The sequence below is a fragment of the Paenibacillus sp. BGI2013 genome (genome assembly GCF_002843485.1).
Taxonomy (GTDB): domain Bacteria; phylum Bacillota; class Bacilli; order Paenibacillales; family Paenibacillaceae; genus Paenibacillus; species Paenibacillus amylolyticus.
On record NZ_PJFA01000025.1, the window covers coordinates 1 to 57,511 of the forward strand.

A 57,511-nucleotide genomic window follows, 5' to 3' on the forward strand; every position below is an offset into this window, starting at 1 on the left:
TCCCAGTGTGGCCGATCACCCTCTCAGGTCGGCTACGCATCGTCGCCTTGGTGAGCCGTTACCTCACCAACTAGCTAATGCGCCGCAGGCCCATCCCCAAGTGACAGATTGCTCCGTCTTTCCAGTTCCCTTCAGGCGAAGAAAACAATTATTCGGTATTAGCTACCGTTTCCGGTAGTTGTCCCAAACTTGAGGGCAGGTTGCCTACGTGTTACTCACCCGTCCGCCGCTAACCATCCGAGAAGCAAGCTTCTCTTCAAGTCCGCTCGACTTGCATGTATTAGGCATGCCGCCAGCGTTCGTCCTGAGCCAGGATCAAACTCTCCAATAAAGTATTGAAAAGAGCGATAAGCTCATTTTGAATCTGACGAGATTAAAAATCTCATTTGTGCTCCAGTCGATCCAAGCCAAGGCTCGTTTCAAACTTTCGCGTTCATTCTGCAAGCAGAATGTTTACTCACTCGTTGTTCAGTTTTCAAAGATCAAACTTATTCCGTTACCGAATGTTATTCTCTTCAGCAACTCTTATATAATACCATGTCCGAACCAACTTTGCAAGCTCTTTTTTTCAAGTTTCTTTCGAAGCTTATTTCAATCGCTTGCCGCACCGTGTATCTCGTGTTTTTTTGGCCGGAAATAGAATATACCATGTACAGTTATGAAACGCAAGTCTTTTTTAGATAAACATTAAATTCTTATAAAATGAGTACCCTATAGACCTTTTAACAAGTATCTCCTTATAACCAGCTAAATGATACATCTGCGCACTAACTTTGATGATCAGAGTAATTAACTTACAAACGCAATAAGTTTTTTTATATGATCCTTAATCCAACTTATAGAGAAACTCATGTTGTATACAGTACATACTCATCACGTTATAGAACTTATTAACCGATAATTTCATTGGATAAACAACCAACAAATCATAAATCATTATACTCATTCCTTCTATATAGAAGGAAAACATTTTTGAAATTCATTTTTCCCAAGAAAAGAATACAAAAAAAAGCGAAAGCTCCGGGTTTAAATCCCCTGGCTTCCGCTTCTTTCATATATAAGGTAACAAACTTATCTCCGTATTCTTCATTAAACCTAATGTACGCTTACTCCCCGCCAATAAATACGTATCGGCAAACTACAATGAGCGCCAAAATCCACATAAGCCAGTGAATTTTCACTTTACGCTCTGTAACCAAGTTACTGAACACCGCCAGAATCACATAAGATACGATACCTGCGGAGATCCCGTTTGCGATTCCACCTGTGAAAGGCATCAATACAATGGTAAGGAATGCAGGGAAAGCTTGCAGGAAATCATCCCACTCAATGCTGCGCACTTGACTCATCATAAGTACACCCACGATGATCAATGCCGGAGCCGTCGCAGCGGATGGAACAACCAGCGCAAGCGGTGCGATAAACAGGGCCAAAATGAACAACAAACCTGTTGTTACCGAAGTCAGTCCTGTACGTCCACCTGCCTCAACACCTGAAGCACTTTCAACGTATGCCGTAATGGTACTTGTACCTAGTGCAGCACCTGCGCTGACACCAACTGCATCGACGAGCATAGCTTTACCGATCGTTTTCTCGCCTTTTTTCTTATCCTTCATAATCCCCATACGTGTTGCAGTACCTACCATCGTACCAAACGTGTCGAACAATTCAACGAAGGTAAAGATGAAGATGATCTCGAACAATCCGAGACTGATGGCACCTTTCAAATCCAGCTGTCCAACCGCCAGATCACTGAAATTAGGCAACCAGCTTGCGCCTGAAAGACCACTCAGATTTGTAACGCCCATCGGAATACCAATCAGCGTTGTTGCTACGATCCCGATCAGCAGAGCGCCTTTGACGCGCATAACCATCAGAATAGCAATAAGGAGCAAACCAATCAGGGCCAGCAACGCATCGTGATGTGTTATAAAGTTACCCAATGACAGATTAAAACTACTACCTGGAATCGGCTGACTCAGATCTGCGTCTGGTGCAACATTGACTGTTACAGCAACGAGATTAGCAAGTTTGAAACCAATAATGGTAATAAAGAGACCGATACCCACCGTAATGGCCATTTTGATTGACTGCGGAACCGCAACCAGCAACATTTGACGAATCTTCGTCACGGTCAAAATAATGAACACGATACCGGAAAGGAATACCGCTCCGAGAGCTGCTTGCCAAGTAATCGCTCCATTCGAACTTAGAACGACAGTCATGAAGTACGCATTCAGCCCCATACCTGGTGCAAGTGCGATCGGAATATTCACGAACAATCCCATAATAATAGTCATTAATCCGGCGCCGACGGCTGTTGCAAAGAATACTGCATTATCCGACATCCCCGCACCGGCTTGACCCAAGAACAACGTATTTACAAAAAGAATGTAAGCCATTGTCATAAACGTAGTGAGACCTGCAACAATCTCCGTTCTAACGTTTGTTCCGTTTTCTTTTAATTTAAAGAAACGATCCATAATTACTAACTCCCCCTTAGAGATGTTGAAGCCATATTGAAAAACGACAAATGACCCTGATGAAGATTCTTCACCCAGGGTTCAGCTGACAAGGAGTGGCACGATGCCTTTACTAAGAACAAAAAAAATTCTAATGTGCGTGATGTCCCCGCAATCATGTAGAATTCATGTGCTTAGCCTTCTCCTCTTCGTAGCCAGATCATTAGGGTGATCTCGTAGAGACTCCCGGGCCAATCCCCAGGATTATACGAATAAGTATGCGCTATTTGTTTGTTTCCCATCACTATTTTAGGAGGGCAGTATGTTTTTGTCAATGAGAAAAACGAATATTAATATCCCCCTTTTATAATATCGTTCGTATTATTTAACAGATTGAACCAGTTCAGCGGTTTACAACCCAATTGAATACGCTTTTTTCGGTGTAATCTCAATGGGATATGTCCATTCTTTCAGACTGAAAGTTCCGCAGGATAACATAAAAAGCTAGCCTGATCAGTGGGCGAGAAGCGCTCTAATCAGGCTAGCTTATATTTCTGATGCGTTTTAGCAATCAGGTGAATGATGATCAAGGAATAACGATATCTCGTATTCCGAAGACTTATACTCATTAGGTATATGGAGCAACTTGCGACATACGCCGGAACTACTTTTTACCGGATCAGTCCTATGTTAATTATATCTCTGTCTGCGGAGCATCCTGTATCTCTTGTTGTTCCTGATTTGTGTTTGTTGTTGAGTCAGAGGATAACTCCTGGTTACTGGTCTGATCGGAAGAAGCATCCGCTGCCTCTAAGTTCACAAATGGAAAGTCCCCCGAACCGGAAGCCAGATCTTGCATTCCTGAACCGCATCCTGCCAGCATCACCATCAGAAACGCACTTCCAATGCCCATCTTCCATTTGCTCATATAGTCGGTTTTACGCATACATTCAATTCTCCTTTCAGTAGCCATATAGCTCTTAGTATGTACTTATTGTACAGGCTTGACCTGAAAGGATCATGAAGTCAACTTTAAAATGGGATTAATTTTGAAAGTTTATTACTTGTAAAAAAAGTAGCCCTACAAAAATTTGATCACAATATTCTTCTTAATAAAAAAACGCCCTTTTATTTGCGAAATACCGCAGATAAAAGAGCATTTTTTAAACCTATCGTTAAGAGTCTATATCCTATTCCCACTCGATTGTTGCAGGTGGTTTGGATGTTACGTCATACACAATACGGTTTACGTTATCAACTTCGTTAACGATCCGTACGGAGATTTTCTCCAGCACATCCCAAGGGATACGTGCCCAGTCAGCTGTCATACCGTCGATGGATGTTACAGCACGAATACCTACAGTGTAGGAATACGTACGTGCATCACCCATAACGCCGACACTCTTCATGTTAGGCAGGGCTGTGAAGTACTGCCAGATTTCGCGGTCGAGACCGGCTTTGGCAATCTCTTCACGCAGGATGTAGTCTGAATCACGAACGATGGTAAGTTTCTCTTCGGTAACCTCACCAAGAACACGGATCGCAAGACCCGGACCAGGGAACGGCTGACGGTGTACAATTTCGTCCGGCAAGCCACACTCGGTACCGACTTTACGTACTTCATCCTTGAACAACGTGCTCAGTGGCTCGATCAGTTTGAAGTTCATGTCCTCAGGCAGACCGCCCACGTTGTGGTGGGATTTGATCGTCTGTGCAGTCGCTGTACCACTTTCTACGATGTCCGTGTACAGTGTACCTTGTGCCAGGAATGCAAAGTCATCGAACTGCTTGGACTCTTCGTCAAATACGTAAATAAACTCGTTACCGATGATTTTACGTTTTTGTTCTGGATCATCCACGCCAGCCAGTTTGGACATGAAGCGCTCTTGTGCATCAATTTTGACAACTTTCATGTCGAATTTGCCGACAAACGTCTCCATTACACTTTCTGCTTCACCTTTACGCAACAGACCGTGGTCGATAAACATACATGTCAGTTGATCACCAATGGCTTTGTGAAGCAATGCAGCTACAACGGAAGAATCTACACCGCCGCTCAGTGCACACAGTACTTTACTGTCGCCCACTTTTTCACGAATGTCTCTGATGGTGTCATCGATGAATGTCTCCATCGTCCAGTTGCCTTCGCAACCACAGATTTCGAACAGGAAGTTACGAATCATGTCGTTACCGCGAACAGAGTGACGTACCTCCGGATGGAACTGAACAGCATACAAATTACGCTCATCGTCACTCATGGCAGCGATTGGCGCACTTTCCGTACCTGCATCCAGTTTGAAACCTGGAGGAAGTGTAACCACGTGGTCACCGTGACTCATCCATACCGTATGTTCGCCTTCAATGCCTTTTGCCAATGTAGATCCAGCGGCAAACTCAAGGTCTGCTTTACCGTACTCTCGCTTCTCGGAACGTTCTACTTTACCTTCGAGCTGTTGGGCCATAAGCTGCATTCCGTAGCAGATACCGAAGATTGGCAAGCCTAGGTCATAGACACCTGGGTCCACGTGTGGAGCATTCTCAGCGTATACGCTGGACGGCCCACCTGAAAATACGATTCCTTTTGGTGCCATTTCTGCGATCTTTTCCGCCGGTGTGTTATACGGCAAAAGCTCGCTGTATACGCCAAGATCCCGGATTCTTCTGGCGATTAACTGATTGTATTGACCCCCGAAGTCAAGGACAACTACAATTTCATTCTGTTTATTCATAACCGTGCCTCCCTCAATTCAATGAAACTAATTATACGCAACGACAAAACATACCGTCAAGGAAAGGCGAAACTCCTTTTTTCGACATCTCAAAACAGGATTACCAAATGCCTATAAATATGAAATTTCGAACAGAAAAGCTTGGCAGCAAGATGCTGGTTCAAGTGTATGATCGTGGAAAGACGCCTCGTTCGCAGCGCAGCGCGAAAGGCGTCTTATGTATGGCATGCAACGTAAACCAAATGCTGCGTTTAAAAACAGTGCGCCAGCCAATGGTGATCTTCATCTGCCCACAAGTGGCCAAGCTCTATTGGAAAGCGATAGCGATTGTATGGCAGCTGATTCGCATCTTTGGTGTAACGTTGTAACATCCTTGTGTTACAACGCTTGCAACCGCCGGGCCAGACGAAGTGCCCGGCGCAGGAAGTCCAGACTGTCCGCGCGCAGCGGACGGTCTGGCCCGTACAGCAGCCGTTCCCAGTCGGCTGCAAACCGCGCGATGTCCGCGCCGTCCGCGCCTGCGGCCAGAGCCGGTGACGCTGCATATTCACGCAGCGTCATACCCGGCGGCCGCGGGCCGTACCGGCGCGCGAGCGCGGCCCAGACCGGAGCGGCGGCACCCAGCAGCCGCTCGCGGTCTGGAAAGCTGCTGCGTGGCCACGCCAGCAGCAGCCCTAACCGCAGCGCGGGGCGTAGCCGCCGCATGCGGACCAGAGCAGCGGCGCCCATCAGGGCCGCTGCCACAAGGGCTGCCGCGAGCCATGGCTCCGCGGCAATGGCCCGTGCGCGGGCGAGCAGCCACGCGCCCGCGTAACCCAATCCGCCGCTCATATACGGCGGATTCTCCGCAACAGGCTGCGGCCCGGCGAGTGCTGCGACACTTTCGCCCGCGCCTTGCGCCATGGCGAAGCCTGGCGTGGCCTCAAACGGCATCCAGCCTGCACCCGGAAAATATACCTCTACCCAGGAATGTGCATCTCCCTGTGAAATCACATACTGACTGAGCACATCCGGGTCAGCAACTCCGGGGCCAAAACCTTTAACCCAGCGTGCTGGGATGCCCTCTGCACGCAGCAACACAATCATGGCTGTGGAGAAATGATTGCAATACCCCTGCCGGGTGACGAATAGAAAATCATCCACAAAATCTGTTCCTCGCGGTGGCATACGGGTATCCAACGTATACTCGGCATGAGCAGCCAGATAAGTCTTGACGGCCTGCACAGCGTCATACCGGGTCTCACTGCCTTGAATGATTTCCTTGGCAAGCGTCTGCACTCGACCAGGTAGTGATGTAGGCAATTGCAGATAATCCCTCCGGATGGCTGCCGGATCTTTCCCTTTATTCGTTTCCTCAAGTAGACGTAACTGTTCAGGTGTTGCGACAGGGACCATGACGTCTGCCGAATAATGTTTAACTATCTTATCGTTTCCGGAGCTCGCGAGCCACAATGTTGCCGAATCGCGATTAGACAGCAAAGAAAACATGTTTTCCTGATTATCCTTGTTCTTATCCTGGAACGATACGTTAACCGGTATGCCCCCGGTAAAGAGAGGATTTGGTCCTTTCCACTCTCGCTGCATCATGACAGTTTGGCGAATGCGACTCCAATAGGTTGAATTCTCCCAACCATCAGCACGCAGCATTCCGGATGGACTTGCCGTTTCGAAGCTTTGACCCGGGTCACTCCAAGTACTACCGTTATAATATGAACGGGTCTCCCCTCGCCAATACGTCACTTTTGGACTCTTCGCTATAAAAAAGAGGGAATTCCCCTGCACCAACGGTGCTCCCATAGGCGCGTCCGCTGTGCTATATCCCGTGACTGCCGTTGCAGCAGGGATACTACTGTGCTGTGTATAACCTGCCCAGCGAGCTAGGCGTTCACCCATCTGCTCCAAAGATATGCGTTCCGGTTGAGGAATGGAAGCAAACTGGCCAGGTAACGCCGAGAGAAACACCATACCTGCGGAAACAGCGATAGTTACTGCACTCCAACGGCCGTAGGGGCTGCCGCGATAACTCGGAGTCGTGACTCCTCCATTGAGACGTAATAGCTGGAGCAGAGCCTGAATAAGAAAAATCCATAGGACAGACCGTATTAAAGAAGCATACACATCCAGCCCCGCAAAGGATTCAAGCAAAAGCAAATAAAGCAGCGTTGCACTGCCAAACAGCATAACGCTTCGACGTAACAATACGAGGGATTGCACAGAAGCCATGAGCATGCTCCAGCCGCACATCATGAACAACCCTCTCGTTTCTGTACTAATCGAGTGAAATCGCCAGTTATTTATAAACGTGTCCATATCCGCTGAAAATATTCCCGGATAAGCGGCCGCCCAACGAACAGGATCACTTCCTCCGTACATCAGACATAAAGCAGCAAGTGCTATGAATAATCGGATCAGTACTCCGGTGATCCATCCTGTACGAATTAACCCCGCGAGCAATAACGCTCCCGTTAATCCCGCCATTACGGACAAGAACCGTTCACTGCCCTGCTGATCTGATGATGTAACAGGATATATCCACTCCAGAGACAGTATAAGTAAAATGACCGAAATAACAATTTTGTACAGGACAGGTACGCTAACATCTCCCTCATCCTTTATGTCCGTCACAGAATTCTGGTTCACAGTTTGATGTACAGAATAGGCCAATTCCATTCTCGTACGGGCCGTTGACTCTAAGTCGGCCATAGTGGAATCGGGTTGCTGGTTACCATTACGCTCCCACATCCGTTACCTCCACCTTTCCCAATGAAGATAACGCAACGTCTGTAACCGCATGGATCGGCACCCCGCTGTGACGAAGCCGCTCCAAGCTTAAGCTGTCATATCCCAATCCATTCATCAATCTATCCGTTGATCCTAATTGGTTTTGGTTCTGGTTTGCTTCAGTCAATTGCACCTCTACACGATAACCCGACCCGATTGCAGTTATGATCCATTCGGCCAGAACCTGATCCATCTTGCCTGTGAGAACCACAATTCGCGACCCGCTCGCCAGTCCATCCAGCATCTCCGTTCGAAGCGAAACAGAGCCTGATTGTGCTTTGGATATTTGTGCCCCCGCTAACTTGTCCAGTCCATGATTCTCATCATCTGCATGGAACGGCCCATGTTGCCATTGATCTTGTGCATCATAGTTCTTATCGCCGCCTTCCATCCACAGATGATAAGGAATGTCATCCCGTTCAGCGGTATGAATCCAGCGGGCAGCTGCACGAACCACTCGTTCAAAGGCAGGTGCATCCATGTTCTCCCGTTGTTTTACGTCATAACCCGACGCGCCTTCATACACAAGGATGCCGAGCGAAGCCAGATCCGTGGTATCAGGCAGAAAGGTCTGAAGTTTTCCCGTTTTGGCTGTACTTTTCCAATGAACTCGTCCCAGTGGGTCACCCTGCTGATATTCACGGAACTCAGGACTACGGTTTCCCTGGCTATTTCGTCGCTCCGACAGAGTCCCTTCGATCATCGCTGCGAATTCTACCGAATCACCCTTCCCCCAAGCTGTTGCTTGAGGAACAACAATCAAAGGGGTACCTCCCGAGGTCTCTGCGGAGAGAGTATTCCAGCCAAACATATCACCCCAGTACAATCTGCCCGTATCCCATCTGTAGACTCCTCTGCGTAACCCGGAACATTCATATTGATAGGAAAATTGTCGCCGTGTTCCCGGGAAAATCAATTTGCGATGAACACCTGCAGGTGTGTTCTCACACAGAACGATCCATAACAATGGAATACGGCAATTGAATTCCAGTTCGACTAGAACCCGTACCTGCTCGCCTGCCTCAATCCGGTTCGTGTGTATTTTCCGACGGATGTGAATATGCCGTGGTCCGAACCAATGGAGAAGCAGACCTCCTGTGAACATCAAGAAAGCTATAACGGATAGAAACAACGCCGCTTTGCCCCCATGCCACTGATACAAGGAAGCAAAAGCCACCACCAAGACAGCACTCACAATCCGTTGTCCCAGCGCAGTCATTGCCTCCGTCCCCTTCCCTGTGATGCCATCTGTACAGGTACCGGGACCGTTGACAATGCTTCTTCAATGACCTGTACTTGCCCCCAAACCTCCGCTCTGTTCTGGGCCTTCAATTGAATACGGTGGGAAAGGACAGGCACAGCTACCTCTTTCACATCATCCGGAATGACATAACTGCGCCCTTGAAGATAGGCAAATGACTGCGCCGCAGCCATCCAGGCCAGTGTTCCACGCGGACTGATGCCCAGTCTGACCGCCGGAAGGCTGCGAGAGGCTACAGCAACAGCCACCAGATACTGTTTAACGACCGGATCAACATGTACCTGTTTGACTTCACGCTGCATGGCTACGACCTCTTCAGCAAGGAGAACAGGGCGAAGTTCATCAAGCGCTTCTCTACCTTGCATGCGGGTTAACAATTCCAATTCCTGTGCCGGATCGGGATACCCCAGTCCAATTCTCATGATAAATCGATCCAGCTGCGCTTCAGGCAGACGGTACGTACCTTCGAACTGTAACGGGTTCTGTGTCGCCAGCAGAAAGAACGGGCGTGGCAAGGCATAGGTTGTGCCATCAACCGTAATACGTCGTTCCTCCATTGCCTCCAGCAGGGCAGACTGAGTGCGTGGTGAAGCGCGATTTATTTCATCAGCCAGGACAACGTTGGACATGACGGGTCCGGGCCGAAACTTGAATTCAGCTGTATGTGGATGATAGATTGAAGTGCCCGTAACATCTGCCGGCATGACATCGGACGTGAATTGAATCCGGCCCATGGAGCAGTCCAGTGCAGAAGCAACGGCACGAACCAGCATCGTTTTCCCGGTACCCGGCACATCTTCCAGAAGTACATGACCTCCACTGAGCATTGCGGTAAGGACATAACGAATCTCTGTTTTTTTGCCAATAATCACACTCTCAACACGCTTCATGACCCGGTTTAACAATTCAACAGCATGTTCATGTTCCATTCGGATATAAGACATTTCTCTGATCTCCTTCCGTTCATCAGCATTCCTGAACCATAGTAATCTATGATTCAGTGTTGCCCGGAAGTAGAGAGAATAGTCCTGCAAGAATTACTTTCTTCAGATCATTTTATACTTAAATATGTTGTTCATTGCCGAAATGGATCTGGAAGTGCCCGCCTTTACCGTCCACTCTGCTTCATTACTGGTTAAGGAATTCACCCTCAACCCCATCTGCTCCAGTAGCTCACGTAACGGAACCCAGATGGTTCCACCTTGACTCTGTACTGCTCCCGTTTCAATTGCCCCGGTTGTAGTCAGTGTTCCACTCACACTGTCTGCATGAATCGTTCTTTCCTTCCATACTGCTATGGCCGTCCTTGTTTCAGAGTCCCAGCGAGTGCTGCCCCCGAATTTTTTCATGAAAGTACGCAATGGCACCATGATTCGCTGCCCCTCCATGCGGAACTCGCCCGGTTGCAAGGTAGCTGTAGCCAAGCCCACCTCTACCTTCAGCTTCTTGCTTGCAAGCCATAACGTCGCGTTCGCTTCTACATGCTCTCCAATCCAGGCCTTTCCTGGCGCCTTGCGGGCCTTATACTTACCATCTGGATGTACACGGAATTGAACGGGTTGATCCGTACTCTTTATGGTGTCAAAACGATATCCATGATCACGATAATATTTGATAATACCCGGAAGTGCTTTTACCGTTTCAGCATGTGCACCACCGTCATGCATCAGGACAACGACCGAACGTGCTCCCGCAGGTACTTTGGTCGAATTGCTGAGGATCTCTTTGGCCGGAACACCTTTACGCTTGGAATCTCCACTATCGACGTTCCAGTCCATGACGGTGTATCCACCCAGTTGGAGCAAATCAAAATAACTCTGGTCAAAATGTCCATAGGTACCGCCTGGTGCTCGCACCAGATTCGGACGGAAACCGGTTATACGCTCCAGCACTTCCTCTGTCTGCTTGATCTGTTTCCAGAACACTTTGAAATCACTGTACAGCTGTTCATATTGATGATTAAACGTATGATTGCCCAAAGCATGTCCATCCTCCACAAGCCCCCGGATTAACTCGGGATAACGTTCTGCCTGCTCACCCAGCACAAAAAATGTAGCCAAAACCTTCTCCTTGCGCAAAATATCCAATACTTCACGGGTATGGTTACCCGGTCCATCGTCAAAACTCAGATAAACTACCTTGTCTTGAGTATTCTTATCTTCCGGGATTGGATCACCTGAGCCGGAAGCAGAAGATGCATAAGCCGTGCCTGCATATACAGCAAATGCACATAACAATATCGTAATACGCATGAGAATGACAGACCACTGTCCAGCTAAAAACATATGTATGGTTGTTGCAGAGTTTCCCCCTATTTCCTTGATTCTGAATTCCGGTCTCTGTACCATTTACGAATCGACCTCCACCGTCTCTAGTAATTTGCTGATAGATTTCAGCAGATTTGTTAGAATTATATGGAGGCTACATTGAAAAAAGACGTGATTTTGTTTAATATTTTTTCACAATTTGCTATGTAGCCTGATTGATTCTTCGCTTCAGATTAGGTAGCATAATGAACAGGCAGAACACATTAAAACACCTTGGAGAGTATTCATGCTCCCACCCCGTATTCAGGAGAGTGAAATCTATTGGAATTGCTTGAGAAGATCCAACATCTGTTTGGGTCCTACGGATACAGCGTTTTGTTTTTTGGCTTGTTGCTTGAATTCATCGCACTTCCCTTTCCTGGTGAAACAACGATGGCTTACGCAGGGTTTCTCTCCTACAAGGGGCATCTCGACTTTGGAATCCTCACCATACTGGCTTTTCTGGGGACAACGATTGGCATGACCATCACTTATTTTATTGGAGCCAAAGCAGGACTGCCCTTTATAACACGATACGGAAAATGGTTTCTGCTGAAGCAGGACAAGCTCGATAAAACGCAAAAGTGGTTTGCCAAGTATGGTAATGCCTTAATCTTCATCGGTTATTTCATTCCGGGTGTAAGGCATTTCACCGGATATTTCGCGGGCATAGCCGCTGTTCCCTTTCGTAAATTCGCTCTCTACGCCTATTCAGGCGCGTTATTCTGGGTTGTATTGTTTCTGGGCATTGGCAAAATATTTGGCCCCCAGTGGAACGCCGTATTCCATCTGGCTCATCAATATGCAGCATATATCGTGGGAGGAATCGGCCTATTGCTTATCGTAGCTGTGCTCTATCGTTACCGCAAAGCATGGACAGCAAGATCCACCGTATCCAAGCCAGCCCCTGTTCGACAAAGACAAAAGTAAATTCGGACAAAAGTCCATCTATAATAAACAGGCAAGGAGTTGCGAATAATCGCAGCTCCTTTTTTTTGTGATAATCCGAATTCATCCAGGTCATACTAACTTGAAAATATAGGGTGTATAGGGAGGTGAAGGCATGAGTGAATCGTCGCTGGAACGCCAAGATCAGAGGCAAATCTCTCCGGATCTAAGCGAAAATATGGAATACTGCAAGCAAGTGATGGGGAACAGCAACGACTTGATGATGCGCCCTCTCCAGTGTTTACATAAATGGCCTGCAGTCATGTTGTACATTGATGGATTAGTGGATGTGCAGATTCTGAATCATTCCATCATGGAATCATTATTGCAAAAGCGTGATCTCCCTGAATTCTCTGCAGACGATGAACATCTCAGCTACCTCCAGAATGATATCTTGATCGCCAGTGATGTATTGCTGGTCAATGATATGGATGAAGTAATGAATGCACTTCTTTCGGGATCAGCTATCTTACTGCTTGAAGGATCTGTACGAGGATTGAAGATTGGTGCCGCAGGCTGGGAAGATCGATCCGTTGGAGAACCTGTCTCCCAAACCGTCGTTCGGGGACCTATGGAAGGCTTCAACGAAAACCTGCGTACCAACACATCATTGATCCGCAAACGAATCCGTAATCCTCATCTTTGGATCGAAGAAAGAGAAATAGGTGAGATTACCAAAACCCGAGTTGCTGTGCTCTATCTGGAACATATCGTGGATCAGGAGATTGTAAAAGAACTGCGTCGAAGACTCGATGAGATCGATATCGACAGTATCCTTGAGAGTGGATATATCGAGGAACTGGTACAGGATAAGACGGGAACGATCTTTCCCACTGTCTATAACAGTGAAAGACCCGATACGGTTTGTGCTGCTTTGCTTGAGGGCAGAGTAGCCATCATCGTGGACGGTACGCCGTTTGTATTGCTTGTCCCTGCCTTGTTTGTTCATTTCTTTCAGTCTCCAGAGGACTACTATCAGCGTGCAGATATCAGTACACTGATTCGAATGATACGATATCTAGCCTTTTTTATCGCCCTGCTTGCCCCATCCTTTTATATTGCCATTACCACTTTTCATCAGGAAATGCTCCCTACCAACCTGCTCATCAGTCTGGCAGCCCAGCGTGAAGGTGTTCCTTTCCCCGCCTTCATCGAAGCCATACTAATGGAGCTAACGTATGAAATTTTGCGGGAAGCAGGTATACGTATTCCGAAAACGGTCGGTCAGGCCGTTTCCATTGTCGGAACACTGGTCATTGGCCAAGCCGCCGTAGATGCAGGAGTTGTCTCCGCAGCAATGGTTATTATCGTTTCCATAACAGCCATATCCAGTTATGTCATTCCAGAGAATGGACTTTCTATCTCTGTCCGAATTTTGCGATTTGTATTGATGATTCTCGCGGCAGCTTTTGGATTCTACGGTATTCTAATTGTTCTGCTCATTACGGTTACACACCTGTGCAGCTTGCGTTCTTTTGGTGTACCGTATATGTCCCCCTTTGCACCTTTCATTCAGAAAGATCTGAAGGATACGCTGTTTCGTGTACCCTGGTCCCGTATGAAAACACGACCACTCTCTACGGGTACACCGAACAAAACCAGACAAGCCACAAAAAAAACGAAGCGTTAATTCGGTAAGGAGAACAACGTATGAACAAGTGCTTCCGATTAATTGTATGCATTGCATTCCTACTCCCTCTCCTTACCGGATGCTGGGATCGCCAGGAACTGAATGAACTTGGCATTATGCTGGGTCTTGGTGTAGACAAGGATGGCGATTTGATTAAAGTGAGTGCTCAGGTCGTTGTGCCAAATGAAGTTTCCTCCAAGTCAGGGGGAGGCAATGGCACTCCTGTGACGCTGTACGAAGCGTCCGCGCCCACGCTGTTTGAAGCGATTCAAAAGCTAACCGAGACAAGCCCACGCCGCATATTCATGGCACATATCCGTGTACTGGTGTTTGGTGAAGAATATGCACGCAAAGAGGGCATCTACGATGTTATGGAAGCGTTAATGCGAGAAGCTACTGTCCGTCCCGATTATTACGTCTTGGTTGCACGAAATACAACGGCTTCCAAAGTACTGAACGTGCTTACCCCACTTGAGAATATCCCTGCGGAGAAGATGTTTAATTCTCTGGACGTATCTGCCAAAACCTGGTCTCCCACAACCACGGTAACTGGTGATCAGTTAATGGAATACATGCTAACTCCCGGAATACAACCTGTCATCACCGGAGTAGAGGTTGTTGGCAGTTCAGCGAGAAGCGGAAGCAAAGATAATATTGCGACAATCAAATCTCCGGCCAATCTGAATTCTACGGGATTAAGCATCTTCAAAAAGGACAAACTGATCGGCTGGTTAACGGAAGATGAATCAAAAGGATACAACTACATCCGCGACAATGTGGTGTCTACCATCAGTCACATGCCTTGCCGAAAGGGAGGAAATGTGACGTTCAAAGCTCTCCGTACCAAGACCCAACGAAAAGCAAAGGTCATTAACGACCAGCCTGTGATCCACATCAAACTCAAAAATGTTTCTTCCATTGGTGCAGTAGAGTGTGGAATCAGAATTGGTTCGATGAAAACGCTCAAAGAGTTGGAAAAGGACAGTGAGGAGCGACTGATAGAACTGATGGAAAAATCCGTGAACTCCGTGAGACGAAAATTCCATACCGACATTTTTGGATTCGGTCAGGAAGTGTATCATGCCGATCCCAAATTTTTCAAAAAGATTGAGAAGGATTGGGATCAATATTTTGAGAATCTGGATGTTAAGTATGAAGCCAATGTACAGATCAAACGTGTAGGTACACTGGATGATTCATTCAAGGAGGATTTGAAGGAGTGAGACCGGATGTTGATTACAATTACTGTCATTGTCATAGGGGGCCTCGTAGGCATGGTTGATCTTCCAGGTCTCATCCGCCGTAAGGAATGGAGGGAAACAGTTGTGTACAGCGGAATGCTCGTCATAGCCACAGGGTTCAGTGTGATTGCAGCCAACCTGTGGGATTTCCCCAGTCCGCTCTATATCATCATGTGGATCTATGAACCTGTTAATCAATTCTTGGCACATCTGACGGGAACCTAGAAAAAGGAGAGGACCATTATGCTGGAACAGGGGCGCCTTGGAACAAGACAATTGACCACGCTCATCTTTATGATGGTGGTCGGGGATATGATGCTGATCTACCCCTCGGTCATCACGTCCTATGCCAAACAAGACTCCTGGATTTGCGCTTTTATAGGCGTTCCTCTGGGGATGGCACTGATGGCCATGTTCCTGAAGCTATGTAGCATGCACCCAGAAAAAAATCTGGTGCAGATGGCACGAAGCATTCTAGGGTTCTGGCCAGGTACTTTCTTTTCCTGCCTCTACCTGTTCTTTTTCATTATTGGTGCTTCCACACATACGAGAGAAGTCGGCGATTTCATGACCACTCAAATCTTCCCGTACACTCCCCTTCGCATCATCATTCTGATGTTCGTCATCGTGATTGCCTGGGGAGTGTCTCATGGATTAGAGGCGATGGGGCGAAGTAGTGAACTACTGATGCCCGTCGTTATTGTGTTTATTGTCGTTCTTGCAGTCTGCCTGCTTCCTCAGATTGATATCAGAAATTTGAAGCCAGTAAGTGATACGGGTGTTGTCTCTATCTCGCAAGGCATTCTGGTAAGCATTATATATCCAATCGGTGAAGTCGTTCCTATCATGATGATACTGCCCTATGTTGCCAAGCAGGCTCATCGAACACGGGACGTAATTATTGCAGCTGGCCTAGGTAGTTTGGTATTGGCAACACTCGTTACCATATCGTTGCTGGTCTTGGGTGCCTTTCTTACGCAACATAATATATATGCTTCGTTTATTTTGTCCCAGAAAATCAGTATTGGGAACTTTTTTGAACGTATTGAAGCGATTATGGCTTCTTCCTGGCTGATCTCTACGTACTTCAAAGCGATGATATACTTATACGCCTTTATTGTTGGTTGTGCGGAACTGTTCAAGCTTAAGCAGTATCAGATACTAGTACTCCCTGCATCTTTACTCATTTTCGGATTAGCCAATCTGATCTCACCAAGCATTACTTTTATCGTGATCACCATTGTTCCATATTGGGTAGATTGGGATACCACACTGGGGATCATTCTGCCGGGTTGTCTCCTGCTGATACAATTGCTCAAGTCTTACAGAAAATCATCGGTGACTACAAACAATTCCTCACAGGAATGAGTGCTTTTTTTGGGGGAAGGAACCTGGTGTGGATGGAAAAACGGTTCATTCATGAATATCATCCATGCTTAATATAGAGAAGGAGAACGGTGTCTATGTTAATTAAGGAGAAAATCACCATTAGGCAATTTGCAGTCCTTACCTTTCTCGTCATGATTGGGGACATGATTCTACTCTATCCCTCCGTGGTAACTGTTTCCGGTAAACAGGATGCATGGATCTGTTCTCTTATCGGTCAACCGATCGGCATGCTCATCATGTGGGTGCTATACAAACTTCATCAGACGCATCCTGATCTTTCCCTTATTGAAATCTGCCAAAAAATACTTGGCCGGTGGGCAGGGTCTGTTTTGGCAGCTGCATATCTATTTTATTTCGCCATAGGCGCTGTCATATGTATCCGTGAAGTCGGTGACTTTATGACCACACAGATCTACCTTCAGACCCCCATCCGGGTCATTCTAATTATCCTTATGTGCGCTCTGGTCTGGGGGCTTATGCATGGCTTGCATACAATAGGAGCAAGCAGTGAAATGCTGACTCCAATCGTTGTTGCATTTATGATTCTATTATTTCTGGGGCTGATGCCCAAAGTAGACAGTTCAAATCTACAGCCTTACTTGGACACCCCTTGGCTTCATCTGATGCAGTCTGTCATTAGAGGGGCTTTCACTTCCTTTGGTGAACTAATCGTGATCACCATGGTTCTTCCTTATGTGATGTCCGGGCCTCACATCAAACGGGACATGTTACTCGCTACTTTATGTGGAGGGCTGTTGCTAACCACACTGTTGGTCATTTCACTGATGATATTTGGCCCCTTTCTGACACAGCATGACATCTACATCTCCTATACCCTGTCCCAGAAAATTAATATCGGCAACTTTTTTGAGCGAATTGAGGCGTTCATGGCGACCGCTTGGTTAATTGCTACCTATTTCAAAAGCCTGCTGTACATGTTCTCCTTTGTCGTTGGAACAGCTCAGCTATTTCGATTAAAGACATATAAACCTCTCATCCTGCCATCAGCCATGTTATTATTTGCTTTAGCTGTCCTGATTTCTCCCAATGTCATTTTCTACACCAATACGATCATGCCCGCTTGGGTGGATTGGGATATCACGGTAAGCTTTATTATTCCGCTATTCCTACTGCTCGTGCATCGGCTTCGTTCTGGCAAGAGCAAGAATAATTCAACCAATCAAAAACGATTGCCCACCTAAAAAGGCTGTGTTCACGGTAAATTCCGCGAAGCACAGCCTTTAATGATGAAACGGTTAAGATGTATTTATTCACACATGTCTAGTTCATTAATTACAATGTCTTCACAGCCTCAAGCGCAGCCTCGATATGTCCTTTGACCCGAACTTTGGACCAGTCCTTGATCAATTTCCCCTCTTCATCAATCAGAAAAGTGGAGCGAACCATACCCATGTACTCCTTGCCATACATTTTCTTCAGCTGCCATACACCGTATTGCTCGGCTACAACGTGCTCTTCATCCGATAGCAAAGTGAACGGCAGTCCATATTTGGCAATAAACTTGTCATGTTGTTTCATCGGATCGGTGCTGATTCCGAGAATGACCGTGTTCAGCCCTTCAAATTCAGCATGTCGATCCCGAAAATCACAAGCCTGTTGCGTACAAGACGAAGTCATATCCTTGGGGTAAAAATAAAGCAGTACCCGCTGTCCGCGGTAATCCGAAAGCTTTACTGATTCTCCCGTACTGGACGGAAGTTCAAAATCCGGTGCCAATTCGCCTACAACTAACGTCATGTCAGTTCCTCCCTAATCTCCCCCATGAAATGCTATAGGGCGTTATTATGAACCTGCTCCGCGATACCGCTTCACGCCAAAATTCCACAATAGCAAGCCCATGGAGCCAAACACCAATCCCATCACAGGTGTAAGCAGCGCCATGCGATGCATCTCGGACCTCTCCAGGAACAACGCTGCGGGATAGATCCCCACAAAGGCAAACGGAATGATCCAGGTTAACAGCACCTGAATAGCACGGTTATAGATCGTTACCGGGTAGCGTCCATATCCTTGAATGTTATACATCAACGGCAGGATACCTGTTGGCGCGTCCGAATAAAAGGACAACGAAGTCAGGGTGGTATAGATGCCGGCATAGATCATGACTGAGCTGAGTGCCAAAATAATCAAGGCAGGGATATGCCACCACTCCAGCATCAGACCCATCTCTGCGCCACTGAAGATCATGATGATCAGGCCGATAAACGAACCCACAAGTGCAGGCGGATCTACATTTTCAAGCAATATCTGGAACAGGTTATGTGCAGGACGTGTCAGGATCCGATCCATCTCACCTTTGACGATGTACCGCTCACTGAATCCCCACAGATTGATAAAACAACTGAAGATGCCATAGGGCACCATAAAATATCCATAAACAAAGAGCACTTCACTCTCACTCCAGCCGCCCAGGTTATCCGTATGGCGAAAGACCACAAAGATAAAGATCAGGTTGGTTGCCTGGAACAGCAAATCCGATAGGATCTCCACCCAGAAATCAGCACGGTACGTGAGTCGTGTTTTCATGTAATTTTTCAAATATTCCCAGATCAGACCCATATAGTACATATCTGTTATCCCCCTTGCACGAACAGACGCTTGCGCGCCTTACGCCAGATCAATACCATCGGAAGCAGCAGTACGGCAAACCAGAACACCTGAATGCCGAGTACACTCCAGATGGCGGTACCTTCCACTCTTCCAGTGAACACGGAACCGGGCAGATACGTAATGGCCTGAAAAGGCAATACTTTCATCACCGCAGACATCCAGCCTGGATACAGACTGATCGGGATGATTAGACCGGAGAACAAATCAACCACGACGCGTTTCATACGCATCATGCCTTCATTGTTTTCCACAAAGAATGCCGCCAGTCCCGTTATCACATTAATCTGGGAGTTAATGAGGAAACTGAAGAACAGCATGACGAGAAAGCCAATCCACGCCGATGGCGCCGTAGGCAATTCAACCGGGAACAGCAGAATGGCAATGAGCATTCCCGGAATCATGAGTAGCAGGAAGCGGAAAATACCTTCGCCAAGACCCTGCATCATTTTGACCATAACGTAATTGATCGGCCTGATGAATTGAATCGCAATGGAGCCATCTCGTATATCTGCGGCAATCTCCCGGTCCAGGTTGTTAAAGTAAAAGGCACGTGCCATCCAGGATACAGCGATGTAAGTGGTCATCTGCGCTGCCGTGAAGCCGCCGAGTTCACCACTGCTACCGTAAATGGCTTGCCAGGTAAAGTAATACACGCCGATATTCAGCGTATATATCAAAATGCCGGAGTAATAATTCACCCGGTATGCCAGCATCGTTAGAAAACGGATGCGCATAAAATCAATAAATGCACTATTCATCTCAGGATACACCCACCGCTTCTTTCCCTGCTCCCACTATCTCGGGACGCTCGGCGGAACCGGATTGGTAAATACTGCGCACAATCTCATCCGTGTTAATCTCGATAATCTGAATATCGGTAATATCGGCTTGTCCAACGACACGTCCGAGTACATCCGAAACGTTCAGTTCCAGCGGAATCCATACGGATGCGGACAATTCATTTTCAACCGTCCAACGTACAGGCAACGCAGCAGTCCATTCCTGCATCTGACTCATGTTGTGAGCTGAACCAAACTTGAAGCGGATCTCCCGCTCCTTACCCCACTGGGACTTGAGATGATCCAGACCTCCATCATAAATGATGTTACCTGCATCAAGCATGATGACCCGGGAACACAGTGCCTCAATGTCCTGCAAATCGTGGGTCGTGAGCAGAATGGTCGTTCCATGCTCCTTGTTCATGTCTTTCAAGAAATCCCGAATTTCCGACTTCACCACAATATCCAAACCAATGGTTGGCTCGTCCAGAAAAACAATACTCGGGTTATGCAATAATGCTGCAACTAACTCACAGCGCATACGCTGACCAAGACTGAGCTTCCGCACCGGACGGCTTAACAGGTCCTGAAGCTGTAATCGCTCAACCAGTTCATCCAGCCGTTTGCGGAAATCAACTTCTCCGACACGATATACTTTGCGCAATAAATGGAAGGATTCGATAACGCCAATATCCCACCACAATTGACTGCGCTGACCAAAAACAACACCTATATTCTGTACAAACTTCTCCCGTTCCTGATACGGAACATATCCACCAACTGATATTTGCCCTGAAGTAGGCACCAAAATGCCGGTCAACATCTTGATCGTTGTTGATTTACCGGCACCGTTCTCCCCAATATATCCGCATATTTCACCCTGCGGAATCTGAAACGAAATATCATTTACAGCCAATACCTCTTGGTATTGACGTGCAAACAGGTCTTGGAACGCACCCTTCAGCCCACCTCGGCTTTTCTGGACGCTAAACGACTTGCGCAAATCTTTGACATCAATCGCCAGCATGATTATACCTCACTTGGATTTTGTTGAAATTGCTTGTAGCCCAAAAAGAAATTATAATGGTATCAGTCAAAATTCAGCAAGCTTTAAAATAGTCTGGAGCCGCGTCCTGCCCTTATGTTGGGAAAAGATGTGTACGGAAAGCTCCGACTAGATCTTACTTGAATACTCGAACTCGTTTTTTTATTTCATCTCAAATACAAAGGAGAGCTAGCATGACCAGAAAGACGAAGAGAACCATATGGATTTCTCTTGCCGCCTTCGTGTTAATTATTGGAGGAGCAGCGGCATATTATTTCGGTTCTATTCTCAATCAGTTGGACGGTTTGGCAAAGGACGGCGACGATTCACCCTTCGCAGGCATCGAAAATGTGGAGAAAGTAAATACGCCTGACCCACCCAAATGGGAAGGCACAGAAACGGTAAATATTCTCGTTATGGGTGTCGATGCACGTGGATTGAAAAAAGGTGAAGTTCCTCGCTCCGACAGCATGATGGTTGTATCGCTCGATCCACTGACCAAAAAAATCAATCTGTTCTCCATTCTGCGCGACACTTACGTCAATATTGACGGATATGGCAAGGAGCGGATCAACACCGCTATCACCCACGGTCCTAACGCAGCGATGCAAGCTGCCGGCGACCTACTCGGCATTCCTGTACAGTATTATGTGTATACGGATTTCCAGGGATTCATCAAATTGGTGGATGCCGTTGGCGGTGTTGATTTTGATGTGGAGAAAGACATGCACTATACAAGTAAAGCAGACAACAACGAATACGATATTGATCTCAAAAAAGGGTATCAGCATCTGGATGGCGAGACAGCGCTCATGTACGTTCGTTTCCGCCATGATGCCATGTCGGATTTCGCTCGTTCCGAGCGTCAGCGTGAATTGCTGAAAGCTGTAACAGCGAAAATGCAGTCAACAACTACCATTGCCAAACTGCCTGCCATTCTGGAACAGGTTAATCCTTACGTAGATACAAATCTGACACTCTCCGACATGTGGAAGCTGGGTGGACTGGGATACCAGAGCAGCATGAACGGCAGTGAGCAGATTCCGCCAATGAACCTGCTGAAAGAAGAACGTACAGCAGGCGGTGCGCAAGTATTGACGGTTACCAATGAAGAGAAATTGAAGCAGCATATTCAGGATATTATTCACCCGCCTGCTACAACGGATGATAGTACAACCAGCACCGAAGATAAAACAGCCAGTGGTGACGATCAGAAGTCAGAGCAACCGGCTCAGTAATCTAAACATGCAGAGGGCAGCCATTACGCTGCCCTCTCGTTGTGCCCGGCTATACTATTATGAGAAAATCATCATATCTTTCTCTGGCTTGTTTCTTTATCATATTTTGCATTATGAAAGGAAGTTATCTTATGAATACATCACGTTCCCGTTCCGAACTTCTATACGCAGAAGCACTTGAACATATTGTAGGAGGTGTTAACAGCCCTTCACGCTCATTCAAAGCCGTTGGTGGTGGTTCACCTGTATTTATGAAAAAAGCCCAAGGGGCCCACTTCTGGGATGTCGATGACAACCGTTATATTGATTATCTGGCCGCTTACGGTCCAATTGTTACAGGACATGCCCACCCGCATATTACACAGGCCATTACGGAAGCAGCGGCAAATGGCGTGCTATACGGTACCCCGACTGAACTTGAGATCAAGCTCGCCAAAATGCTGAAGGAAGCCATTCCTTCCATGGATAAAGTGCGTTTTGTAAACTCCGGTACGGAGGCGGTCATGACCACGATTCGGGTCGCTCGTGCCTACACCAAACGCAACAAGATCGTAAAATTCGCCGGATGTTACCATGGTCACTCCGATCTGGTGCTTGTCGCTGCCGGTTCAGGCCCGTCTACGCTCGGAATTCCTGACAGTGCGGGAGTTCCAGCCAGTATTGCTCAAGAAGTCATTACTGTGCCCTACAATGATCTGGAAGCCCTGAAGGATGCTTTGGAGCGCTGGGGTGATGATGTTGCCGCGGTCATGGTTGAACCGATCGTTGGTAACTTCGGTATGGTTATGCCGGAACCTGGCTTCCTGGAAGGTCTCTGTGCCATGACACGGGCCAACGGCTCACTGGTTATCTATGACGAGGTCATTACGGCTTTCCGTTTCCATTACGGTTCTACTCAGACGTATGCCGGACTCGATAACCATGCGGAGATTGAACCGGATCTGACGGCTCTTGGTAAAATTATTGGTGGCGGCCTGCCAATCGGTGCTTACGGTGGACGCAAACATGTTATGGAGCAGGTTGCTCCGCTTGGGCCGGCTTATCAGGCGGGAACGATGGCTGGTAACCCTGCATCCATCTCGGCTGGTATCGCATGTCTGGAGGTCCTGCAAGGCGCGGGTGTATACGAAGAGATGGAACGTCTTGCTATCGACCTGACAGCAGGTCTGCAAGCTTCTGCTGACCGTCATGGGATTGCACTGACGATCAACCGGATTCGCGGTGCGTTCTCCACCCATTTCTGTGACCATCCGGTTACGAATTATGATCATGCTCAAGACACGGATGGAGAGCTCTTCGCTTCCTTCTTCCGTCACATGCTGAACCGTGGCATTAACCTGGCTCCATCCAAATATGAGGCCTGGTTCCTGACCACGGCTCATACAGACGAGGATGTTCAGGCTACATTGGAAGCCGCAGAAGCTTCCTTCAAAGCGATGGCTCAGGAATAAATCAGATTATTTCCATCTACCATGTAGCGTACAAGCTGCATCGTTGATAGATAGCAACTCAAGGAAAAGGCGTCCAACAAGTGATCAACTTGTGTGGACGCCTTTTGTTATTTACGGACAACACTCCGAGTCTTCACGTTATTTCTGCCTGATCTGAAGTATCAAAATTTCCTCGCGGATCACCTGCATCCCTTCCTCGATTCGCTGCTTCGGCACATTGGAGATGTTCAAGCGCAGCATCTGATCCTGATGCGCCTGATATGTTCCCTCCGGATAATACCGTTCTGTCGTATCAACGATGACTCCGCGCTTTTGAAGCCGGGACAGTAGAACACGAAGCGGCATATCACCCGCCAAGGGCAATACGGTATGCTCCCCTCCTGTTCGAGGAGCTTCCATAAATGGAGCAAAGTCTGGATATGAGTCCAGTTGCTCATGCACCGTGTGCATCCGGGCAGCATAGCGGTTACGAATCACTTTCCTGTGATGAGCAAACATTCCGCTGTGGACATAGATCTCCAGAGCAGCTTGAGACAGAACAGAAGTGTCGATATCGAGCATTTTTTTGTAAGCCCCAAAAGATTGAATTAGTGGTGAGGGCAGAACAGCTACACCAATGCGCAGACCTGGAAACAAAATTTTGGAGTAACTCTTCAGATAGATGACCCTGCCTTCGGTATCATAGGACCATAGCGGGTCCTGTTTCGTATTGTCCTCTAGATCAGCCAGATAATCGTCCTCCACCAGATAGACATCGTACCGCTGTGCAAGCCGGATCAGTCTCTTCTTGTCAGCAACAGTCAAAGATGTGCCAATCGGATTGTGAAAGCGCGGCATGACATAGAAAAACTTGATATCTTCCTCAGCGAACTGACGTTCAAGTGATGCCCAATCCAGCCCGTCCAGGGCACGTCTCACACCGGCAATCGGCACATTTAATCCACTCAGTAGCGAGGGCATATTATGATAGGTCGGTAGTTCAAGCAGTACTTTTCTCTTTCCATTGGGGAGAGGCATCAATGCAAGTACAGCCAGTGCCTGTTGCACACCTGACGTGATAAAGAACTGCTCTGTTCTCGCAAACACCTGATAATCCGCAAACTGCTTCTGCAACAACAGAATAAGCGAAGGTAATCCCTGATCCGTGCCATACATGAATAACTCTGCCTGCTTCTTCTCCATCGCCTGATCCACACAGTGACGAAAGTCTGCATAAGGGAACACCCTTGGATCGGGTGCAGCTGAAGCAAAGTCCAACGCTCCCTGCCAGTCCATGTCCTGAGCACCTATCCCGTTCTGTACGGCATAATAACCGGATTGAGGTATGGCATACACCAAATGCCGCTGTTCAAGCCACTCATATGCACGAATAGCCGTGCTTACACTGCATTGATATTGTTCTGCTACTACTCGAACGGCTGGCAGTCGAATACCCTTATCTGCCCACTGGCGACGATCCTGCTGCTGCATCTGTTCCTGAATCCATTGCTGTAACGCTTCGGCAATCACTTCGTATTTTCTCAATGCACCCATCCCTCTCCAACAACTGTACCGATACAGTTTAACCTTTTATCTATTGTAGCACGATGCACCTGGCAGTATATTGAATAAGGCCAGCACATGCCTCGAACCTGACATAATTCAGGATAATGAAAGATAAAAAGCTATGACTACTGTATTGGAGGAGAATTCATGAACACAACACACACTCGGGGATACGCTTATATCGCAGCTATATTGTACGCAGCTATTATCGGTCTATCTTTTTTATTTGTTAAAATGACCGTCACGGTTGCACATCCAATCGATGTGCTTGCCCACCGATTCGCCCTGTCGTTGATCGTTGTCAGCATTCCTGTCATTTTTGGCTGGATCAAAATCCGACTGAGCCTTCGTGATCTGTGGCGAATCATTCCACTGGGGCTTTTATCTCCCGTCTTATTTTTTGCCTTTCAAGCCTTTGGACTTGTCTCTTCCAACTCATCGGAAGCCGGAATTATTCAGGCCATGGCCCCTGTATTCACACTCGTTCTCGCTTCAGTTTTCCTGAAGGAACGTACATCCACGATGCAGAAGCTATTCCTGCTTCTATCTGTTGCTGGAGTGGTCTTTATTTTCATGATGCAAGGAAGCGGCGTATCTATGAGTAACCTGAAGGGTATTGCATTATTGCTACTCTCCACGGTCTGTTTTGCAGGATATGGTGTGCTTGCAAGACCATTAACCCAGAAGTATAAACCAATGGAATTAACCTGGGTCACACTGATGGTTGGCTGTATTGTATTTAACGCCGCTTCCCTGATCCGACATGCGTCCAACGGCTCCATGATGGACTATATCAAACCGCTTGGAGATACATCCTATCTGGGTGCACTCGCTTATCTGGCAATTCTCTCCACCATGATCTCTACCCTGCTTGCGAGCTATGCCCTTACTCATCTGGAGGCTTCGCAAATGAGTGTATTCAGCAATCTGTCCACGCTCATCTCCATCGTAGGAGGTGCATGGATATTGCATGAACCTGTTAGTGGCTATCATTTTATCGGAGCATTACTGATCATCGCCGGTGTTCTTGGTACCAATATGAGCGGTCGCAAACACAGGCTGGTCAGTGGGGTCAAAGCATGATATAATTCTGGAAATTGTAAACATTTGTTATCCGCGATGATGAAGAGAAGTACGTATGTCAGGATGCTACAGAGAGCCGGCGGGTGGTGGAAGTCGGTGCATCGGATATGTGGAAATGGGCTTCGGAGTTCCGAGTTGAACAGAGTCTGTATGCGTTATTAGGAATACACACTTTCAGTAGGCGAGGCGGCATGTCCAGCCGTTATCCATGGACAGGATATCGATAGGCATGTGCGCTCATAAACGGGCTCCTGGTAGATGCCTCATCCGTATCCCTCAAGTGGGCCGCAACAGAGCGGCCAATGAAGGTGGCACCGCGAGGCACAAGCTTCGTCCTTTATTCTGTTCCGTATCCGGGAATGGAATAAAGGACGAAGCTTTTTTGATTTTTTTGCAGGCTGAAAGGAGGTGATGGTCGTGGAAGACGGCTGGTGGCGACAGCTCAACGTTGAAAAATTACAAAACCAAAGGAGAATAAACCATGAACAAAAACAAGGATATTATTTTGACAGGAGATCGGACTACCGGACAACTTCATCTCGGCCATTACGTAGGCAGCCTGCGCAGTCGGGTGCAATTGCAGGAAGAGTACAAAACCTATATTTTACTGGCAGATGTTCAGGCACTCACCACCCACTATGATCAACCTGGCCTGATTGCAGATAGTGTTCATCAAGTCACGCTTGATTACCTCGCCGTAGGCATTGATCCGAACAAAGCTACCCTGTTCATTCAATCCATGATTCCGGAAATTGCGGAATTGACTGTGATCTTCTCCATGTTTGTTACCGTCAATACACTCCGACATAATCCGACCATCAAGAGCGAAGCACGTGATCGCGGGTATACCGACCTGTACTACGGATTTCTTGGATATCCGGTCAGTCAGGCTGCTGATATTGCATTCTGTAAAGCTACCCTTGTTCCGGCAGGGGAAGATCAGATTCCTCACATTGAGACAGCACGAAAATTGGTTCGCCGGTTCAACGAGTTATATGCTCCCATTCTCCCCGAACCCCGCATTTTGATCGGAGAGCGGCTTAGAGGGCTGGATGGCGTTGGTAAGATGAGCAAAAGCATGGGGAATGCGATCTCATTAAATGCAAGTCCTGAGGATGTAAAAGCAAAATTGATCAAGGCCAAGACTGATCCAGCCCGCATCCATCATTCTGATCCAGGGCACCCGGATATCTGCCCTGTTTTTGCCTATCATCAGCTTTTCCGCAAGGAGAACGCAGACGAAATACATGCCAGTTGCAGTCAGGGCCGGATTGGATGCAAAGATTGTAAACAGATCGCAGGTGAAGCCATCAATGATCTGCTTGCTCCTTTTCGCGAACGACGGAATTATTATGAACAACGTGATGATCAGGTGAAAGAGATTCTTATCGAGGGTACCCGTGAGGCCAGGAAAGCGGCCCGGGAAACGATGTTAGAGGTAAGAGAAGCCATGGGTATTCGTTATTTCGACTGACGGTATGAAGCGCTCCAATCACGTTAACACTGCTGAGGACAGTCTATTGGGAAAAGGAGACCCCTCAGCATGAAACGAACACAGCCTTCTTTTTTACAAGCTATGATGTTGATCATGTTGTCCGTTGGCTTGATCAGCCATGTTCTGATTATTCCTGCCCTTTTGGCTGCGGCCAAAAGGGATTCTTGGATTTCCGTCCTGCTATCAGCCGGACCATTTTTGATATTTACGCTAATGCTCGCATATGTCTCTCGTTTCCTCAAGCATCAAACTCTGCATGAATGGTTAACATCCCGTCTCGGCAAGCCCATTGGCATGTTATTTCGAGTTGGTAACAGTCTCTTTTTTCTGAGCGCAATCTATTTCACCCTGCACGAAACCACGACTTGGGCCAAAACAAATTACCTGACAGAAACGCCAATATTGGTAACTAGTATTGCTCTGATGACTCTCTGTGCCTATGGGGCATATAAAGGCATCCGCTCACTGGCATTTACGGCAGGATTGATCCTTCCACTGGTGGTACTGCTGGGCTTCTATGTTGCCATTGTGAACACTCAATACAAGGATTACAGTCGTCTCCTGCCTGTATTAGAACATGGCTGGCATCCAGTGCTGAATGGCATGATTTACAGTCTTGCAGGCATGTTTGAACTGCTGTTCATCTGGTATATCCAGCCTCACCTCACCAAACGTATACGTGTATGGCAGTATCTGATGCTCGCACTCGTTCTTGTGGGACTAACAGTCGGCCCACTCATCGGGGCGATTGTGGAATTTGATCCTTTTGAAGCTGCCAAAATGCGATATCCCGCCTTTGAAGAATGGCGAATCGCCTCCTTGGGCAAATACATCGCCCAGACCGACTTCTTTTCCATCTACCAGTGGCTCGCAGGCTCGTTCACCCGGATTAGTCTCGCCATGTATATTGTAGTAGAAATATGGAATATTAAGAGCTCTACCAGAAGGCTTATCAGTTGTATCTCGTTAGGTGTCTTCTTTATTCTAACCATGTTGTATCCTCTGGATGATATGACCTTCGAAAAGCTTCTGGTCGAATACATATTTCCGTTCAATCTCGTATATCTGAGCGGACTTGCGATTATCGCGACGACGGTTGCCTTTATCCATTCACGCCATCAGAGGAGGAAACATCATGGAGCATCAAGCGATTGACACCACGTCCCATGAAACACTGCTTGCCTCTTTGAAAGAGCAGTTCAATCCATGTGCAGATGTCGTTATTCAGACCTTTCCTGTTAAAGATGAATCTGATCAGCCCGTAATTCTGCTTTATTGCGACGGTCTCGTCGACGGTAAACAAATTAACCAATTTATTATTCCACGTCTGGAACAGCACTCCCTGATCATTGAGGAATCACATCCTAAAGAACTGGGATTAACATTGAATCCGTTGGATGACCTCACAGATACTAACAAGCTTAATATGTTGATATTTAGTGGACAACTACTGATCATTTTTGGTAATGGTGTGCAGTCCTGCAGTGTGGATATTGCTGATATCCCGGGACGCAGTCCAGAAGAATCAGCCATTGAAACATCAGTTAAAGGCCCGCGCGATGGATTCACCGAAGAACTCACTACCAACGTGGCCCTTATACGCAAACGAATGAAAACATCTTCGATGTGTTATGAGAAATATGTCAAAGGCGGTCGTACCCAGACGGCCATTGGACTTCTATATGTAAAAGATATTATCAATCCAGACATTCTGAAAGAAGCTCGGCACAATCTGGATCAGATTGAGATTGACGGCATCCTGGGCACCTCAATCATGGAACGAGCTGTCATGGGAGGGATTCGGAGTATCTTTCCACTTACAGATAATACCGAGCGTCCTGATTTTGTCGTTGATTCCCTGTTAAACGGTCGTTTTGCCGTTTTGATCGAAGGTTCTCCTGTAGCGGTCATCGCACCAACTACACTTTTCAATCAGTTGAAATCTCCGGAGGACGAAAGTACACCCTTTTTCATCGTTACTTTCGAACGAATTTTGCGTATATCCGGACTGCTGATCGCCTGTTTCTTCCCAGGATTTTATATTGGCCTGACCAGCTTCAATGTGGAACAGATTCCCCTGCCTCTTCTGGCAACGATTGCTGGGACTCGAATGGGCCTGCCCATGCCGGTGACACTGGAAGCGTTCCTAATGATTTTTATGTTCGAGCTATTCAACGAAGCTGGGCGTAGGTTGCCACGTGCGTTGGGGCAAACGGTCAGCGTTGTTGGCGGGCTTATTATTGGGGATGCTGCCATTAGAGCCGGGATTACGTCCCCTACCATTATTGTCACGGTAGCGATCTCGGTCATCTCTAGCTATATTCTCGTGAATACTGTGTTAAGCGGGGCTACTGCCCATGTTCGGATCGGGATGTTACTCATCTCTTCCATTCTTGGATTATTCGGTTTTATGATCGGACTATTAGCCTTGTTGGTGCACCTCGTATCGTTGGAGTGTTATGGCGTATCCTATCTGTCACCTGTATCTCCCTACATTCCCGGAGACTTCACTCAGGCCGTATCCATGCCACCTTCCATGAAAAGAACCAAGCGCCCAGAAGCACTTCATACACAGGATTCTACCCGCCGGAGGAAACGTCCGTGAAACGATGGGTATCCATAAGTGGCCTTCTTATAAGCTGCTTGATCCTGCTAACGGGGTGCTGGGATTCCAAAGAGGTGCAAAGTATAAACTTCATTACGGCGATAGGAATTGACTATGTAGACAACCAGTATATTGCTTATGCCCAACTGATTGACTTCTCCAGTATTGCAAAACAGGAAACACCAACTTCCCGGGAGACAAGGGATATCTGGACTGGACGGGGCGAGGGTACAACACTGAACATGGCTATTAACGACTTGTATGAAACGTCACAGCAGCTAACGCTCTGGACTCATGTTAAAGCTATTGTTTTATCCAAAAGAGTCTTGGTTGGTCGACTGGAGGATATCTTTAATACACTTCTTCATTCAGGCCAATTGAGATATACACCCTGGATCTACGCTACAGAGCATAACATTCCGGATGTACTCTCTCCCTCTGCATTGTTGAACCAATCCGCCCAGACCATTGAATTATTTGAGCCTATGAGACTATACAAACAGCATTCTGGTTACGAACCTATCCGGCTCCATCAGCTTCTCGATGGATTACGGGAACCCGCTTCTGTCGTTCTTTTACCCTCGGTGTCAACGAGGAACGAGACCTGGTTCAACGGCGATAAAACGCCTCCCCTTGTTAGAATGGATGGATTTTATGTGATATCCAAAGGCACAAGTCAGGGTAGAGTTGCAGGAGCAGACGCAGATGGTACACGATACGTAAATTATGAGCGGGTACATCAGTACCCACTATATGTATATGGGAATGGTGGAAAAACTCCTGATTTAACCTTGTTGCTTCATCATCCCAAGACAAAAATCAAGGCGAAGAAGCAAGGTGATGGCATCACATTTGATCTGGTTACCACGGTCAAAAGCGCCATCACCGAAGATCATGGGGCTCCTCGGTCTCCAGATGCCATGGAACAAGAAGCCGAGAAACAGATCGAATCCCAAATCCGAGATACGTTTGAAAAAACCAAGGAACGCAAGATCGATTCATACGGTCTTGTGGAACACTTATATCGCCACAACCTTCCCTTATGGAAACAGGAAGTCTATAACCGGGCGGATCCACTCCAACGTTTTAAGCTTGGAAAAGTGGAGGTTCACGTGGATATCCTGAATGCGAGCACGTATAAATACAGTGAATAAATGAAGAAATAGAAGCCCCGTACCTGCATTGAATGCAAGGTTACGGGGCTTCTTACCATCTCCAGCCATGCTGTCGATTGGGGAAGTTATCCTAATGGATACGCCATGACACTCATCAAAGCCAATTCAGGCTGGGTCGTGTCCAAACGACTGTACTGGACGATAACAGGGATATTGCTCGAAACCGTAATCGCATAAGGCACGCCCGGTGGAATAGACTGCTCCCCGGATCGTAGCGATGCAGTGCGAATGTGCTTCGTCCTTCTCGCTGGCACTTCGGCGACCATACCTTCGAGTGGTTCTCTGTCTTCAAAGTAAATCGTGATGTGCAGCTCCGCATCCGTGGCACTGGTGTTCAGTACACAGATGCTCTCATGACTCTCCAATGTGCCCCGGCTCTCCGGGGGAATGTAACCATCCGGAATGACCCAGTAGGTGTGACCTGTAGCTGCTGAAACATTCTTACTTGCAGATGTGCCTGATTCTGTCTGGTCAGGTGTCATTGATATACATCCTCCTTTTTTTTGCGAGTGCAATATAGGTTAAAAATGCGTGGGCTCGCGGGGCAGTCGCTTCGAAGGGCGGATCGGGCTGTGGGCCGCTGTTGGCTCGGTGTTTTCTATTCATTCCCCCTCAGCAGGGGAAATCCCGCTCCAAAGGCGGACGCTTCGCTCCCTCTACCCGATTCCGCCCTCCTCCGCTGCTACGCTCGCTGTTTTTTAAAAGATTATTGCCTTCGCTCTTTCGCTGGGCAACTTTTGCTGGCTCGTTACTTCGTTTAACTCGCTTCGCTTAAATACAGACGCACAGGACTTAAAATCCTGCGGGAACTTATCTACTAGAACAGTAAAAACAAGTCCTCTACAACTGCTACGATTACTCACCTACCGCAGATACATCTGCAACGGTTGCAATTGCAACTCGCGGATGGCTTCTGCTACCTGCTGGGCAAGGCGACGGGCGCCTCGTTCCTGAAAATGCGTGTTATCCTCCACGCCTGATGGGAAGTTCACATACTCGCCTGGCAGTACCCACATAAAGTCTTCCTTAGTGCCTTCAACACCCGCTTGCTCGAACAGAAGACGGCTGCGCTCAGCCAGATCGATCAGCGGAACATCTTCCTCTTCCGCCAGCTCACGCACGGCGATGATATAATCGCCGTGCGTATCGGTCAATGTGCCATCATCCGCAAAATAGCGACGATGCACCGGGGTGATGAGCACCGGACGAGCCTTGGCTTCGCGTGCAGCATCGATATACTTTTTCAAATATTCCTTATATGTTGTGAATGGGTCCGTCCCACGTTCAGGGTCCGGCTTCTCATCGTTATGTCCAAATTGAATAAACAGAAAATCTTCAGGCTTGATTCGCTCCAGAATGGCGCTTAATCTGCCTTCATTAATAAAGCTGCGGGAACTGCGACCTGACTGGGCGTGATTATCCACTGCCACATCATGTTTGAACTGTGCAGGCAACAGCTGGCCCCAACCACAATATGGATATCCACTTTCCGGCTGATCCGTTACGGTAGAATCCCCGGCAAGAAATACGGTCATGGTCTGATTCGCAAGAGTAATCTCCAAAGCATTAATTCTCGGTGCAGGACCGGAGAATGACAGACGAAGTCTGCCGCCGCGAACAACAACCGAGAACCTAACCTCTGCGTATTGTCCGGGAAGTGTGCGAATGGTTGGCAGTACAAGCCTGCCTTCACCAGCTTTCACGCGGGTCACTGTCTCAGCCAATTCATCCCCTGCAACAAGTAATACTTGGTAGGTTCCATCGGGAACATCCACGATGAACGATGCTTTGAGCGGAATACAGAAACCTGAACGCAATCGGGCAGACATGGTTGTCTGCCCCGGATTGTTATGATGTTGTTTCGAGGGATCCGACACATCGTAATCACGAATGCGTTGTTTCTCATACACCAGGGATCCTGCCTCGAATCCGTACCCTCCGCGTTCCTCATATGCGGTTGTTGCAGTTACTTTCAGATAATCCCCTGTCTCATCTGCTCTTCCCGAGTCCGGTCCAAAGTTAAACTTCCAGCTGGTCACGGACACTGCCTGGCCCTCTGCCGCTGCCTCCATGGCAACGGCCTGACTACCCTGAGCTTTATTCAAAAGCGATAACCTCCTTGGTTAACTTTCGTAAACGTTCATTCGGGCGAAGATACGAAGATACAGTAATCTGGCTTATCCTTTTAATCCGCTGGTGCTCATCCCTTGAACAATTTGTTTCTGGAAGATGAAGAACACAGCTACAACCGGAACCAGACTGACGATGGACATCGCGAACATTGCGCCCCAGTTGGAAGCAGATTCGCTATCGAGGAACATTTTCAGCGCCATCGACACGGTGTATTTATCAGGCGAGTTCAGGTACAATACCGGACCGAGCAGATCCTCCCATCTCCAGTAGAAGGAGAAGATGGCTGCAGTCGCCAGAGAAGACTTGATCAGCGGCATAATAATCTGGATATACAGTCTGAATTTGTTACATCCATCGATGGTTGCAGCCTCATCCAGCTCCTTTGGAATCGTTCGAATGAACTGTACCATCAGGAAGATGAAAAACGGCATTCCGAAGAATGTAGGTACAACGATTGGCAAGATAGTGTTTAGCCAGCCGAGCTTCGTGAAAATGATGTACTGAGGAACCAATACCACGTCATGTGGCAGCATCAGCGTTAACATCATCAAGGAGAACCAGAATGTACGTCCCTTGAAGTTAAGTCTGGCAAAACCAAAAGCGATCAGCGATGATGATATTACGGCACCGATCGTGGAAATAACCACGATTACAAGTGAGTTGGTGATGTAATCCATAAACGGTCTTCCCGCTGTGCCTTTCCAGCCATCCACATAGTTGCTCCAGATCCACTCCGCAGGAAACAGGGTATCCGCTGTGACGAAAATCGTACGGCTTTCCTTGAATGAACTGAATAACATCCATAGGACGGGATAGAGCATCAGGAGGGCAAGAGCTGCAACGAACAGGTGATAAATGGGCCATTTCACATTTCTCCAAACCATCGTTACTTCCCTCCTTCAGATTCGTAGAACACCCAGTACTTGGATGTCAGAAACACAGCTACCGTGAGTATACCGATCATGATGAGCATGATCCAGGCCATTGCCGAAGCATAACCCATGTTGTTAAACATAAACGCCTGACGGAACAGATACAGGGAGTACAACATCGTACCGTCCATTGGACCACCTTCGCCTTTGGAGATAATATAGGCAGGTACAAACGTCATGAATGCTCCAATCGTCTGCATAATCATATTGAACAGGACGATCGGGCTAAGCAGTGGCAAGGTGATGCTGAAAAATTTCCGTATAGGATTCGCGCCATCCACACCTGCTGCCTCGTACATCTCAGTAGGGATATTTTTGAGACCAGCCAAGAAGATCAACATGGACGAACCAAACTGCCACACAGACAGTGAGATGAGCATAACCAGGGACGCATTCGGGTCACCAAACCAGCTTATAGGCCCGATCCCGATTGCCGTTAGAGCACTGTTGATAACACCCTCATTACTGAAGAGGTTACGCCACATAATGGATACGGCCACACTACCACCGATAATGGATGGCAGGTAATACAGCGTTCGGTACGTTCCAATCATACGAGAGCCAGTGTTTAGGACCATCGCTACGAAGAGGGCAAAGATCAACCTTAACGGTACCCCAATGAATACATACAGAAACGTTACTTTGACCGAGTTCCAATATTTCGGGTCATCAAAAAACATTTTGGTGTAGTTATCAAGCCCAATCCACCGCGGAGAAGTGAATAAGTTATAACTCGTGAACGACATATATAAGGACACAAACATGGGGATGAGTGTGAAGCCCAGGAAACCAATAATAAACGGGCTTATGAACGCATATCCAGTTAAGTTTCTACGTAACGACGAATACTGCCTCAATGGAACGAACCTCCTTCATGGATCAGCTTGCTCCCTCATCCTGGCTTCGGTCATCTGGACGGGGAAAGGCCCTCGCATTTGCGAGTAGCCCCATTCCCGACCATCCCTGAAGTGGGACGAGCAAGCCATCATTCAACTGTTATTTATTGTTCGCAAGTACAGATTCGGCGTTCTTGCGGAATGTCTCTGCTGCTTGTTCAGGTGTGATTTTGCCAAAGTTCAATTCTTCAACCACATCTGCTAGGGAAGAGATTACTTCAGGTGAACCAACCGGTGGCGGAGAACTCATTGGTGAAGCCTTAGGCTCCATGGCTGCTACGAATTCAAAGACCTGTTTTGTTGCGTCACTCAGCTCAGGTGCGATAGCTTCTTTGATTGCTCCTGAAATTGGCACACCGCGCTCACCTTTGATCAGTTTGTTGGCTTCCACGTCATTCACCCAGAAATCAATGAATTTAGCCGCTTCTTCCTTCACTTTGGAGTTGGACGTCACACCCCAGTACATACTTGGCTGCATATATAGTCCTTTTTCCATATCTGGTCCTGGCATTGGAGAGATTTCGAGTTGACGGTTCGCTACCTGTTGTAAGGCTACGAACTGGTTGGACCATTGCCACACGCCAATTCCTTTTTCCTTCACGAGATCCGATTCCTCAATAATGCCTTTGGTTTGGTTGGCTACATCCGGCGTAGGTGCTGCACCTTGCTCGATCATGCGGCGCATAAGTCCGAAGAACTCCACAAACAATTGATCATCATCATAACCAAGACCTGTTCCTTCCGCATTGTAAAGCGACAATCCTTTGGTACGCAGGAAGTAGTGGAAGAAAATATCCGGAGCTATCCCTCCATCCAAATACAGACCTTTATCTGCGGTTTGTTTACCCAGTGCTTCGTACGATTCCCAAGTCATATTGTCAGGGATTGCATCCACGCCTGCTTTTTTAAGCAATGCCGGATCATATTGGAAGCCCAGAACGTTAACACCGGCAGGTACACCGTATTGTTTACCGTTAATTACACCTGTGCTGATAACATTCTCGGACACATCGTCCACTTTGATCTGGTTGCCCAGATAAGGCGCTAGATCCTCAAGCTGACCATTCTGTGCATATTGGCTGATGTAGGAAATATCCATCTGAACGATGTCAGGCAACTGATTTGCCGCTGCTTGTGGTGCGAGCTTTTTCCAGTAGTCATCAAATGAAGCATATTCCACGTCGATTTTGACATTCGGGTTTTTCGATTTGTACAGGTCGATGACCTTCTGTGTATATTCATGCCTTGCATCCGAGCCCCACCAAGCGATCCGCAGGGTAACTGAGTCATCTCCAGATGCTCCTTCAGTTCCTCCACCTGAGCTACATGCCGCTGTAAACACGAGCAAAGCAGCCATCATCAGGAATATTGCCTTTTTCACCATGCCAATCTCCCCTTTTATGTTGATATGGTTGTATGAAAGAGTTATCTTCTCGTTTCTGATAACGCTTTCACAAACTTGTTAATGTCATTTTCGCAAATGTACGACCATAGTTGAATACACAAAACCGTCTTGTTGGTTCAAAAAACAGAGGAGGACAACAGTCCCCCTCTCGGCGCTGTTCGTCCTCCCCAGACATGAATCACATGATTGGTAGTCCATTGTTATATGCCGATCCTGCGGAATTCCGTAGGTGTCATCCCGGTCCACTTTTTGAACACCTGACTGAAATATTGTGAATTCCCGCCGAATCCGAACAATTCAGCAAGCTCAAACACTTTCACATCTCCGCCTCTGCGAATATGGTCACATGCACGTTCAATGCGCAGACGATTCACGTAATTGGAGAAATTCTCGCCTGTGACTTTTTTGAAAATCTTGCCCAGGTAATCCGGATTCATATACAGCATCTGATGGGCAACTCCATTGAGAGAGAGATCCGCCTCTCCAAAATGACGATCCACGATATCCATCATCTTCTCCACGGCAGAAGACTGGCGACTGATATGGTTTTTGTAATAACCGGAAGTTAATCGGGCTGTACTGCTTGCAACAAAAGACTTCAAACCAGATAACGTATCGATATGCGGCAGTTCTGCCATACGCTGGGTGAATTCCGTTGCCTCCTCAGGTGGACAGACATGCACCATCGCCGAGTAGAGCTGCACTACATAAGAGCGAGTCACCTCGATTTCCAGCTGCTGACGTGATAATAGATCAAACAGACGCTCCACCTCTACCGCTGTTTCCTCGGTATTGCCCGATTTGATCAACTGACACAGTTGCTCGGCATCCTGTTCTACATGCAATCCGTCGCATTCTCCGGCCAGTACCAGATCATTCTTCGTAATCAGCTTGCCTTCACCGATAAAGAAGCGATGGTTCAGATACTGCAACGCCTCACGAAACAACCGCCGGGACTGAATCATTCGATCTGCTTCACTCAGCGCAGCGGTCACTTCCAATTTATATAGTCTGGTGAATGCAGCCCTAACCTCTTCAATACTTTCTTTCAGTCCGGCCGGATCAGCTGAATCCGCGAGCAGAATGAGGAGTTTGCCTTCAATGGTTGTGCTTAACAGGACATGTGGGAGCAGGTCACTGGCAATGTTTTTGATCGCAAATAAGTGACTGTAATCATGTTCATCTACAATTCGGAACAACAGTAACCGAACTGCGTTCTCTTCAAGCTCCAGATCAAACAGCTCCTGATAATACTCCAGATCAACCGGACCATAGGTGCGGTTGGTCATGAACTCCAGCAGAAATTGCTCCTTTACATGCGGAAGGACTCGCTGCAATCGCTGTTTCATCTCACCTGCAACATGCTCCTTCACCTGGGCATCCTGATGTTCCTGCAACAGTTCAGTTAATGCATCATGGATCTGATTCTCGTTGCAGGGTTTGAGCAAATAATGCTTCACACCATATTGCATCGCTCTGCGAGCATATTCGAACTCCTTGTAGCCGGATAACATAATGAAACGTACTCCCGGGTATGCTTCAGATGCCTTCTCTATGAGTCCGAGACCATCCAGACCCGGCATGGAAATATCCGTAATGATAATATCCGGTCTCGACTGCCCAATTTTGTCCAATGCTTCAATCCCGTTCCTCGCCGTACCCACCAATTCCGTACCTGCTGCGGCCCAATCGACCACTTGGGAAATCCCCTCCAGAATGACACGTTCATCATCTACGAGCATCACTTTGTACATCGTCATCGTCCTCTCTGATCCAAGGTATGCTGATCGATACTACAGTTCCTGATCCGGGCTTGCTGCTCATCACCATTCCACCTTCATCACCGAAGGTCAGTCTGATTCGTTCCTGGATGTTAGATAACCCAATGCCCTGTCCTCTTGTCTGAATACGTCCTTCGTGTAGTTGTTCCAGGAATTCCGGTGTCATCCCCGGACCGTCGTCCTCGACTTCAATAATCACCTTATCTCCCTCTGCTCTCGCCCGGATCCGAATCCGGCAAGGGTCAATGCTTGGTTCGAGTGCATAATGTATGGCGTTCTCCACCAACGGCTGTAATGTTAACTTCGGTATCCGCGCCGTTCCTACCTCTGGGGCAATCTTCATATCGAAGTCCAGTCTTTCCTCAAAACGAGTGCGCTGAATCGTCACGTAACTGCGGACAATATCCAGCTCTCTTTCCAGCGTGATCCACTTCTCGGACATATTCACAGAGCTACGTAGCAGAAATCCGAGAGCCTCAACCATTTCCGAGATCTGTCGTTGCTTCTGTACTTTAGCCAGCCAGTTAATGGATTCAAGCGTGTTGTATAGAAAATGTGGATTAATCTGCGCCTGAAGCGCTTTCAACTCGGTCTCACGAATCACCAGTTGCTTGGCATAATTCTCATCAATCAATTCACGTATTCGTTGAAGCATCATCTTGAATGTGCGATGCAGCAGCCCAACCTCATTCTGTGGAGATATCGGAACATTGCCAAGGGCTGCCTCCTCCAGCTTATCCAGATCACCTTTTTCGATATTACGCATCTTTTTGATCAACTGCGCAATCGGATGGGTAATACTGCGAGAGAATCTCGCTCCAATGATAAGCGCTGCCAGAAAGATCATGATGAAGATCACCGTGACCAACTGTTTGACAAACTGGATCTTTTTAAACATCTGGTCAAACGGGGTTGTGTACAAATAGGTCCAATCCGTATAGGAAGAATGAGCACGAGCTACAAAGTGTCTCCCCTGCTCCAACATGGCAATTCCATAGGGCTGGGTGCGCTTCAGTTCAGACTCAATCTCAGCTTCACTGACGGCTGATTCTGTTGGATAGATGACTTCTCTTCCATCGGTAATCAGTAATTGGGAGTCCTCAGCCGGTTCTTGCATCTGGTCCTGTACAATTCGGTCCAGCCGTACGCGGATGATCAGTGTGCCGAGGTCCTCCAATGTAAATGCGCCGCCAATAAAGGATTTCACCTGTCGGACCGACAAGAGTCGGGACTGTTTATCCCCACTGGTATGCCAGGCATTGGAGCCCGAGTATTGCTGCCCCAGTGCAACCAGTTCCTTTTGCTTCGACTCCGAAATTCCCTCCCGATTGCCTGCGGCCATAACGTTATTATCATTATCGATAAATAGCATGGAATAGACGTATTTTTCGGAACCGGCATAAGCGACTAACCTGTTGGTAATTTTTTTGCGTAATCCATTTTTCTCGTAACCCGTTTCGGCCTTTTTCAGTTGGAGCAGATATTGCTGAAGCGGCTCGTCCGACATCACCTTGAAGGAGAGATTAGAAATTTCACGAAGTTGATTCTCAATACCTACCGAAGACATATTGAGGACCTGCGAGGATTTCTCATAGATCTGGCGGTCATAGATGCTGAACACATATCGGAGTACGGACGCATAAAACGTAAAGCTGATCAACATCAAAAGTCCGATAAGAAGAATCGTTTTGTGATGAATCGGCAGTGTTGTGAAAGCGTTCTTAATTTTGTTCATCCTAAGCGCTCCTTTGGCTTGCGAGGGGTGCCTGTCATACTATGCATTAGTGGTTTTATTGTAAGTTATTTTCATATTTACACATCCATTGGTCATCTGACAAGATATATTTATGCAACATTTTAGGTCATTAGAGAAGGTATACATCTGTGTCAGCAACTCAAAAAGAACACAAAACAGCCCGAATACCTTGAACAGATCAAGGGATTCTGGCTGTTGAATAACATCATGTTAAAGTATGAAATACAATTTACGGATTAACAAAAACAGTTTTCAGCTTCGCTACATACTGCACATCAAATCCAAGACCTTCAGCCACCATGGCAAGTGGTACATATGTTTTGGACTCTGTGCCTACCTTATTCAGGAATGCAGGTGTATCCACAGTAACCGATGCTCCATTTACCTTCACAGCATTGGCACCAATCTTCACAGCAACTTTCCGGTCTCCATATGTAATGGTTGCGGTTGAAGTCTTGTTATCCCACACCGTAGTAGCCCCGACAGCATTCACGATGTCTTGAATCGCCACAAAGTTTTTGCCGTTACGGATAATCGGTTTGTACGGTGTATTTAATGTTTTGCCACTCACAATAATGTTCATCGGCTCACCTGTCGCAGGTGTAGTCAGCTTCGTGTAGTCGCCCCAGATCGTTTTGGCAAATACTTCGGCAATGGCCGCATATCCAAATTGGTTCGGGTGGAAATCACGATCTTTGATCATATGTGTCATCGTGCCTTCACCACCAACAAACTCCTTGGCCACGTGTGCGACTTTGACATCGGTACCCTGAGCAGTGAATTGTGCTGCAATGCCATCAATGGTCTGTGTGAAACCTTGAGATGCCTCCATCAGTTTGGCATAAAGTGCCTTGCCTGCTACTTCTGGCATCGGTTGATACTGGTCGGCGATGACAATTGTAGCTGTCGGATTAATTTCATGGATATCATTAATCGTTGCACTAACGTTGGCTGTATATGTTGCGAGTAATTCTTTTACCTTGGTTTGCAGATCCTGATCACTCAGTTTGTCTGCTGTACCGAGAAGCTCAGATACATCATTTCCCCCAATGGTAATTGCAACCAGATTGGCCTGTGCTACACTCTCACGGATTGCAGCAGTATTGGCTCCGATCTGTCCCGCTCTTGGATCAGGAAGACTTGGTTGAATGGCTTCAGAAGTCAGCGTTTTGCCATCCTTAATTGCAGTAGTAAAGTTTTTCAGACCACTGGTTTTCAATCCGGCAATCCCGTAGTTGTCCACCTGTGTACGTCCATGCAGCAAACCTTGCTCATGGAGACGTTCTACATAACCATAAGGCAATTCTTTTGTGTTGGGCTCATAACCTACCGTTATGGAATCTCCCAATGTGACGATGCGGAACTCCTTGGTTACGGCTACTGCATCTTTCTTCGCTGTCAGCGAAGTCTCGTTTGTACCCGCTGGCAATACACCGGTTTTGGTGTCAGCCGCGTGTGCAGGCAATGCAGATGATGTAAAGAGCAGCATTCCTGCCAACATGCTTACCGTTAAACCGGCAGCTGTATTTTCCCATATACGTTTACGCTTCATTCAGGTAACACTCCTTCTCGCAAATCTATAATAATTTACACTAATATATAGTACATTGGTCATTCCAATGACATTGGTTGGTGTTACTCTATTCTATCATTTTAAAGTAGGCGTTGTCCTCTCCACTGAGAGCACACATGAAATAACAGACTCCCTGAAGGGGAGTCTGTTACTGGTTAAGCTCAGCTATGACGTTCAGTGATTAGTTAAGATTGCGGCTTATTTGAGTCTTCAGCAATCAAATGACCCTTGTCGCTCTCCGGTTTGTTCCCGGTAGCTCGCTCCAGATATCGATCATAACGATCATCCACTTCACGTGCCATCTTCCGGTACTTTAACGTTTCCTCAACAATTGGATCACGTTCTGTCTGGATTCGCACTTCATATTTTGGAGGAATCAGCTGGCGTTCACGCTGATTGGTGTCGCCGGACTCTTCCATGTCCCCTTCCGTCAGCATATCACTGAGCCGTCGTTCCAGTTCTTTGGATTCATCCATTGTTTTCGCTCCTTTAATTAAAGTCATACATGCGTTAACCATACTATTGTACTTTCACTTCGTGTACAGAACCATCTTCCGATCGCTGTTATCCCCAGATTTCTTTGATTCCCTTTTCCAGGTAGAAATCCGGTGATAAAGGCGAGCAGATGAGTTGAATAAACTCACTCCAGACCGGTTGCTTTCGCTTCCTTCAGCACATCCGTCAGTGCATCATGGATTTTGCCATTGCTGGCAACGACATGGTTCACAGACAGTTGATAAGGTGTTCCGATGGTATCGGTCACCTTGCCACCTGATTCTTCAACCAACAGTGCACCTGCGGCAATATCCCACGGTTTCAATCCAACTTCGGTGTAGGCGCTGAGGCGTCCTGCGGCAACATATGCCAGATGGAGGGCGGCAGATCCGCCTGCACGCAAGTTACGAACTTGCGGAGCAAGCGCCTGCACAGCGGCCATATTCAGTGGCAACGCAAAGGTTGTGTCTGCCGGGAATCCAACCGCAATCAGGCTCTGAGCCAGTTCTTGTTCACCAGATACAAGCATCCGGTTTCCGTGAACATATGCCCCTTTCCCTTTTTCCGCAACAAACATCTCATCACGGGAAGGGTCGTAGATCACGCCGACAATGACTTCACCATTGTGAGCCAATGCGATGGACACCGAATAAAACGGAAATCCATGTACAAAGTTCGTCGTTCCATCCACAGGATCAACAATCCACAGGAACTCTTCTTCCTCAGCCTCTTTCAGTGCTTTTGCCGAAGCTTCCGGTCCCGGTTCAACGCCCTCTTCACCCAGAATGGCATGGTGGGGAAAATGCGTGAGAATCAGGCGGCGGATCATCTGCTCCGCTCCTTTATCCACTTCGGTCACCAGATCTTGGGGTGAATATTTGGTACCAAGTTCAGCTACCGTCCCAAGACGGCTTTTGATCCATTCGCCAGCTTTGGAAGCTGCATTAATGGCAACGGCAGTATAGCTTTTGCTTGTCACGACATAAGGTGTCTTTTCCTTCTCATTCAAAGCGTTCACTCTACTTTCTATATCAATCTACGAAAAGTTGAAATACTTGTTAAAAGTATACGCCCCACAGGTCATAAAGTTTCTCGTTGCCCAGGCCCCTTTTGGCACTACGGATGAATGATGACGGTAGACTCGTCCACCCACTCCACACCCTCTTCGTGATAGAATGCCAGCTTCTGCATCAGTTGCACAAGAGCCTCATCCTTGCGTTTGGCCTCAATCATCACGTCAAGTCTTGGGGTGTCTGCTGCGATATGACGCAAGAAATCGAGCACAGGCTCTACCTCCACACCATCGGCATGACCTCGCAGATCCTTCTCACTCTTTGGACTGGAGACATGGATTTTGGGTGGCAATGGCTGATCAGCCGGTGAATCGGCCTGGGCAAGCGGTGACTGCCAGGTCTTTAGAATATCAGGCCACAGATCCCATGCCTGTTCTCCTTCGTTGTTCACCCAATGGTGATGGATATCAAGTACCATGGGCAATCCCAAGCGCTGGCACACGGCAAGTGTCTCAGGCGCATTGAACGTTTTGTCATCATTTTCGAGTGTGAGCCGCTCCTGAATGTCCCGATCCAGCTTCAAAAAGTTTTCTTCAAAACGAAGCGCCGCCGAAGGCTTGTCCCCGTATGCACCACCAATATGTATATTGTTCTTGGCAGTGGCATTCAGCCCCATGGCATCCAGCATCCGAACATGATGACGAAGGTCGCGAATCGAGTTGTGCAGAACTTGCTCGCGGGGGGTACTAAGTACGGTAAAATGATCCGGATGAAAGGACACACGCATATGATTTTCCTTCACAAAATCACCAATGGCCGCAAAGTCCTGCTTCAGTGCCGGGAACGGGTCCCAGTCATTCAGGTCTTCGTGTGTTGCCAGTGGAATCAATTTGGAAGAGAAGCGATATACATGAATATGGCTACCCTTGTTGTGCCTGAGCAAACGTAATGTATTGTGCAGGTTCTCGGCTGCAATCCGTTCGAGCTTGCGGATCGCCGCTTCCCTGTCATCGATTTTGTTAAAACTCGACATGGTCATGGTCCGGGAAGGCGAGGCGTTCTCTATAAGCACGGACATTGCCACGTAACCAAAGCGTACGAGCATGAATCTCTTCCTCTCTATTAGGGCGGAGAACCCACACGGCATATTCAGCCGTCAGGATGTACCGTCACTGTATATAACCAAGTTTTACCCTAAAAGAGTGACCATAATCGTATTCTGGCAAATCCGTCCTTCCGACCCGCACTTACAGTCAACAACTACTCCTGTGCTTGCTCCCCAAAGAACATCTCATCCGCAAGGGCAGTCTGAATGCGTGATTCTTCCTCAGTCAATTTGCGGATGAGTTGCATCTCCACCTCGGTTACCTCTTGCCCCTGGAAGTTGATCTCCGCAATGGAAACCACGATCTTGACGATGGCTACAGCCACGTTATCCGGTGTGTATGCAATCACTTTCTGGCCGGTAGGAAATACCCGGAAGCCCTGTTTGACCATTTTGCCGCGTCCGTATTCAAGCAGTTCGAACAGCTCCTGCTCATTCTTGAACTTGCATACGGAATTGAATTCAGTCTGAAATCCCATGCATATCCCTCCTGATCTTGTGGTCGCAGGCTACGCCTGTACGCCGTTCTCGTAATTCAGTGCCTGCTTGCGGTTGTAACGCTCCAGTGCCAGTTCAATCATGCGATCCAGCAGTTCGGCATACGATACACCTGTCTCACGCCAAAGAAGTGGATACATGCTGTATGGTGTGAAACCAGGCATGGTGTTGACTTCATTAATAAGCAAAGCGCCGTCATTTTTCCGAATGAAGAAGTCGGCACGTGAAATACCGTTACCTTCAATCGCACGGAACGCCTGCAAAGCTGCCTCGCGAATGCGATCTGCGGCCTCTGGGTCCAGTGGAGCTGGAATCAGCATCTGTGATTGACCATCAATATACTTAGCTGCATAGTCATAATACTCACCGGAGGATACGATCTCACCTGGAACGGAAGCCATGGGCTCGTCATTGCCGAGGACGCTGACTTCAACCTCGCGTGCTTCAACGAACTCCTCAATGACAACCTTCGTGTCATACCGAAGTGCAAACTCGACAGCTGTCTTCAACTCATCGCGGTTACGTGCTTTGGAGATGCCTACACTGGAGCCCAGATTTGCCGGTTTGATAAAACAAGGATACCCCAGCTGATCTTCGACCTGTACGATCATTTCGTGCTCTGTCTGCTTCCATTGTGTCGCGTTAAAATACGTAAAGGCACATTGGTCAATGCCAGCCTGTGCAAACAGCTTTTTCATGACCACTTTGTCCATGCCGCCAGCAGAAGCCAGTACACCTGCACCTACATATGGCATATCCGCCATCTCAAACATGCCCTGAATGGTACCATCCTCTCCAAACGTACCATGCAGCAGAGGGAACATCACGTCCAGCGCTTCTGCTCCGCCATACAAACGGCCAAACAGGGCGTTCAGTGCATCCTGCGTTCCACCCGCCGATTGCTCCAGCTTCAAGTCTTCAATCTGCGCGAACGGCGCATGCATGACAGGTCCTTTTTTCCACGTCCCCTGCTTGGAGATATAAAAAGGAACTAGTTCATACTTTTCATAATCAAATGCGTTTGTTACAGCAAACGCCGTTTGCAGCGACACCTCATGCTCGCCCGATTTTCCGCCGTACACGACGCCTACTTTTAATTTATCCATACTCATGTGTACCCTCCGATTATCTGTGCCTGATGCTGTCATGCTTGCATGCTCAGCACCCTTGTTATTCTGCTTGCATTATCTGGTCTTATTTTACACGGAACTGGATGTCTGCGTCACCGCATCCCGAAAATCTTTCGTCATCAAAACTCATCTGCAATATGGAAAAGCCGGTATACCGTCCGCTCCGTCCAAGCGTAAGAATCCCGGTAATCCCAAAAGCGGTGACGGCTGCTAACCGTATGTGCGTTAACAAGCGGCATACCGCCTGCATCAAACGCGGTCACAACGGTGCTGTGCTGAAATCGTCCATCTCCATCCCAATCGTAGAGAATAACATCGCCGAGCATCAGCTGCTCAGGACGCTCCACTTCTGTCGCGGTCAGACCCCAGCTGCTGCCTGACAAATAACGCTCCAGACTGTTGGAAACTGCCCAACTGTAACTCCACATTTCGGAGCCGTTCACATACCCTTTATACCACCAGCCGGCTTCTCTTCTACCAGTATAGTGGATGGGTGCGCCCCCTGCAAAGAGACATTGGGACACGTAATTGGTACAATCCACATCAAATTCCTCAAATGCCGGATTCCCCGCATTCCACCATCGATCTGCATAGGCAACCGCCAGATCTCTGCGATATGACTGTTGCCGTGAGCTTCTTCCTTGACCCAACACTTCCCGATTCAGCAGCGGACGATTCATCGCCTGTACAAAATCAGCTTGTTGAAACGGACGTCCTTCCCCAGCAGGGCGACGCTCCGGCACTTCTCGCTCGACCCGTCCAATGATCCATCCACCACTCTGCCGCAGAAAGGTTAACCGCTCCCGCTCAATCCGGTCCTCCCGGTGGGTGATCCCGCTCTTCTCGTAGAACAGTCTGCTGTACAATTGTACATCCACCACCGCTTCTTCCTGGCCATCCATAAGCGTGCGCACAAGCTTGGCGCTGGTCTCGCTGCGAAGAGGCACGGCGCGCCGCTTACGATACCATTCGTCCAGCCTTGCCATACGCTCTCCCCGTTCCACCACGAAGTCAGGATCGGTAACGATCCGTTCGCTGGTCTGTGGACGGTAGTCGATCTCACAGCGATTGTACTGGTTTACGTAAGTATATAAGGCACTCTTCCATTCCCGTTCCAAGCCTATGTCCCCCTTTGGCATGAGTTCTGTCTGGAATATTTCATTGCGTATATAAACTCCTACTATTCATATGAAAGGGTCTTCGGTTGTATGTACACGGCTCAGGAAGGAGATCCGAAATTCAGCAAATACAGGTACACGAGATATCTTATTCCTGCTCGCTTCACGAAAACGCCTTCATCGGTCCAAAAGCTTGCTTGATCAGGCAAAAAGACCTTTACGTACGGAGGTGAAAACGGTATACTTAAAACTAAAGTTATGATTATGAAATTACGTTTCATCTGATGAAACTAACGAACAAGAACACGGAACGATGAAGGCCTGTTCTTCACCTAAATGAACGTTTTCTTCATCTCACCGACACATCCCAAGGAGGTACATGTATGTCAGCAAAGAATCATTTCTCCGCCGCTCGCAGTCTTGAGGTTGGAGGCAAGTCTTACCGCTACTACAGTCTCGATGCTCTTCAGGAAAACGGCCACGGCGATCTTTCCAGGCTTCCTTTCTCCATTAAAGTGTTGCTTGAAGCAGCAATTCGTCAATTCGACGGACGTGCTATCACCGAAGAACACGTAAAACAACTGACCGGCTGGGCAGATGGCCGTGACAATAACAAGGAAATTCCATTCATCCCTGCACGTATCGTTCTGCAGGATTTCACCGGTGTACCGGTTGTCGTTGACCTCGCTGCAATGCGTGATACTGTGAAAAAAGCAGGCGGCGATCCAAAACAGATCAACCCGCTCGTACCGGTCGATCTCGTTATCGACCACTCCGTTATGGTTGATGCTTTTGGTACCAACGATGCACTTGATTACAATATCAAAGTTGAGTTTGAGCGTAATGAAGAGCGTTACCGCTTCTTGCGTTGGGCGCAAACGGCATTCAACAACTTCCGTGCAGTTCCACCATCCACAGGGATCGTTCACCAGGTTAACCTGGAGTATCTGGCTTCCGTGGCAGCAACAAAAACCGTGGACGGCGAAACCGTTGTATTCCCGGATTCCCTCGTAGGTACAGACTCCCACACCACCATGATCAACGGACTTGGTGTTGTTGGTTGGGGTGTTGGTGGTATTGAGGCTGAAGCAGGTATGCTGGGCCAACCGCTTTATTTTGTAACACCGGACGTTATCGGTTTCAAACTGACAGGCAGCCTGAGTGAAGGCGCAACAGCAACGGATCTGGCACTGACCGTTACCCAATTGCTTCGTAAAAAGGGCGTTGTTGGTAAATTCGTAGAGTTCTACGGACCAGGTCTTGCCAACATCGGTCTGGCTGACCGTGCAACAGTAGCCAACATGGCACCAGAATATGGCGCAACGATCGGTTTCTTCCCTGTTGATAGTGAAACATTGAACTATCTGCGTAACACTGGCCGTCCTGACGAGCAGGTAGAATTGGTTGAAGCTTATTACAAAGCTCAAGGCATGTTCCGTACTTCAAGCACCGTTGATCCTGAATTCACAGATGTGATTGAACTGGATCTCGGCTCTGTTGTACCAAGTCTTGCAGGACCAAAACGTCCACAAGATCGCATCGAGCTGACACAAATGAAAGAAAGCTTCAACAGCATCATTCGCACACCTGTAGATAAAGGCGGCTACGGTTTGAGCGATGAGAAAATCGAACAATCCGTACCTGTGAAGCATCCGGACGGCTCCAACAGTGAACTGAAGGCAGGCGCTGTTGTAATCGCGGCGATCACAAGTTGTACGAACACTTCGAATCCAAGTGTTATGGTTGGAGCGGGACTACTGGCGAAAAAAGCAGTTGAACGCGGCCTGACCAAACCAGGATATGTGAAAAGCAGTCTGACACCAGGTTCCCTTGTGGTTACCGAGTACCTGGAAAAAGCAGGTCTGATCACGTATCTCGACAAACTCGGATTCAACGTTGCGGGCTACGGTTGTGCAACATGTATCGGTAACTCCGGCCCACTGCCGGACGAAGTGAGCGAAGCTATTGCTGAGAACGATATGACCGTAGCGGCTGTATTGTCCGGTAACCGTAACTTCGAAGGCCGTGTACACGCACAGGTTAAAGCCAACTACCTGGCATCACCACCACTCGTTGTGGCATATGCACTTGCGGGTACCGTAAATATTGACTTTGAAACCGATCCAATCGGTTATGATACGAACAATGAGCCTGTATTCCTGAAAGACCTCTGGCCTACCTCCGAGGAAATCAAGGATACCATCGCTAGTTCCCTGAACGCTCAGATGTTCCGCAACAAGTACGAGAATGTATTTACAGCCAATGAGCGTTGGAATTCAATTTCTGTACCGGAAGGTGAACTGTACGAGTGGGATCCGAACTCCACGTACATTCAGAATCCTCCGTTCTTCCAGGAGCTTGGCGACAAGTTGAACGATATCGCAGATATCCGTTCTGCACGCGTTATGGCATTGCTTGCGGATTCCGTAACAACGGATCACATCTCGCCAGCAGGTAATATTGCACCATCCAGCCCGGCTGGACTGTACCTGAAAGAACATGGCGTAGAGCGCAAAGACTTCAACTCCTACGGTTCACGCCGTGGTAACCATGAAGTCATGATGCGTGGTACGTTTGCCAACATTCGTATTCGTAACCAGGTGGCTCCTGGTACAGAAGGCGGTATCACGAAGTACCTGCCAACGGACGAGGAAATGTCCATCTACGATGCTTCCATGAAGTATCAGGATGAAGGACAGAACCTGATCGTTATCGCAGGTAAAGAGTATGGTACAGGAAGCTCCCGTGACTGGGCGGCAAAAGGAACATTCTTGCTCGGCGTCAAAGCCGTTATCGCAGAAAGCTTCGAGCGGATTCACCGTAGTAACCTGGTCGGCATGGGCGTAATGCCATTGCAATTCCAGGAAGGTCACGGCTGGTCCAGCCTTGGTCTGAACGGACGTGAAACGTATGACATTACTGGCCTCAGCAATGATGTGAAGCCAGGACAAGAGTTGAAAGTAACCGTAACTCGTGAAGACGGTACACAGTTCGAATTCCCTGTCATCGCTCGTCTGGACAGCATGGTTGACGTGGATTACTACCATAACGGCGGTATCCTGCAAACTGTATTGCGTCAAATGATGAAAAAAGCTTAATGATATAAATCATTAATGTGATGAAGTTATACAGAAAAGCTCCCCATTACGTGCAATCAGCACGTGGCGGGGAGCTTTTTATTTAACTGTCGATATGCATCATCAATTTAATTATGAGTAGATTCTTATCACTTAAAACTCAAAATTTAATCCAACTTCTGAATCATCAGGTGGTTCAGGAATACGATATACACCTCTGCAGTTTAATTTCTCCACGTTGATCCAGTCCACAAAATCATCCGCCCCGTAACTACGGATAAAGTGAGCATATTCCGTATTTCCCTCATGATCAATAGACTCGATATACAGGGTGAATGGGTGCTTATACTCTAGGCTCTGCAAAAAATCGATAAATTCTCCTCTCCACTCGCCAATTTTTCCTGCATATTGATTGGGAACGTAATAGTAGAACACATCAAAGTGATATACAACAATTTTCATTAACATTTACAAGCCTCCTAGAACTTACAGATCACAGTTTAGAGTTTTAAGATCTCCATACCTTCTCTCAGTTGTTCCGACACAGCGGTATAGTACTCAATGCTATCCGCAAGTTCGCGTTCAGTCTTATGTATAAGATAATAGGAATATTTCTTCATCAACTCATGCTCGTTTAACTCAACAGGGAGATAAATAATCTCAACATCATTCGAATTGAAATAATGACGATATCCTCTCTCCGATTGTCCCACTTTCATGACTGTTTTTATCACCAGCAACTCATCACGTGTACAAACTCTTATCAGATCAGTTCTTTTCTGTTCTAAATCACGCACTACTTCTTCATCGTAGTGATGAATCTTAGCTTCAGCAATTGCGCTTTCAATTTGCATAATGGCTTTCATGGTTCCTGCTAGTTCTTTAGCTAATGAATACAATGTATGTCCTCCTTTTTTTGTAAGAAATAGGTACTAACGCATCATCTCTACTCTACCTCATTTACGATGTTACTCGCAAAGTTCACTGATCCTCTCCTGAATTTGGGACCTTATGAAACACTAAAAAACTCCTCGTAAAGTGCACTCTGCACGTTACGGGGAGCTGTGGTTTCAGTATGTGTGTGTCCTCCGTTGCTTCAAGGCCAACTACCTTCTAATGTCCAATATGATGTGAGGCTTGATCTAACAGTTGAATCGTGCCCATGATCAGAAACAGACACGACAGAGCAATTAACGAGCCTCCAACCCATCTAGACATGATTACTCGCTCCGTAATCTGTTTTTCCGAAGCATCCGTTACCTTGTGTGGATACACGAGAAATATTAGCCCTACGCTAATGAACAGTACAGCCATTATAATCAAGTTCTTCCCCTCCTTACACGTGACTTTCCTTAGAATTTAACTTTTTCGTCGTCACGCGGGATTCTCCTCCCACCAACACCTTTTTCAGACCCATAGCCATAGTGAAAACAATATATCCAATGAAGCCGCCGAGTGTATTAAGCATCAAATCATCCACATCAAATATGCCCATACCAGTCACTAACTGTGTCACTTCATAGCCCAGACTGAGCAGCAGAGACAGCAAGATTACCTTTACTCCAGAGAATAACTTGTTGCCCGTCAACACAGGGATGAAGATGCCCAGAGGGATAAAGGCCAGTATATTGCCTACCAGATGGATTGCGGTGCCAGGACGATGTAACGACAGACTGTTCCAGTCTCGTGAGATTTCCTGAAATGGTGTCAGGTTGACGGTTCGGTTATGGACCAGATCCGGTTGTTGCAAGAACGCCATCAGTCGATCCTTCACGATGCCCAAATCGACCGGGCTTCCTTTAAAAAGGATCAGCTTCGTAAGTAGATATACATAGATAATGAAAACGGCAATCCAAAGGATGTAATGTTTGCTTTTCTTCTGGTTGTTGTGCTTCATGTTGTTTCGCCTCCTTTGTGTTGCCCTGTTATTTCTTTACGGTGACAATGACACCATCCATGTTATCACCCGATATTTCAGTTTGTCCTTGCTCAGGTATGTAAACGGTTGTGTCTCGGGTGGCCCGATAATAGCGGATATGATACTGCTCACCCTCTACTTCCACAGTAATGTTCTCTTTCTCTTTAAGCATATCGAGATACTCTTCAAGCACCAGATTATTCTTATACATGACAGCACTGTGCGGTAGCCCTACATATCGAAAGTGCCATGGTTCATACTGAATACCGGTGATGCGCACTTTATCCTTTGGGTAACGTAAAATAAATCCGTATTTCCATGCATTCTTCTCCAGCCAAGCACCCTCTGGTGCTCCATTCATGGCAGCCAAGCTCGAGCCGATATCCAGGGATAACCCAAGATTGTGCTCACTGTGTCCCGCAGGAAGCGCATAATCTGAACCCTTTTCCCGATATAACTCGTCCTGCTTTTCAAAGTCCCTGTACCCACTGCTGACGAGAAAATATCGGACTCCCTCTTCGCCTGCTGCTTCAACCATCCTCTGAAACTCCTGCGCCACCTGTCGTGATAACATGATTTTCTGATCCAGTATCCCATATCCACGAAGCAGATCATCCTCATGTGCCACATATACAATATCGGATTTAACTCCTTCCGGGTGAACGGGGTATTGCTTATCAACCAGTAACAAATTGCCCTTATGTACCTGATCCTGAATGTTTCCGGTGACGGATACGGTATAACCTGCGGGATTTTCACGCGTATTCTGAATCTCGATGGGCAACTCATCCTTCTGCTGAATCCATCCCGGTGATTGCGTAACTATATATCCGATCAAAATAATACATATCAAAAAGCCCCACTTCTTCATGCTTGTTCCTCCTTTTACCTCATACATCAAGGATAGACAACACAAGTTAAAGAAAAAGCAGGGCAATTTTAAAGTTTTTCTTAAATTTTGACGTCAACCTTATTGGAAGACGGGCAAACGAACCTCGAATAACGTCCGTACCACGTCGCTCTGAGCCGAGATCATACCGTCATGCTGCTCCACAATATTACGAGCGATAAACAGTCCAAGGCCTGTCCCACCCTCCTGAGGGGTCCTGGCACGATCTCCGGTGTAATACATATCAAAGATATGTGGCAATTCCTCTGGACGAATATGTCCACCATAGTTAATTACCTGAATGATGACCTGTTCTGCATCCCGATATCCATTAATATCTACGTACATGCCATCCTTGCCATGCCGTGCAGCGTTAATTAGCAGATTCTCGAACACACGAGCCAGTAGCTCGCCATCACCGGAGACCGTAAGGTCAGTGTCTATTTTTAGTCGGGCGACTAGTTGGTTCTTTTCAAATACAGGATAGAGCTCTTCGTTCATCTGCTTCAGCAGTTCGCTAAGATCCAGCTGTGTCTTGTTTATAGGCAGCATGCCATAATTCATACGGGTAATTTCGAACAAATCATCAATCAGCTTCTCCAGACGCTGTGATTTGGTGAATGCAATCGACGTAAAGTGCCGTACCTGCTCCTCCGTTAGCTGATCATCCTTCATGAGCAGATCCAAATATCCAAGCACAGACGTCAGCGGTGTTCGCAGGTCATGCGCCAGATTGACAACAAGCTGGTCCTTACTATTTTCAGCAAAATCCCCTCGTTCTACCGCTTCCCTTAGCTTCTCACTTGCCAAATTCACATCCTCCGCAATCGTACCTAACTCGTCCTTCGAGGAGATCTGCACACGATGCTGAAAGTCACCGTTGGCCAAATGCCTGATCCCTGTAGAAATGTCCTTGAAATACGTCGCGTAGGGCTTGGTAAACCAGAAGAAAAATAGAATGGCAAGTGGGATAAATAAGATCAGGAAGAAATAGATATCCCCGATACTTCTCATAAAATGACGATATTCAGCGAGCTGATCTTCTGCACGGACACCCGAATAATAGGCTTGCATAAGCTTGTAAATCCCATAGGTAATTGCACCAGAGGCAAGCATGCTTAACCCTAACAACATAATCATGGTTGTACGAAAACTTCTTCGTTTAGTCATTAAACGTGTACCCCACACCCCAGATGGTTTTGATAAACTTGTTCTTGTTCACATCTTCCCCCAGCTTTTTGCGCAGGGTCCGAATGTGGACCATCACGGTATTCCCACTCTCGTAATAGGCTTCTCCCCACACCTGTTCAAAAATATTTTCTGCACTGAACACCTGCTTGGGGTGGCTCGCGAGCAGATACAGAATGTCAAACTCCTTCGGTGTTAGTTCCACTGGTTTGCCGTAGAGTGTAACGCGATGTTGATCTGGCGTGATAATGAGCCCACCCTTCTCCAGAATGGACCTCTGAACAGGTGCAGACTGGCTGAATTGCAGAGAACGACGCAACTGGGAGTTAACCCGGGCAACAAGCTCCATCGGATTGAACGGTTTGGTCATATAATCGTCCGCGCCCATCACGAGTCCCGTAATTTTGTCCATATCAGACGTTTTGGCACTTAGGAAAATGATCGGTAAATGATGCTGTTCCCGAATTTTACGGGTCACCTCATACCCATCCATGCCAGGCATCATAATGTCCAGAATCGCCAAATCTATCGCTTGGGTCTGAACAGCTTGAACCGCAGCCTTCCCGTCAAAGGCCTTGATGGTGTGATATCCTTCTTTTTGTAAATGTAAAGCAACCAGATCAGCGATCTCAACTTCATCGTCTGCGATCAGAATCGTAATTCGCTTCATTGCTTATTCCACTCCTATGTGTGATGCTCAACAATATAACATATTTGAATCCAACAGATAAACCAATGAAAGGAATCCATACATATGAAACTGGAGCGTTTATTAGCCATCGTGGTGTTGCTAATCAATCGTGGACGGGTGCAAGCCAAAGACTTGGCAGATATGTTCGAAGTATCGATCCGGACCATCTATCGGGACATCGATACATTGGGTCAAGCAGGCATCCCCGTGGTGACATATCAGGGGGCAAGCGGTGGGATTGGTCTGGCAGAGGGTTACCGTCTGGATCGAAACGTATTAACAGACAAGGACCTCGCCTCCATCGTCACTGCACTGCGCAGTGTATCCACTTCCCATGCTAATGCGGCGCGAGAGCTTCTGGTCGAAAAACTCAGCAGTATCGTACCTGAATCCAAAAATGACGATTTTCAGGCCAATACCAATCGATTCATCGTGGATTACTCAACCTGGACGCATCCCGAAGCGCTGAAAATCAAGCTTGAACTTATCGAACAGGGTATGGATCAATTACGCCCCGTAACCTTTACCTACTGCAGTGCGGAAGGTATCCATACTCACCGAACTGCCGACCCTCATACCATCGTACTCAAGAAGCATTCCTGGTACCTGTATGCTTTTTGTCACGAGCGGAATCAATTTCGCATGTTCAAGCTTGTGCGCATGCAAGATGTCACGCTTGCTAATGAGCACTTCGAGCGTAAAGTCATCAACCCACAGGACAGACCCTGGCAACAGGAATGGAGCCGCCCGGACAATCAAGCTAGGATAACCTTGAAATTCCATGCTCGCGTCCGTCATATTGCGGAAGAATGGTTTGGGATCGAGAACGTCATGCCTGATGGGACTGGGTATTATATCAGCCAGGTTGCTTTTCCCGAGGATGGCTGGTTATATGGATTCATTCTGGGCTTCGGCGCGGACGTTGAAGTATTGGAACCTCAGCATATTCGGGATGAAATCTGCCGTATCGCGGAGCAAATTGTACAAAATTATATACCTCCGACTCAAACCTGACAGACAGCTGTCCAGTTCCTACCCGTATACTTCAGATATATTCAATCTGTACATATATGAGGAGGAATTAATCATGAACGTCACTGTATGTCAAAGCTGCGGCATGCCGCTCACAACCCCTGCCCAATTCGGAACGGAAGCAGATGGAAGTACAACCCGTGAGTACTGTATCTATTGTTACAAAGAGGGCAAGTTTGAGCAGCCTGGTATGTCACTTGAAGGCATGACGGAGATGTGCACTGCCATTCTGAAGGACGAAGGTATGGATGAGGAATCCGCTCGTTCGATGCTACGCAACCAGCTTCCTTTTTTGAAGCGTTGGCGCACGAATACAACGGATCAACATACAGAATCTCTCGCTGAAAACTCTACTGCTTCCGCTAAGCCTGGTCAGGTAACAACAGAGCATTCGTTCTCTGCCCAGCCCGTTCGTTATGTCACGCTCCCTGGCAAACGTCTTGCCGGCGTATCCGCCCGCACAACCAACGCCATTGAGATCAGTGGCAAAGGTTGTATTCAGGGACTCTGGAACAATTATTTTTCCTCAGAGCACCTCCCTGCACCTGAAGTTGTTCGCTATGGTTGTTACACGGATTACACCGATGGGATAACCGGAGAATACACCATACTGGTAGGGCATGAGGTCAGTCCGAACGAATCATTGCCTGAAGGACTGGACGACATTTTACTCCCTCCTACAACTTACGCCGTATTCACTTCCAGAAAAGGACCGATGGCAGAGGTTGTTGGCGAAGCTTGGGGAGCCGTGTGGGCATGGGACAAACAAAGCGATCGTACGTTCACCGGGGATTTTGAATTATATGATGAACGCAGCCTGAATCCCGAAAGTGTACAAGTGGATATATACATCGCTGTTCGCCAAAGTAGATAAAACCAACACGATACCACCTCAGACAGAATCAAAGTTTCATCGCATCTTTCTTCATATCAAGCAAGCTGCCGGGTTCGCTCGGCAGTTTTTCGTATTGTCAGGTTAGCCAGTAATTACTGGTTGGCCTTTTTTTGTGGTCGTTTTACGATGGGGGAAGCCGGGAGAACGTGGCGGTTTTAGGGGCTAGGACCTCGTAACAAAAACAGTTCCCCC

General features: G+C 47.5%; 50 protein-coding genes, 1 rRNA gene, 1 riboswitch and 1 other annotated feature. Of the genes, 17 read left to right on the forward strand and 34 right to left on the reverse strand.

Annotated features, from left to right (window positions below):
• The 4 genes from CXK86_RS30865 to guaA form a co-directional block, all read right to left on the reverse strand.
• Positions 1–331 (reverse strand): 16S ribosomal RNA (locus CXK86_RS30865); the annotation flags it as partial.
• 775 nt (positions 332–1,106) lie between these two features.
• Entirely contained in the window at positions 1,107–2,483 is a 1,377-nt protein-coding gene (locus CXK86_RS30870) for an NCS2 family permease (protein ID WP_076320372.1), read from the reverse strand.
• A gap of 171 nt (positions 2,484–2,654) precedes the next feature.
• Positions 2,655–2,754: riboswitch (purine riboswitch) on the reverse strand.
• Between the two features lie 402 nt (positions 2,755–3,156).
• Positions 3,157–3,408, reverse strand: a complete 252-nt coding sequence (locus CXK86_RS30875) for a hypothetical protein (RefSeq protein ID WP_101315082.1) — start codon at positions 3,406–3,408, stop codon at positions 3,157–3,159.
• A 244-nt stretch (positions 3,409–3,652) separates the two neighbouring features.
• The gene (gene guaA, locus CXK86_RS30880) at positions 3,653–5,191 is read right to left on the reverse strand and encodes a glutamine-hydrolyzing GMP synthase (protein WP_101315083.1); all 1,539 of its coding nucleotides are present in this window, start codon (positions 5,189–5,191) and stop codon (positions 3,653–3,655) included.
• Positions 5,192–5,310: 119 nt separating this feature from the next.
• On the opposite strand from guaA, the gene CXK86_RS32375 reads away from it, so the two are divergent.
• Complete coding sequence (locus CXK86_RS32375) at positions 5,311–5,559, forward strand: hypothetical protein (protein ID WP_180361906.1); 249 nt, start codon at positions 5,311–5,313, stop codon at positions 5,557–5,559.
• A 10-nt stretch (positions 5,560–5,569) separates the two neighbouring features.
• Here CXK86_RS32375 and CXK86_RS30890 read toward each other — a convergent pair whose 3' ends face one another.
• The 4 genes from CXK86_RS30890 to CXK86_RS30905 all read right to left on the reverse strand — a co-directional run bounded on the left by CXK86_RS30890 (position 5,570) and on the right by CXK86_RS30905 (position 11,581).
• Positions 5,570–7,933, reverse strand: a complete 2,364-nt coding sequence (locus tag CXK86_RS30890; protein ID WP_101315085.1) for a transglutaminase-like domain-containing protein — start codon at positions 7,931–7,933, stop codon at positions 5,570–5,572.
• Positions 7,920–9,191, reverse strand: coding sequence for a DUF58 domain-containing protein (locus tag CXK86_RS30895; protein ID WP_047841438.1), 1,272 nt, complete (start codon positions 9,189–9,191; stop codon positions 7,920–7,922). The genes CXK86_RS30890 and CXK86_RS30895 overlap by 14 nt, the downstream gene beginning before the upstream one ends.
• Entirely contained in the window at positions 9,188–10,177 is a 990-nt protein-coding gene (locus CXK86_RS30900; protein ID WP_047841437.1) for an AAA family ATPase, read from the reverse strand. Before CXK86_RS30900 ends, CXK86_RS30895 begins: the two co-directional genes overlap by 4 nt.
• A 102-nt stretch (positions 10,178–10,279) precedes the next feature.
• On the reverse strand, positions 10,280–11,581 hold the full coding sequence (locus tag CXK86_RS30905) for a polysaccharide deacetylase family protein (RefSeq protein WP_101315086.1): 1,302 nt from the start codon (positions 11,579–11,581) through the stop codon (positions 10,280–10,282).
• Between the two features lie 240 nt (positions 11,582–11,821).
• On the opposite strand from CXK86_RS30905, the gene CXK86_RS30910 reads away from it, so the two are divergent.
• From CXK86_RS30910 to CXK86_RS30935, 6 genes are all read left to right on the forward strand, one after another.
• Positions 11,822–12,469, forward strand: coding sequence for a DedA family protein (locus tag CXK86_RS30910; protein WP_017690726.1), 648 nt, complete (start codon positions 11,822–11,824; stop codon positions 12,467–12,469).
• A 133-nt stretch (positions 12,470–12,602) separates the two neighbouring features.
• Complete coding sequence (locus tag CXK86_RS30915; protein WP_101315087.1) at positions 12,603–14,117, forward strand: spore germination protein; 1,515 nt, start codon at positions 12,603–12,605, stop codon at positions 14,115–14,117.
• Between the two features lie 20 nt (positions 14,118–14,137).
• Positions 14,138–15,340, forward strand: coding sequence for a Ger(x)C family spore germination protein (locus tag CXK86_RS30920; RefSeq protein WP_101315088.1), 1,203 nt, complete (start codon positions 14,138–14,140; stop codon positions 15,338–15,340).
• A gap of 6 nt (positions 15,341–15,346) precedes the next feature.
• A complete protein-coding gene (locus CXK86_RS30925) occupies positions 15,347–15,583 on the forward strand; it encodes a hypothetical protein (RefSeq protein WP_047841432.1) in 237 nt (78 codons plus the stop codon).
• An 18-nt stretch (positions 15,584–15,601) separates the two neighbouring features.
• Complete coding sequence (locus CXK86_RS30930) at positions 15,602–16,726, forward strand: GerAB/ArcD/ProY family transporter (protein WP_101315089.1); 1,125 nt, start codon at positions 15,602–15,604, stop codon at positions 16,724–16,726.
• A 95-nt stretch (positions 16,727–16,821) separates the two neighbouring features.
• Complete coding sequence (locus CXK86_RS30935; protein ID WP_101315090.1) at positions 16,822–17,949, forward strand: GerAB/ArcD/ProY family transporter; 1,128 nt, start codon at positions 16,822–16,824, stop codon at positions 17,947–17,949.
• Between the two features lie 91 nt (positions 17,950–18,040).
• On the opposite strand, the gene bcp is transcribed toward CXK86_RS30935, so the two are convergent.
• The 4 genes from bcp to CXK86_RS30955 are packed head-to-tail and all read right to left on the reverse strand — an operon-like array spanning position 18,041 to position 21,184.
• Entirely contained in the window at positions 18,041–18,505 is a 465-nt protein-coding gene (gene bcp / locus CXK86_RS30940; RefSeq protein WP_101315091.1) for a thioredoxin-dependent thiol peroxidase, read from the reverse strand.
• Between the two features lie 45 nt (positions 18,506–18,550).
• On the reverse strand, positions 18,551–19,336 hold the full coding sequence (locus tag CXK86_RS30945) for an ABC transporter permease (RefSeq protein ID WP_036614076.1): 786 nt from the start codon (positions 19,334–19,336) through the stop codon (positions 18,551–18,553).
• Positions 19,337–19,341: 5 nt separating this feature from the next.
• Positions 19,342–20,136 (reverse strand): ABC transporter permease, encoded by a 795-nt coding sequence (locus tag CXK86_RS30950; RefSeq protein WP_036614077.1) that lies wholly within the window; start codon positions 20,134–20,136, stop codon positions 19,342–19,344.
• 1 nt (position 20,137) lies between these two features.
• Complete coding sequence (locus tag CXK86_RS30955) at positions 20,138–21,184, reverse strand: ABC transporter ATP-binding protein (RefSeq protein ID WP_101315092.1); 1,047 nt, start codon at positions 21,182–21,184, stop codon at positions 20,138–20,140.
• 212 nt (positions 21,185–21,396) lie between these two features.
• Here CXK86_RS30955 and CXK86_RS30960 point away from each other — a divergent pair, with 212 nt between their 5' ends.
• Both CXK86_RS30960 and CXK86_RS30965 read left to right on the forward strand, forming a co-directional pair.
• Positions 21,397–22,440, forward strand: a complete 1,044-nt coding sequence (locus tag CXK86_RS30960; RefSeq protein WP_047841428.1) for an LCP family protein — start codon at positions 21,397–21,399, stop codon at positions 22,438–22,440.
• 131 nt (positions 22,441–22,571) lie between these two features.
• Positions 22,572–23,891, forward strand: coding sequence for a glutamate-1-semialdehyde 2,1-aminomutase (locus CXK86_RS30965; protein ID WP_101315093.1), 1,320 nt, complete (start codon positions 22,572–22,574; stop codon positions 23,889–23,891).
• A 138-nt stretch (positions 23,892–24,029) separates the two neighbouring features.
• Here the strand turns inward: CXK86_RS30965 and CXK86_RS30970 are convergent, their stop codons facing one another.
• Positions 24,030–25,424: an aminotransferase-like domain-containing protein gene (locus CXK86_RS30970; protein ID WP_101315094.1), complete on the reverse strand. Its 1,395-nt coding sequence runs from the start codon at positions 25,422–25,424 to the stop codon at positions 24,030–24,032.
• Positions 25,425–25,583: 159 nt separating this feature from the next.
• Between CXK86_RS30970 and CXK86_RS30975 the strand changes: the two genes are divergently transcribed.
• The 5 genes from CXK86_RS30975 to CXK86_RS30995 all read left to right on the forward strand — a co-directional run bounded on the left by CXK86_RS30975 (position 25,584) and on the right by CXK86_RS30995 (position 31,773).
• Positions 25,584–26,519 (forward strand): DMT family transporter, encoded by a 936-nt coding sequence (locus CXK86_RS30975; RefSeq protein WP_101315095.1) that lies wholly within the window; start codon positions 25,584–25,586, stop codon positions 26,517–26,519.
• Positions 26,520–26,546: 27 nt separating this feature from the next.
• Positions 26,547–26,860, forward strand: a binding site (T-box leader).
• Between the two features lie 140 nt (positions 26,861–27,000).
• On the forward strand, positions 27,001–27,993 hold the full coding sequence (trpS, locus tag CXK86_RS30980; protein ID WP_101315096.1) for a tryptophan--tRNA ligase: 993 nt from the start codon (positions 27,001–27,003) through the stop codon (positions 27,991–27,993).
• Between the two features lie 69 nt (positions 27,994–28,062).
• Positions 28,063–29,169, forward strand: coding sequence for a GerAB/ArcD/ProY family transporter (locus CXK86_RS30985; RefSeq protein WP_101315097.1), 1,107 nt, complete (start codon positions 28,063–28,065; stop codon positions 29,167–29,169).
• Positions 29,150–30,619 (forward strand): spore germination protein, encoded by a 1,470-nt coding sequence (locus tag CXK86_RS30990; RefSeq protein ID WP_076254884.1) that lies wholly within the window; start codon positions 29,150–29,152, stop codon positions 30,617–30,619. Before CXK86_RS30985 ends, CXK86_RS30990 begins: the two co-directional genes overlap by 20 nt.
• Complete coding sequence (locus CXK86_RS30995; protein WP_180361907.1) at positions 30,616–31,773, forward strand: Ger(x)C family spore germination protein; 1,158 nt, start codon at positions 30,616–30,618, stop codon at positions 31,771–31,773. The genes CXK86_RS30990 and CXK86_RS30995 overlap by 4 nt, the downstream gene beginning before the upstream one ends.
• Positions 31,774–31,859: 86 nt before the next feature.
• Here CXK86_RS30995 and CXK86_RS31000 read toward each other — a convergent pair whose 3' ends face one another.
• The 14 genes from CXK86_RS31000 to CXK86_RS31065 all read right to left on the reverse strand — a co-directional run bounded on the left by CXK86_RS31000 (position 31,860) and on the right by CXK86_RS31065 (position 47,629).
• Positions 31,860–32,276 (reverse strand): sensory rhodopsin transducer, encoded by a 417-nt coding sequence (locus tag CXK86_RS31000; RefSeq protein WP_036614092.1) that lies wholly within the window; start codon positions 32,274–32,276, stop codon positions 31,860–31,862.
• Between the two features lie 381 nt (positions 32,277–32,657).
• Positions 32,658–33,866, reverse strand: coding sequence for a rhamnogalacturonan acetylesterase (locus tag CXK86_RS31005; protein ID WP_101315106.1), 1,209 nt, complete (start codon positions 33,864–33,866; stop codon positions 32,658–32,660).
• Positions 33,867–33,971: 105 nt separating this feature from the next.
• A complete protein-coding gene (locus CXK86_RS31010; protein ID WP_017690747.1) occupies positions 33,972–34,811 on the reverse strand; it encodes a carbohydrate ABC transporter permease in 840 nt (279 codons plus the stop codon).
• Positions 34,812–34,813: 2 nt separating this feature from the next.
• Entirely contained in the window at positions 34,814–35,716 is a 903-nt protein-coding gene (locus CXK86_RS31015) for a carbohydrate ABC transporter permease (RefSeq protein ID WP_047841423.1), read from the reverse strand.
• Between the two features lie 139 nt (positions 35,717–35,855).
• Entirely contained in the window at positions 35,856–37,139 is a 1,284-nt protein-coding gene (locus CXK86_RS31020) for an ABC transporter substrate-binding protein (protein ID WP_101315099.1), read from the reverse strand.
• Between the two features lie 221 nt (positions 37,140–37,360).
• Entirely contained in the window at positions 37,361–38,914 is a 1,554-nt protein-coding gene (locus CXK86_RS31025) for a response regulator transcription factor (protein ID WP_101315100.1), read from the reverse strand.
• Complete coding sequence (locus CXK86_RS31030; RefSeq protein ID WP_101315101.1) at positions 38,889–40,676, reverse strand: cache domain-containing sensor histidine kinase; 1,788 nt, start codon at positions 40,674–40,676, stop codon at positions 38,889–38,891. The genes CXK86_RS31025 and CXK86_RS31030 overlap by 26 nt, the downstream gene beginning before the upstream one ends.
• A 250-nt stretch (positions 40,677–40,926) precedes the next feature.
• A complete protein-coding gene (locus tag CXK86_RS31035; protein ID WP_101315102.1) occupies positions 40,927–42,249 on the reverse strand; it encodes an SGNH/GDSL hydrolase family protein in 1,323 nt (440 codons plus the stop codon).
• A 206-nt stretch (positions 42,250–42,455) separates the two neighbouring features.
• Complete coding sequence (locus CXK86_RS31040) at positions 42,456–42,746, reverse strand: hypothetical protein (RefSeq protein WP_101315103.1); 291 nt, start codon at positions 42,744–42,746, stop codon at positions 42,456–42,458.
• A 164-nt stretch (positions 42,747–42,910) separates the two neighbouring features.
• Positions 42,911–43,774 carry an inositol monophosphatase family protein gene (locus CXK86_RS31045; RefSeq protein WP_197997992.1) on the reverse strand — a complete coding sequence of 288 codons (864 nt, stop codon included), beginning with the start codon at positions 43,772–43,774 and terminating at the stop codon, positions 42,911–42,913.
• Positions 43,775–43,881: 107 nt separating this feature from the next.
• The gene (gene uvsE / locus CXK86_RS31050) at positions 43,882–44,883 is read right to left on the reverse strand and encodes a UV DNA damage repair endonuclease UvsE (RefSeq protein WP_074093415.1); all 1,002 of its coding nucleotides are present in this window, start codon (positions 44,881–44,883) and stop codon (positions 43,882–43,884) included.
• 155 nt (positions 44,884–45,038) lie between these two features.
• Positions 45,039–45,362, reverse strand: a complete 324-nt coding sequence (locus tag CXK86_RS31055; RefSeq protein ID WP_036614107.1) for a hypothetical protein — start codon at positions 45,360–45,362, stop codon at positions 45,039–45,041.
• A 30-nt stretch (positions 45,363–45,392) separates the two neighbouring features.
• Positions 45,393–46,493, reverse strand: coding sequence for a D-alanine--D-alanine ligase (locus CXK86_RS31060; RefSeq protein ID WP_036614110.1), 1,101 nt, complete (start codon positions 46,491–46,493; stop codon positions 45,393–45,395).
• 137 nt (positions 46,494–46,630) lie between these two features.
• Positions 46,631–47,629, reverse strand: coding sequence for an amidase domain-containing protein (locus CXK86_RS31065; protein WP_370511462.1), 999 nt, complete (start codon positions 47,627–47,629; stop codon positions 46,631–46,633).
• Positions 47,630–48,012: 383 nt separating this feature from the next.
• On the opposite strand from CXK86_RS31065, the gene acnA reads away from it, so the two are divergent.
• Positions 48,013–50,727: an aconitate hydratase AcnA gene (gene acnA, locus CXK86_RS31070; protein ID WP_036614112.1), complete on the forward strand. Its 2,715-nt coding sequence runs from the start codon at positions 48,013–48,015 to the stop codon at positions 50,725–50,727.
• A gap of 132 nt (positions 50,728–50,859) precedes the next feature.
• On the opposite strand, the gene CXK86_RS31075 is transcribed toward acnA, so the two are convergent.
• From CXK86_RS31075 to CXK86_RS31105, 7 genes are all read right to left on the reverse strand, one after another.
• On the reverse strand, positions 50,860–51,174 hold the full coding sequence (locus tag CXK86_RS31075) for a hypothetical protein (RefSeq protein ID WP_047841416.1): 315 nt from the start codon (positions 51,172–51,174) through the stop codon (positions 50,860–50,862).
• Between the two features lie 32 nt (positions 51,175–51,206).
• Positions 51,207–51,605 carry a hypothetical protein gene (locus CXK86_RS31080; RefSeq protein ID WP_047841415.1) on the reverse strand — a complete coding sequence of 133 codons (399 nt, stop codon included), beginning with the start codon at positions 51,603–51,605 and terminating at the stop codon, positions 51,207–51,209.
• Between the two features lie 214 nt (positions 51,606–51,819).
• A complete protein-coding gene (locus CXK86_RS31085) occupies positions 51,820–52,029 on the reverse strand; it encodes a hypothetical protein (protein WP_047841414.1) in 210 nt (69 codons plus the stop codon).
• Positions 52,030–52,042: 13 nt separating this feature from the next.
• A complete protein-coding gene (locus CXK86_RS31090; protein ID WP_101315104.1) occupies positions 52,043–52,603 on the reverse strand; it encodes a VanZ family protein in 561 nt (186 codons plus the stop codon).
• Positions 52,604–52,631: 28 nt separating this feature from the next.
• Positions 52,632–53,495 carry a M15 family metallopeptidase gene (locus CXK86_RS31095; protein ID WP_101315105.1) on the reverse strand — a complete coding sequence of 288 codons (864 nt, stop codon included), beginning with the start codon at positions 53,493–53,495 and terminating at the stop codon, positions 52,632–52,634.
• A gap of 99 nt (positions 53,496–53,594) precedes the next feature.
• The gene (locus CXK86_RS31100) at positions 53,595–54,683 is read right to left on the reverse strand and encodes a HAMP domain-containing sensor histidine kinase (RefSeq protein WP_047841411.1); all 1,089 of its coding nucleotides are present in this window, start codon (positions 54,681–54,683) and stop codon (positions 53,595–53,597) included.
• Positions 54,676–55,371: a response regulator transcription factor gene (locus CXK86_RS31105; RefSeq protein ID WP_036614121.1), complete on the reverse strand. Its 696-nt coding sequence runs from the start codon at positions 55,369–55,371 to the stop codon at positions 54,676–54,678. Before CXK86_RS31105 ends, CXK86_RS31100 begins: the two co-directional genes overlap by 8 nt.
• A gap of 84 nt (positions 55,372–55,455) precedes the next feature.
• Between CXK86_RS31105 and CXK86_RS31110 the strand changes: the two genes are divergently transcribed.
• Positions 55,456–56,406 (forward strand): helix-turn-helix transcriptional regulator, encoded by a 951-nt coding sequence (locus tag CXK86_RS31110; protein ID WP_076254961.1) that lies wholly within the window; start codon positions 55,456–55,458, stop codon positions 56,404–56,406.
• 73 nt (positions 56,407–56,479) lie between these two features.
• Positions 56,480–57,298 carry a zinc ribbon domain-containing protein gene (locus CXK86_RS31115; RefSeq protein ID WP_076254963.1) on the forward strand — a complete coding sequence of 273 codons (819 nt, stop codon included), beginning with the start codon at positions 56,480–56,482 and terminating at the stop codon, positions 57,296–57,298.
• Positions 57,299–57,511: the final 213 nt, after the last annotated feature.

Bases quoted from the DNA above. Each gene is read 5' to 3' on its own strand.
- CXK86_RS30970 (WP_101315094.1), bottom strand. From the start codon at position 25,424: ATGGGTGCATTGAGAAAATACGAAGTGATTGCCGAAGCGTTACAGCAA.
- CXK86_RS30875 (WP_101315082.1), bottom strand. From the start codon at position 3,408: ATGCGTAAAACCGACTATATGAGCAAATGGAAGATGGGCATTGGAAGT.
- CXK86_RS30965 (WP_101315093.1), top strand. From the start codon at position 22,572: ATGAATACATCACGTTCCCGTTCCGAACTTCTATACGCAGAAGCACTT.
- CXK86_RS31025 (WP_101315100.1), bottom strand. From the start codon at position 38,914: ATGTACAAAGTGATGCTCGTAGATGATGAACGTGTCATTCTGGAGGGG.
- CXK86_RS30895 (WP_047841438.1), bottom strand. From the start codon at position 9,191: ATGACTGCGCTGGGACAACGGATTGTGAGTGCTGTCTTGGTGGTGGCT.
- CXK86_RS31055 (WP_036614107.1), bottom strand. From the start codon at position 45,362: ATGGGATTTCAGACTGAATTCAATTCCGTATGCAAGTTCAAGAATGAG.
- CXK86_RS31060 (WP_036614110.1), bottom strand. From the start codon at position 46,493: ATGAGTATGGATAAATTAAAAGTAGGCGTCGTGTACGGCGGAAAATCG.
- CXK86_RS31075 (WP_047841416.1), bottom strand. From the start codon at position 51,174: ATGTTAATGAAAATTGTTGTATATCACTTTGATGTGTTCTACTATTAC.
- CXK86_RS30955 (WP_101315092.1), bottom strand. From the start codon at position 21,184: ATGCTGGCGATTGATGTCAAAGATTTGCGCAAGTCGTTTAGCGTCCAG.
- CXK86_RS30950 (WP_036614077.1), bottom strand. From the start codon at position 20,136: ATGAATAGTGCATTTATTGATTTTATGCGCATCCGTTTTCTAACGATG.
- CXK86_RS31020 (WP_101315099.1), bottom strand. From the start codon at position 37,139: ATGGTGAAAAAGGCAATATTCCTGATGATGGCTGCTTTGCTCGTGTTT.
- CXK86_RS31035 (WP_101315102.1), bottom strand. From the start codon at position 42,249: ATGAAGCGTAAACGTATATGGGAAAATACAGCTGCCGGTTTAACGGTA.
- CXK86_RS31030 (WP_101315101.1), bottom strand. From the start codon at position 40,676: ATGAACAAAATTAAGAACGCTTTCACAACACTGCCGATTCATCACAAA.
- CXK86_RS30920 (WP_101315088.1), top strand. From the start codon at position 14,138: ATGAACAAGTGCTTCCGATTAATTGTATGCATTGCATTCCTACTCCCT.
- CXK86_RS30930 (WP_101315089.1), top strand. From the start codon at position 15,602: ATGCTGGAACAGGGGCGCCTTGGAACAAGACAATTGACCACGCTCATC.
- uvsE (WP_074093415.1), bottom strand. From the start codon at position 44,883: ATGCTCGTACGCTTTGGTTACGTGGCAATGTCCGTGCTTATAGAGAAC.
- CXK86_RS31095 (WP_101315105.1), bottom strand. From the start codon at position 53,495: ATGAAGAAGTGGGGCTTTTTGATATGTATTATTTTGATCGGATATATA.
- bcp (WP_101315091.1), bottom strand. From the start codon at position 18,505: ATGACGTTAGTTGTAGGCGAATTGGCACCGGATTTTGAACTTCCGTCC.
- CXK86_RS31090 (WP_101315104.1), bottom strand. From the start codon at position 52,603: ATGAAGCACAACAACCAGAAGAAAAGCAAACATTACATCCTTTGGATT.
- CXK86_RS30870 (WP_076320372.1), bottom strand. From the start codon at position 2,483: ATGGATCGTTTCTTTAAATTAAAAGAAAACGGAACAAACGTTAGAACG.
- CXK86_RS30960 (WP_047841428.1), top strand. From the start codon at position 21,397: ATGACCAGAAAGACGAAGAGAACCATATGGATTTCTCTTGCCGCCTTC.
- acnA (WP_036614112.1), top strand. From the start codon at position 48,013: ATGTCAGCAAAGAATCATTTCTCCGCCGCTCGCAGTCTTGAGGTTGGA.
- CXK86_RS30975 (WP_101315095.1), top strand. From the start codon at position 25,584: ATGAACACAACACACACTCGGGGATACGCTTATATCGCAGCTATATTG.
- guaA (WP_101315083.1), bottom strand. From the start codon at position 5,191: ATGAATAAACAGAATGAAATTGTAGTTGTCCTTGACTTCGGGGGTCAA.
- CXK86_RS31010 (WP_017690747.1), bottom strand. From the start codon at position 34,811: ATGGTTTGGAGAAATGTGAAATGGCCCATTTATCACCTGTTCGTTGCA.
- CXK86_RS30890 (WP_101315085.1), bottom strand. From the start codon at position 7,933: ATGTGGGAGCGTAATGGTAACCAGCAACCCGATTCCACTATGGCCGAC.
- CXK86_RS32375 (WP_180361906.1), top strand. From the start codon at position 5,311: ATGAAATTTCGAACAGAAAAGCTTGGCAGCAAGATGCTGGTTCAAGTG.
- trpS (WP_101315096.1), top strand. From the start codon at position 27,001: ATGAACAAAAACAAGGATATTATTTTGACAGGAGATCGGACTACCGGA.
- CXK86_RS30925 (WP_047841432.1), top strand. From the start codon at position 15,347: ATGTTGATTACAATTACTGTCATTGTCATAGGGGGCCTCGTAGGCATG.
- CXK86_RS30935 (WP_101315090.1), top strand. From the start codon at position 16,822: ATGTTAATTAAGGAGAAAATCACCATTAGGCAATTTGCAGTCCTTACC.
- CXK86_RS30990 (WP_076254884.1), top strand. From the start codon at position 29,150: ATGGAGCATCAAGCGATTGACACCACGTCCCATGAAACACTGCTTGCC.
- CXK86_RS31040 (WP_101315103.1), bottom strand. From the start codon at position 42,746: ATGGATGAATCCAAAGAACTGGAACGACGGCTCAGTGATATGCTGACG.
- CXK86_RS30915 (WP_101315087.1), top strand. From the start codon at position 12,603: ATGAGTGAATCGTCGCTGGAACGCCAAGATCAGAGGCAAATCTCTCCG.
- CXK86_RS30900 (WP_047841437.1), bottom strand. From the start codon at position 10,177: ATGTCTTATATCCGAATGGAACATGAACATGCTGTTGAATTGTTAAAC.
- CXK86_RS31110 (WP_076254961.1), top strand. From the start codon at position 55,456: ATGAAACTGGAGCGTTTATTAGCCATCGTGGTGTTGCTAATCAATCGT.
- CXK86_RS31115 (WP_076254963.1), top strand. From the start codon at position 56,480: ATGAACGTCACTGTATGTCAAAGCTGCGGCATGCCGCTCACAACCCCT.
- CXK86_RS31100 (WP_047841411.1), bottom strand. From the start codon at position 54,683: ATGACTAAACGAAGAAGTTTTCGTACAACCATGATTATGTTGTTAGGG.
- CXK86_RS31005 (WP_101315106.1), bottom strand. From the start codon at position 33,866: ATGGAGGCAGCGGCAGAGGGCCAGGCAGTGTCCGTGACCAGCTGGAAG.
- CXK86_RS30985 (WP_101315097.1), top strand. From the start codon at position 28,063: ATGAAACGAACACAGCCTTCTTTTTTACAAGCTATGATGTTGATCATG.
- CXK86_RS30905 (WP_101315086.1), bottom strand. From the start codon at position 11,581: ATGGTACAGAGACCGGAATTCAGAATCAAGGAAATAGGGGGAAACTCT.
- CXK86_RS30945 (WP_036614076.1), bottom strand. From the start codon at position 19,336: ATGTACTATATGGGTCTGATCTGGGAATATTTGAAAAATTACATGAAA.
- CXK86_RS31000 (WP_036614092.1), bottom strand. From the start codon at position 32,276: ATGACACCTGACCAGACAGAATCAGGCACATCTGCAAGTAAGAATGTT.
- CXK86_RS31105 (WP_036614121.1), bottom strand. From the start codon at position 55,371: ATGAAGCGAATTACGATTCTGATCGCAGACGATGAAGTTGAGATCGCT.